Here is a 57,671-nt window from a genome sequence, read left to right as displayed (position 1 = left end):
AGCCTGCGCGAAACAGTACTAAGTCTCCGGGGCGCAATTTACTGCGCTGAATGCTGCGTCCGGAACCGCGCTGTTCGGATGTTGAGCGAGGTAAGCTCAGCCCAAACTGATCGCGGAAGGTCGTCTGCACAAAAGCAGAGCAGTCGATGCCACGTTTACTGTCACCGCCAAGCCGGTAACGAACACCTTTCCAGCTGGCGTACTGGTCCATTAAACGGGATTTAATATCCACATTCTGAACCATCTTTTCAAATTCATCCTGAGACGCTTGCAGTAAAAAACTATCCTGGTTTTTAACTGCATGAGTATCAGTCTGTGCGTTATATCCTGAGTGAGATGTGCTGCATGCTGAAAGTAACGTCGCCAGCGCAACGGCGGGGAGCGCCCGCAATACGTATCTCAGAATTGGTTGAGACTTGACCATTATGTTTGTTATCCCTTGAAGTCCTTAACGACGTTGTCGTTAGCTGAATTGCAAAACAGATTGAGATTAATCAGACCAGGTCCGTAAGACAATTCCTGAATTATTAAAATGTGTCTAACTACACAAATTTAATCAAGACAGCAGGGAATAATTCTGACGCTTTACCTGTCAGTGAAGGAGGTTAACTGATTCGAAGCCTTATGGCGAGGGGTTTTGCAGACTTTTTTATAGGTTTTTATAATGTTTCATACCATTGCTGATGTTGACTGCTTTTTGCACGACCACTGTTTGTTAACGCTATGCGCTAAGTCAAATTCACTGAGGATTTAGGCCGGACGGGTAAAAACTCAGAATATTCAGTATGGACTGTGCATTTTTTGACATGCGCGATCAATTAATTGACCTGTTTTTTACTTTTCTGGTTCATTTAATTAACCAGCTAATAATAATTCTACTAACTGGCGTGTTTTTAATTAATGGTCATTTGTCGTCTGAAATTTATACGGCTGATAGCGATAAACCAGCTTTAGCAACCAATCGCTGGCCGGGGTAAGCAACCACCAGCTCAGGCAAACCAGCACCACCGACATTGACCCCACTGCGATATCGCTAAACCAGTGCGCGCCGATCATTAGCCGCGGCAGGCCAAAAACTAACACGATAACGGCGCTGATGGCAAAAGCACGCAGGCCGAAGTAGCGCCACATAAAGCAGGCAAAAATGATCAGCATCATGCCGTGGTCGCCTGGAAAACTATCGGCTGAAGAATCCTTCGCCGGAATGCCGGTGAGTTCGGCTGCGTGATTAACGTGGGCAAAGAATTTGGTCGGGCTGGGGCGACTGTCAGGCAGCAAGTGACCAAGCTGATTGAGTACCACGGCAGTTATCAGCATCGTAATGCCAATTGCAAACATACGACGACGCCCTTGCGCGGTTTGCTGGCGCCAGTAGCTGTAATACAAGCCGCCCATTGCCAGCAGCGATACCACGTCAAAAGCGCGAAAGTTGGTTATGGCGATGGTCCACAGCAGCGGTTTATTGCTCGTCAGCCGGTCGTTAAACCAGAAAAAGATATCTTTATCGAGCGTAAACCAGGCGCCGTGTCCGGCGGGTAGATGCCAGGACAAATAAAGAACGATGCCTGTGACGTTCAGCAGCAGTATGAGTGGCAGGTGTTTTTTCAGCATGACAATAAAAGAATTTTTAGAATAATTCTTTTAATTATGCCTTTATTGTTAAGCGAATATTCAGCAATTTGTGTTGTAGGGCATTCCAGTCAGCGGGTTGATCATTGATAAGCTCAATGCGGCTGTCAGGCGGCGCTGTGGGGTGCATCTCAATATGAAAGTCCTCCCCCTGACGATTGATATAAACCGCCCCCTGACCGAGCCTGATTACCCCTTTTACCCGGCTGACCGGGGCATGACGCGCCCATTCGAGAATGGCGATAGTTTCAAATACCGTTTCGCTATCAAATACCCAGCCACAGGAAAAGTACCCCTGACCTTCATTCAGTGCGCGTCGCCAGCGTCCGGCGCCGGCAAGCTGCAATGACGACAGTAAAGAAAGCGGCTGTTTGACCGGATGATGATGGGCTGCATCAGCAAGCGGACGCAGATTACGTCGAGGTTTATCCAGCAACGCGCGGTCTATTTGCCCGCGAGTCGTTGTTATCACCAGACGGCCTTCGGCTTCGGTCTGACGCCAGTTTTCCAGCGCGCTTTCATCTTCCGGCTGCCAGCAATCTTTTTTATTGGCGATAATGATATCCGCTGCTAATAATTGATTACGGAAATTCTCGTTTTCTTTTACTCGCGGTTGCCTGAGCTGACGCGGATCGAGCAGGCAAAAAGTTGCCTGAAGCGTCAGCCAGGGCTGATAGAGCGGGTCGCTCAGCATGCTGAGGATCTGCTTTGGATGACCCAGGCCGGTTGGTTCAATCAACAATCTGTCCGGTTTAACCTGTTTGAGTAAGGTATTCAAACCGACCTGCATCGGCAGGCCGTTCACACAACACATACAGCCCCCGGAGATCTCTTTCAGCACGGCCCCTCGCTCAGCAAGCAGAGAGCCGTCAATACCGATTTCACCAAACTCGTTGACAAGGACAGCCCACTTTTCATTGTCAGGTTTAGTCGCGAGCAGATGGAGCAGCGTGGTGGTTTTGCCACAGCCAAGGAAGCCGGTAATGAGATTGACCCGCGTCATAAAAAAATCTCCTCAACATTAAAGCGTTTCGCTGATATGCCGATAACCGATCCGTAGCCTGATGAGGAACCGATCATGAAGCTCATAGCAAAAAGCATGCTGTTTTGCTCACTCAACCTACTTGCCTCAAACGTGGTTTTAGCCGACTCGCGTGAAATAGGCCAGGGTGTCATTCACTTCACGGGTTCAATCGTTGAATCTGTTTGCGAATTCAGTAATACCGACAGCCACATTTCCAGTCGCTGCATGCGTGATGGTAAAATGGTGGTTCGCAGCACAACCGTTGCTGCAGCCAATAAAACAATTCCCGCGGAAATCGGTAAGGTAGAAACCACCTGGCTTAACCCAGAGCACAACCTGGGGGTCATGGTCGTTAGCTATAATTAATCCTGGTATAAAAAAAGCGGTAAGTTGCATTACCGCTTTTTGTTATCTTATAACATTATTCGTTTGCAACTCAAGCCGTCAGTCGGCACGTCCCATATAGCGACGCTCAGGAATATGAATGCGAATTTTATCGCCGTTGCTAAGGTATTCCGGCACCTGAACCACCAACCCGGTACTCATACTTGCCGGTTTGGTGCGCGCGCTGGCCGAGGCACCCTTAATGCCCGGAGAGGTGTCAGTAATTTCCATGTCCACCGTTTGCGGCAGCTCCAGCGCCAGTATCTGCCCGTCCATAGTTAAAACCTGGATGCCCGGAATACCGCCTTCAGGAATAAACAGCAGTTCGTCTTCGATCTGCTGTTTTTTAAAGTGGTAGGGGGTGTAATCTTCGTCATCCATAAACACATATTCATCACCGTCTATATATGAGAAAGTGACCGCCCGGCGGCTGAGTAAAATGGTATCGAGGATATCATCGCCTTTGAAACGCTCTTCGACCTTCAGGCCGGTACGCACGTCAGTAAAGCGCATTTTATAAAGGGTTGCCGCGCCGCGCGCGCTGGGGCTTTGTATGTCGATATCTTTCACCAGCAGTAGCTTGCCGTTGTAGCTTATCGCCATACCTTTTTTAATTTCGTTTGCTTTTGCCATCTGGCAACTCTCCATCGAATTGGTCAGTGCCAGGTTACCCGCGCCCTTAACATCAGGCAAGCGAAACAAAGCGCAGAGGAAAATTATTGCGCAGGTTGCTGCTGGCGGTTCTTCATTAATGCTTACTACTATTATTGTCAGTATCCTGACGGAGGCTAGCGATGGAATGTCGACCTGACTGCGGTGCTTGCTGTACCGCTCCTTCCATATCTTCACCGATTCCCGGGATGCCTGCGGGTAAGCCCGCCAATACCCCCTGCGTTCAGCTCGACGACCAGCAGCGCTGTCGCATTTTCACGTCGCCGCTGCGACCCAAAGTCTGCGCCAGCCTGCAGCCTGCGCGGGAGATGTGTGGCGAAAATCGCCAGCAGGCGATGACCTGGCTGATTGCGCTTGAGCGATGCACCGCGCCCTGATCAGGGATTGCGGATAGACCACAGGCAGCCCAGCGTGACCGCCGCCATCGCCAGTGTCAGCAGGAAAACGCTATGATAGCCCCACAGCTGAGCGGCGCCGCCGGAAATCAATCCGGCAACCAGCCAGCCAACGCGGCTGGTATTGGTAAATAAGGTCGTTGCGGCGCCGGCCTGACCCGGCATTAAATCCTGGAAGTACAGCATGCCGGTTGCCGCCACCAGGCCGATAAACAGTGCGTTAAAAAACTGCAGCGCCAGCAGCATTCCCGGTGAGGTGATAAATAAGGTGCCGGCATAGAACAGTACTGCTGACGCTGCGCTGATGCGCAGCAGACGGCGCTTGCTGAAGCGGGCGGCGTAGTAACCGGCTATCAGCATCACCGGAATTTCCAGCCCGGCTGCGAGACCGATCATTTCACCCGCCAGTTTTTCATTCAGCTGCAGTTCATGGACGATGTATAACGGCATGGTTATCAGATAGCAGCTATTGGCGCACCACATCAGGGTACAGGCAACAAAAAGCAGCAGTGTGTCGCGCCGGTTTCGCCGCGGCGCCTGGAGTTTATCAATAGTGACGGCCTGCGTTTTGCGCATCGTCGGCAGTAAAAAATGCACCAGCAGGGCACAGGCGGCGAAGGCGACCGCTGCGCAGGTATACATGGCTTTAAAACCAAAGCCGACTGCCAGCGCAAAGGCGAGTGGCGGACCGATAACCCAGGCCAGCGAGATCTGCGCCCGCATCACCGAGCTGAACATCGCCGCCTCACGACCAGTTTTATCGGCATGCTCACGCGCCAGCGCAAACATTTGCGGGTTGGCGGTGGTGCCGAAACCTGCCAGCAAGGTTCCCACAATAATCAGCAGCAAATAGCTGTGGCTCCAGGCGAACAGCAGGGCGCCTGCCGCGCCGAGGACACAGCATTGCAAAATGAGGGTTTTACGGTCGCCGCGGCGATCGGAAAAGGTGGCGAGAAGTTGGCTGACGACAATGCCTGCCAGGGCATTAACGGTAAAAAATAGTCCTACCAGCATCGGGCTGGCATGAATTTCACCGGAAAGATAGAGACTCAACGTTGGGGTTTGCAGTGCGCCGGCAACACCCGAAAAAAAAGCCACCAGCAAAAAAGCGCTGGCTTGCAGATTAGGTAAACGGCGTATCAGTACGCCAGGCGTAAACATAGTTATAACTTCAGCGAAAAAAAGGACGGCGGAATTTTACTACGGCTGTCGTTAATTAACAGCGCTGAGCGGCGTTAAATTTATCTGCCGCCGTCATATCGCACTATTTGTCCAGCTGCAGCTGTAAGGGGTTTCAGCTTTTTTCTTCACCGGGCGTCAGCGCTTCAGCAGCGCGTCAGCTTGCTTGCATCACGGCGGCTATTTTCCGGCTCTCGCGCCTTAGAACTGTGCGTGCCATCAAATATTTCTCATCCAGTTTCCAGTAAAACTTGCTATCAGCGGCGATTCATAACAAATTCATTGAAACGTTTCAGCTCTGCTTTCGCTTTGTTGTACTACGTCAGGAAGCGCGTTAATCCGGCCTTTTGGCTGAAACGATTCAAACATGGTGGAGAGGAGAACTATGTTCCAGCTTGATCTCAGCGCGGTTCACATTGCTGCCGCAGCCAGTAATAAAGAGCAGGCTATTCAGCAGGTTGCCGATGCGTTGGTTAGCGCAGGCAATGTGGCTGAAGGCTATATCGACGGTATGCTGGCACGTGAACAGCAAACCTCAACGTATCTGGGTAACGGCATCGCCATCCCTCATGGCACGACGGACACCCGTGACAAAGTGCTAAAAACCGGAGTACAGGTTTTTCAGTTCCCACAGGGCATTGAGTGGGGCGGGCAGCAGAACGCGTTTATCGTTATTGGCATCGCGGCGAAATCCGATGAGCATCTGGCGCTTTTACGCCAGTTAACCCACGTACTGAGCGATGAAAGCGTCGCGGAGCAGTTACGTAAAACGGACTCTGCTGAAGAGTTACGGGCGCTGCTGATGGGTGAAAAGCAGCCGACGGAATTCCGCTTCGATGCATCGCTGATCGCAACGGAAGTCGCTGCCGATGACTTAATCACTCTGCAAGCGCTGAATGCCGGCCGCCTGCAAAAGGCCGGCGCCGTAGACGCCACGTTTATCAGCCAGGCTGTTGGCAGTACGCCGCTTAACCTCGGACAGGGAATTTGGCTTAATGACAGCGTCAGCGGGAATGTGAGCAGTGCAGTGGCAATCAGCCGCGCAGCCGCCCCATTCGAGGTCGATGGCGAAAAAGCCGCGCTGCTGATTACCGTTGCCGTTACCGACGATGCGCCGCTGAAAGTGCTGAACCATCTGAGTGAACTGCTGATGCAACAGCAGGGCGATCAGCTGTTGCAGGCGGATGCGGCAGAGATGCTGGCGCTGCTCACCGGCAGCGCGGGCCAGCATCAGCAGGCGCTGACTGCCGATTTTATCATTCGCAATGAACATGGCTTACACGCCCGTCCCGGCACCGCGCTGGTAAGCGTTATCAAACAGTTTAATTGTGAGGTCACCGTTACCAATCTGGATGGCAGTGGCAAACCGGCTAACGGACGCAGCCTGATGAAAGTTGTCGCACTTGGCGTGAAAAAAGGGCACCGCTTACGCTTCAGCGCCAGCGGCGATGATGCCCGTCAGGCACTGAGCGCGATTGAAGAAGCAATCAATAATGGCCTCGGCGAGGGAGCAGCATGAGCAGACGCGTAGCCACAATTACCCTCAATCCCGCCTATGACCTGGTGGGCTACTGTGCCGACATTGAGCGTGGAGAAGTCAACCTGGTGAAAACCACCGGGCTGCACGCCGCAGGCAAGGGAATAAACGTTGCAAAGGTATTAAAAGACTTAGGTATTGATGTCACCGTCGGCGGATTCCTCGGGCGGGAAAATCAGGACGGATTTCAGCAGCTATTTAGCGAGTTAGGCATTGCTAACCGCTTTCAGGTCGTCGCTGGCCGCACTCGCATCAACGTCAAGCTGACCGAAAAAGATGGCGAGGTGACCGACCTTAACTTTTCTGGTTTTGATGTCAGCGCACAGGATTGGGATCGCTTTACCAGCGATTCGCTGGGCTGGCTTGGTCAGTTCGATATGGTGTGCGTCAGCGGCAGCCTGCCTGCCGGCGTCAGCCCCGATGCGTTCACTCACTGGATGACGCAGCTGCGGTCACATTGTCCGTGCATCATTTTCGACAGCAGCCGCGAAGCGCTGGTCGCCGGTCTGAAAGCGGCGCCGTGGTTAGTGAAACCTAATCGTCGAGAGCTGGAAGCATGGGCGGGGCGCAAGCTGCCGACGCTGCACGATGTCATCGACGCCGCGCATCAGCTGCGCGAACAAGGCATTGCCCACGTGGTGATATCACTCGGCGCGGAAGGCGCGCTGTGGGTTAACGCTTCCGGTGAATGGATCGCTAAGCCACCGGTCTGCGAAGTGGTTAGCACCGTCGGCGCTGGCGACTCAATGGTCGGCGGTCTGATTTATGGCTTGTTAATGCGCGAATCCAGTGAACACACGCTGCGTCTTGCGACGGCGGTGGCCGCGCTGGCCGTCAGTCAGAGCAATGTCGGCATCACCGACCGTCCTCAGCTAGCCGCAATGATGGCGCGCGTTGAGCTGAAACCCGTTAACTGACAGCAGGAGAGATATGATGAAAACGCTGCTGATACTTGATTCTCAATTGGGCCAGGCCACAGGCTACCTGGCTAAACAGCTTGCCAGCGGCGCAGCCGCACAAGCAGGCATAGCGCTGACGGAAGAGGTCAGTGAAGCACAACAGGTGATCGTGGTTGGCAAGCAAGTCCCCGATCTTGCGGGGCTGGAAGGGAAACCGCTTTACCTGGTCGACGTGGAAAAATTGCTGCGCCAGCCTCAAGCCGAGCTGGCGAAGGCGCAGCAGGAGGCGAAGCCCTGGCAACCACCTGCAGCGGTTGCCGCCAGCAGCAGCGCGGTAAAACGCGTGGTGGCCGTGACCGCCTGTCCTACCGGGGTCGCGCATACCTTTATGGCCGCTGAAGCGATTGAAACAGAAGCGAAAAAGCGCGGCTGGTGGTACAAAGTAGAAACCCGGGGCTCGGTTGGCGCTGGTAATGCTATTACGCCGGAAGAGGTAGCTCAGGCGGATTTGGTGATCGTCGCGGCGGATATTGAAGTCGATCTGGAAAAGTTTTCCGGTAAACCGATGTATCGTACCAGTACCGGTATGGCGCTGAAAAAAACGGCGCAGGTGTTTGATTCAGCGCAGCGTGAAGCAACGCCCTGGCAGGCTCAGGGTGGCGCGGGCGCGAATCAGGGCGGAGAAAAAACGCAAAAATCCGGCCCTTACCGCCACCTGCTGACCGGCGTATCTTACATGCTGCCGATGGTGGTTGCCGGCGGGCTTTGCATCGCGCTGTCGTTTGCTTTCGGTATTACCGCTTTTGAAAAGCCCGGCACGCTGGCGGCTGCGCTAATGGAAATCGGCGGCAATAGCGCCTTCAAGCTGATGGTGCCGGTGCTTGCCGGGTTTATCGCATTTTCCATCGCCGATCGCCCCGGCTTAACCCCTGGCCTGATTGGCGGCCTGCTGGCTACCACCATAAACGCGGGTTTCCTCGGCGGCATTATTGCCGGTTTTATTGCCGGCTACACGGCGAAATTACTCAGCAGCAAGCTTAAACTGCCGCAGAGTATGGAGGCGCTGAAGCCCATACTGATTATTCCGCTGGTAGCCAGTCTAATTACCGGGATGCTGATGATTTACGTGGTGGGCAAGCCCGTCGCTGGGATCATGACCGGTTTGACCCATTGGCTGGCGGATATGGGGACGGCCAATGCGGTATTACTGGGCGCCGTTCTTGGTGGCATGATGTGTACCGATATGGGCGGTCCGGTTAACAAAGTTGCCTATGCCTTTGGCGTTGGTCTGCTGAGTTCACATACCTATGGCCCGATGGCCGCGATTATGGCCGCAGGCATGGTGCCGCCGCTGGCGATGGGACTGGCAACGCTGATCGTACGCAGTAAATTTAATAAGAATCAGCAGGAGGGCGGCAAAGCGTCCCTGGTGCTGGGGCTGTGCTTTATTACTGAAGGCGCTATTCCGTTTGCCGCGCGCGATCCGATGCGGGTTCTGCCGTGCTGTATCCTTGGCGGCGCGATAACCGGCGCTATCTCTATGTACGTCGGCGCCCGGCTGATGGCGCCCCATGGCGGCCTGTTCGTACTGCTTATTCCCGGCGCAATAACGCCTGTGGTTGGCTACCTGATTTCGATTATTGTCGGCACGCTGGTGGCGGGGCTGGGATATGCGCTGCTTAAGCGCCCGGAAGCTGAAGCGGCGGTGGCGCCCGCCGCCGTGCAGGGGCAGTAAGCTAATCAGCGGAGGCTCTCGTCAGGGAGTCTCCGCTTGCTGATGCCTGGACGATACGGCGAAACCTCCACGTTGCCAGCGCGCTGAAGGCGCCATTGATCAGTTTTGCTGCTGACCTTTTAGCCAGGCAATCTCATCTTTCCAGATGTCCGGATTAACGGTTTCCAGAATTAACGGAATACCGTCAAAGCGCGCATCTTTCATTATCCAGCTGAACGCCGCTTCGCCTATATTACCCACCCCGAGGCTGTCATGGCGATCGACCCGGCTGTCAAAGGCGCTTTTGGCATCGTTCAGGTGCATGCCGCGCAGGTAGTTAAAGCCAACCTGTTCTTCAAAGGCGGCGAAGGTTGCCGCACAGGCATCTTCGCTGCGTAAATCATAGCCGGCAGCGAAGGCGTGGCAGGTATCAATGCAGACGCCGACGCGAGATTTATCTTCGACGTGCTCGATGATGGTCGCCAGATGCTGGAAATCAAAGCCCAGATTGCTGCCCTGGCCGGCGGTATTTTCAATAACTGCGGTCACGCCCTGGGTTTTATCCAGCACGATATTGATTGATTCGGCGATGCGCTTGAGACAGTCTTCTTCAGCTATCTGATGCAGATGGCTGCCGGGATGAAAGTTAAGCAGGCTCAGACCCAGCTGCTGGCAGCGCTGCATTTCATCAAGAAAAGCCTCGCGTGATTTTTCCAGCGCCTCGCTGACGGGGTGGCCAAGATTTATCAGATAGCTGTCGTGGGGAAGTATCTGGGCGCTGGTAAAATGGTATTTCTCGCACGCCGCGCGAAAGGCGCTGATGCTTTCATCACTTAAAGGCGCGGCGCGCCACTGGCGCTGATTCTTTGTGAACAGGGCGAAGGCGGTTGCTTCCAGCTCATGTGCGCGAATGACCGCCTGATCTACGCCGCCTGCGGCACTGACGTGGGCGCCAATATATTTCATGCCTGTTCTCCTGTTGCTGGCCGTTTAGCAAGTAAACCGCCATCATAACTGAAGAACTTAGTGCAACAAATGCATTATCAGCAGGTTAATCGCGCCGCCGCCGACAATCAGCCAGATAAACAGCATCAGCCCCAGCAGCAGCGGGCGCAGACCGGCCTTACGCAGCTGGCTGATATGCGTGGTCAGTCCCAACGCGGCCATTGCCATTGCCAGCAGCAGGTCATCGACTTTGTCGATGTTTTTAATCAGCGCCGGCGCCAGCAGATGAAATGAGTTGAACAGCGCTACCAGCACAAAAATCAGGGCAAACCAGGGGAAGGTAATGCGCTGCTTATCTCCTGCGCTCACCGGCGCGCTGCGTCTGACCCACATACCCAGCAGCACTAAAAAGGGCGCCAGCATCATTACTCGCAGCATTTTTGCAATGACCGCGGTATTTTCCGTCTCGGGGCTGACGGCGTGGCCGGCAGCGACCACCTGAGCGACTTCATGCATGGTCGAACCGGTGTAAATGCCGTATTGCGCCGCGTTCATGGCCGGTATCAGGTGAGCAAATTCGCGCCACATCAGCGGATAGAGAAAAATGCCGATGGTGCCGAAAATGACCACCGTGGCCACCGCCACGGCCACCTTTGACGATTCGGCTTTAATGACCGGCTCGGTAGCCAGCACCGCTGCCGCGCCGCAGATGCTGCTGCCTGCACCAATCAGCCAGGCGGTTTCCCGATCCAGCCCAAGTAAACGCCGCCCCAGCCAGCAGGCCAGAAAAAAAGTGCTGCTCAGGGTGAGGATATCAATCAGAATGCCGCTGGCGCCGACATCAAGGATCTGCTGGAAGGTCAGGCGGAAACCATAAAGAATAATACCGGCGCGCAGTAATATCTGCTTAGAGAACAACACGCCGCCATCACAATGTTTGTGCAGGGAAGGGTAGAACGTATTGCCTGCGATGATGCCAGCGATAATCGCCAGCGTCAGCGCGCCAAGCCCTAAGCTGGCCACTGACGGTTGCCTGCCGAGCCAGATAGCCACTGCGGCGATTAATGCGGTTACTATCAGGCCGGGAATAAAATGCCCCACGCCACGATGATGTCTGGTCAGGCTGATATCTGCCATCGCTTATCTCCTCTGTTATCAGGGCGATAATGCGCTGTGCTGGTTTAAAAGAAAAATTGATTATATAGTTATAACCAATCGGAATATCTTGTTAAGCATGGTGTAAGCCAGATGGCGCAGGGGGGATCCCCGTGCGGCTGCGGGCCACAGCCGACTCTTCAATGCTACTGAGGCGGGAATCAGGACATATGCATATCACGTTGCGCCAGCTGGAAGTCTTTTGCGAGGTGCTGAAAAGCAGCTCCACTACCCAGGCTTCTCAAATGCTCTCACTTTCCCAGTCAGCGGTTAGCGCGGCGCTTGCCGACCTTGAAGGGCAGCTCGGGGTGCAGCTTTTCGACCGTGTCGGTAAGCGGCTGGTGATTAATGAATATGGCCGCTTGCTGTACCCGCGGGCGGTGGCGCTGCTGGAGCAAACCAGCGAAATAGAGCAACTTTTCCGTGAAGATCAGGGAGCGCTGCGGCTGTATGCCAGCAGCACCATCGGCAATTACATATTGCCAGCGATGCTGGCGGAATATCGCCGTGAGCATCCTAATCTGCCCCTTGAGCTGAGCGTCGGTAATAGTCAGGACGTGATCAACGCGGTCGTCGATTTCCGCGTTGATATTGGTCTGATTGAAGGCCCCTGCCACATGCCAGAGCTGATTTCCCAACCCTGGCTTGAGGATGTGCTGGTGGTGTTTGCCGCGCCGGAGTCGCCGTTATTGCGGGAGCCGGCAACCTTAGCCTCGCTGGCGACTGCCCCCTGGATTTTGCGGGAGAAAGGCTCCGGCACGCGCGAAATTGTTGATTATCTGCTGCTCTCGCATCTGCCGCAGTTTCAGATGGCGATGGAGCTGGGCAATTCAGAGGCGATTAAGCACGCCGTCCGGCACGGGATGGGGATTAGCTGTTTGTCACGCCGTGTTATTGCGGAACAGCTGGCAAGCGGCACGCTGGTTGAGATTCCGTTGCCGGCGCCGCTGACGCAGCTCAAGCGCACCTTGTATCGCATCCACCACCGGCAGAAGCACCTGTCGACGGCGCTGGAGCGTTTTCTCAGCTACACTCCTGAAGCATAAGCCGCTTTTTGCCACGCAAAGATCTTATAACTGTTTGCCGATCATGAAGCTATCTAATAACCCGGTGTTAGTGCTATGCCAGCCGGGGCGCTTTGATACAATCGCGCCCTATTTTTTACTTTGAACAGCGTTTTTATATGGTTGAAAATACAAATACAACAGAATCGACAACGTTACGTCGCGAACTTAAAGCCCGCCATCTGACCATGATCGCCATTGGCGGATCTATCGGCACGGGCTTATTTGTCGCCTCCGGGGCAACCATTTCGCAGGCAGGTCCGGGTGGTGCCTTACTGTCTTACGCGCTGATTGGACTGATGGTCTATTGCCTGATGACCAGCCTCGGCGAACTTGCGGCATTTATGCCGGTATCCGGTTCGTTTTCCACCTATGGCGCAATGTATGTGGAAGAGGGCTTTGGCTTCGCGCTGGGCTGGAACTACTGGTACAACTGGGCGGTGACGATTGCGGTGGATTTGGTTGCTTCACAGCTGGTGATGAGCTACTGGTTTCCGGATAGTCCTGGTTGGATCTGGAGTGCGCTGTTTCTCGGTTTGATGTTCCTGCTGAACTACATTTCGGTGAAAGGTTTCGGCGAAGCCGAATACTGGTTTTCTCTGATTAAAGTCGCCACGGTGGTGATCTTTATCGTGGTCGGCACGCTGATGATTTGGGGTATTTTACACGGCGCTGAAAACGCAGGCTGGCATAACTGGCAGGTCGGCGACGCCCCCTTTGTCGGTGGTTTCGCTTCCATGATCGGCGTGGCGATGATCGTTGGTTTCTCTTTTCAGGGAACCGAACTGATCGGCATCGCGGCCGGTGAGTCTGAAGATCCGGCGAAAAATATTCCCCGTGCGGTTCGCCAGGTATTCTGGCGCATTTTGCTGTTTTATATTTTCGCCATTCTGATTATCAGCCTGATCATTCCGTATACCGACCCCAGTCTGCTGCGCAACGATGTGAAAGATATCAGCGTCAGTCCGTTCACCCTGGTATTCCGCCATGCCGGATTGCTGTCCGCCGCAGCGGTGATGAATGCGGTTATCCTGACCGCCGTGCTGTCGGCGGGTAACTCCGGCATGTATGCCTCCACGCGTATGCTCTATACCCTGGCGAAGGAAGGAAAAGCGCCGCGCATCTTTGCCCGGCTGTCGGCGGGGGGCGTGCCACGCAACGCGTTGTATGCCACAACAGTGGTCGCCGGGCTGTGCTTTTTTAGCTCAATGTTTGGCAATCAGACCGTTTACCTCTGGCTGTTAAATACCTCCGGCATGACGGGCTTCATTGCCTGGTTGGGGATTGCTATCAGCCATTACCGCTTCCGTAACGGCTATGTGGCACAGGGCCACGATCTGGCCGCTCTGCCATACCGTTCGTCTCTCTTTCCGCTGGGGCCTGTCTTTGCCTTTGTGTTGTGTTTAGCCATCACCCTTGGTCAGAACTATGAGGCGTTTCTTCAGGAGCGCATCGACTGGTACGGAGTGGCTGCAACCTACATCGGCATTCCACTGTTTCTGGTGATATGGTTCGGCTACAAGCTGGTACGCAAAACACACTTTATTAAGTACAGCGAAATGGAATTTCCCGGCATCAGTAAAAAAAGCTGATTGCATGCGTTGAAAAGCATCCTGATGGATGCTTTTTTTATCGTTACCTGTCCGCGCTAACTTTTACAATTACCGTCCTGATAATCTGGCAGCGACACCGCTGTCCGGGTGATACTATCCGCCGGCACTATTTTGCTGGCCGCTGTCCGTATGACAAGCCAGGTGAATATAATCAGATTTCCCTGGCGTCCGGAAACCCCGGCGTTCAGTTAATTACAGGCGAATGAACCATGGGCTTCAGGCCATCTGCCGCGCTGCTGCAAACCGGAACCTCAACTGACGAAATCAGCCGCTATCATCAATTGTTGCGTCGACGTCTTGGCCTGATGCTGCTTTTGTTGCTGGCGATCCTGGCTTCGATGGCGCTGGATTTCATCCTTGGCCCTGCGGGACTGACGTTTCACGCTCTGGCCGATACGCTGTTTAATCCGGCGCAGGCCGATCCCAGCGCCAGGCTGATCGTGTGGGATATTCGTCTGCCCTACGCGTTAATGGCGGTTGTGGTAGGTATGGCGCTGGGGCTGGCAGGTGCCGAGATGCAAACCATTCTGAATAATCCGCTCGCCAGCCCCTTTACCCTGGGCGTGTCTTCCGCGGCGGCCTTCGGCGCCGCGCTGGCTATCGTTGCGGGTATTACGCTTCCTGGTATACCCGATCGCTGGGTTATTTCAGTCAACGCCTTTTTATTTGCTCTGCTTGCCGCCGTGATGCTCGATGCCGTAACCCGCTGGACGCGAGTGGCGACCGCCGGGGTGGTGCTGTTCGGCATTGCGCTGGTTTTTACCTTTAATGCGCTGGTCTCAATGATGCAGTTCATTGCAAATGAAGACACCCTGCAAGGCCTGGTGTTCTGGACCATGGGCAGCCTGGCGCGGGCGTCGTGGCAAAAGCTGGCGGTGCTGGCCATGGCGCTGGCCATTCTGATGCCGTGGAGCATGCTTAATGCCTGGAAGCTTACCGCGCTGCGCCTCGGTGAGGATCGCGCTGCCAGCTTTGGCATAAACGTGCGCCGGCTGCGACTGGGGACTTTACTGCGCATCAGTATCCTGTCGGCGCTGGCGGTGGCCTTTGTCGGCCCGGTCGGCTTTATTGGCCTGGTTGCTCCCCATATTGCTCGCCTGCTGTTTGGCGAAGACCACCGCTATTACTTGCCTGCCAGCGCGCTGACTGGCGCACTGGTGCTTTCACTGGCATCGGTGGCGGCAAAAAACCTGCTTCCCGGCGTGATTATGCCGGTGGGCATCGTCACCTCGCTGATAGGTATTCCTTTCTTTCTGGCTATTATTTTGCGTTACAGGGCAAGCATATGACCCAGGGGCTCAGGGTTTGCAATTTCAGCACCGGCTATGCAAAGCGTCAGGTAATCGACAACCTGACGGTGCCTGCGCTGCCGCGTGGCAAAATCACCGTTCTGCTGGGACCAAATGGCTGTGGAAAATCGACCCTGCTGCGCGCGCTGGCCGGACTGAATCGCGCGCAGGGGCAGCTGTGGCTAAACGGCGAGGAGCTGCAGGCGCAGTCTTTTGCCCGTCGCAGCGAGCGCGTGGTTTATTTACCGCAGTCGCTGCCAGCCGGGGTACATTTGCACGTGCTGGAGTCGGTTCTGGTTGCCCGCCAGGCCTCGGCGGGTAAGGCGAGCAGCGCTGCAGAAGCCGAAGTGATGGCGCTGCTTGAACAACTGGGCATTGCTCATCTGGCGCTGAGCTACCTGGACCAGTTATCCGGCGGGCAGAAGCAGCTGGTGGGGCTGGCGCAGTCATTAATTCGCCGGCCAGAATTATTGCTGCTGGATGAACCGCTAAGCGCGCTGGATCTGAATTATCAGTTTCACGTCATGGACCTGGTTACGCGCGAAACCCGCCAGCGTAATATCGTTACCGTGGTGGTGGTGCACGATATCAATATCGCCCTGCGCCACGGTGAGCACGTGCTGATGCTGCTCAACGGCGAGCTGATCGATAGCGGCGAACCCGGGCAGGTTATCACTGCGAAAAATCTTGCACGCACCTACGGCGTTAACAGCCGGATTGAATGCTGTAGTCGGGGAATACCACAGGTGTTTATCGATGGGCTGGTTGAACGCCCCGGCTGATTGCCAGCCGGGGCGTTTATGTCGCTATCGCGCCGTGACGGCTGGGCTGACGTCTGCGCGATAGCGTGAACCAGCGCCTGGCAGCGGGCGCCGTTTCAGTCAAACAGATATTGCGCGTGAAAGCGCAGGTGGTCTTCCACTACGCTGCTGATAAAGAAATAGCTGTGGTCGTAACCGGGCTGAACGCGCAGAGTCAGTGGAAAATTCTTTTCACTGGCGATAGCTTCCAGTCGCTCCGGCTGTAGCTGATCAGCGAGAAACTGATCGCTGTCGCCCTGATCGATCAGTATTGGCAGCTGATGTTCAGCCCGCAGCAGCAGGTTACAGCTGTCATACTGATACCATTGCGTTTCATCCTCTCCCAGATAGGCCCGGAATGCTTTTTGGCCCCAGGGGACTTCGCAAGGGTTAACGATAGGCGCAAAGGCTGAAGCCGACGTGAACTGGCCTGGATTACGCAACGCCAGCATTAACGCTCCGTGGCCGCCCATCGAATGCCCCATAATCGCCTGGCGCTCACCGACGCCAAAATTATCCCGGATCAGCTGCGGCAGCTCGGACTGAATGTAATCATACATCCTGAAATGTGCGTTCCAGGGAGCCTGGGTCGCATTAAGATAAAACCCTGCGCCCTGACCGAGATCGTAACCTTCATCGTCAACAATCCCCTCGCCGCGCGGGCTGGTATCCGGCATTACCAGCAGGATACCCAGCTGCTGGGCGACGCGCTGAGCGCCGCTTTTGCTACTGAAGTTCTCATCTGTACAGGTCAGGCCCGCCAGACAATAAAGCGCCGGTGGCGGCTTGGCGCCGCGCGGTTCCGGCAGAAAGATACTGAAAGTCATCGGACAGTTCAGGCTGGCAGAATAGTGGCGATAGCGCTGCTGCCAGCCGCCAAACAGACGGTGATCTTCCAGTAATTCCAGGGTGCTCATGATTGCTCCTGATTATCTGTAATGGATCACGGTGCGAATAGATTTCCCTTCATGCATCAGCTCAAATGCCTGATTAATCTCGTCCAACGTCAGGTTATGCGTAATAAAATCGTTCAGGGCGAACTTACCGTCGAGATAATCCTGCACGATGCCAGGCAGCTGGCTGCGGCCTTTTACGCCGCCAAAGGCGGAGCCGCGCCAGACGCGTCCGGTAACCAGCTGGAAAGGGCGGGTGGCAATCTCTTCACCTGAACCGGCAACGCCGATAATGACCGACTCACCCCAGCCTTTATGGCAGCACTCCAGCGCGGAGCGCATCACGTTGACGTTGCCGATACATTCGAAAGAAAAATCGACGCCGCCGTCGGTCAGTTCAACGATAACCTCCTGAATCGGCTTGTCGTAATCTTTTGGGTTAATCAGGTCGGTGGCACCGAGCTTACGTGCCAGATCGAATTTACTGGTATTAATATCGATACCGATAATACGCCCGGCCTTGGCCATTTTCGCGCCGATTATCGCCGACAGGCCGATGCCGCCGAGTCCGAAGATCGCCACGGTATCGCCCGGCTTAACTTTGGCGGTATTGATAACCGCGCCCATGCCGGTAGTGACCCCGCAGCCCAGCAGGCAAACCTCTTCCAGCGGCGCTTCTTTACTGATTTTTGCCAGTGAGATTTCGGGCACAACGGTATATTCCGAGAAGGTCGAGGTGCCCATATAATGGAAAATGGGCTTGCCGTCTTTAAAAAAGCGCGTAGTGCCATCCGGCATTAACCCTTTGCCCTGGGTGGTGCGGATCGCCTGGCAGAGATTGGTTTTACCGGATAAACAGAACTTACATTTACCGCATTCCGGCGTATACAGCGGAATAACATGATCGCCGACCTCAACGCTGGTAACGCCTTCTCCGACCGCTTCGACAACCCCGCCGCCTTCATGGCCGAGAATCGCCGGGAAAACGCCTTCAGGATCTTTACCCGATAGCGTGTAGGCGTCAGTATGGCAAACGCCGGTTGCTACGATGCGCACCAGCACTTCGCCTTTTTGCGGTGGCATCAGGTCAACTTCTTCAATTTTTAGCGGCTCGCCCGCCGCCCAGGCGACGGCGGCGCGGGTTTTGATCATTTCCATCTCTCTTCTCCAGTATTCGTATTGCGGTGGTCAGTGACGACAATAAACTAGCTGAGGTCGACGAAAGACTCGTCGGCTTCTTCTGCGGTTTGCTGGTCAAAAAGCTCGATAATCAGAAACTTCAGCGCCTTTACATTGGGGGTGAAAGCTTCACGGCGCCAGATAAGCCAGGTAATGCCCTGGCGGATCTCCTCAGGCAGCGGGTGCGTTTTTACCCGTTCGCTGCCGGGCAATTGCTGTAATACGCTGGCGGGAATAATTGCCAGTCCGGCCCCGCTGGCGACGCAGGCCAGCAGCGCGTGATAGGAATGTATTTCCATTATCGTGCCATGCTGTACATTGGCGTGTTTAAACCAGTTTTCCAGCTGTTTGCGGTAAGAGCAGCCCTGACGAAAGGAAAATAGCGTCTGATTCGCCGCACCGGCAGGGCTTTTAATATCAGGAAAGCCGGCACAGGAGATCAGTACCAGCTCCTCATTGAACGCCACGCAGCTGTGAAGTTCATCAGCGTCCACCGGGCCGTGAACCAGCGCTGCGGCCAGGGTACCGACCCGTACCCGTTCGGTAATTTCTTCAGACGTCCCGGTAATTAACGACAGGTTTACTTGCGGGTAGCGCTGATGATAGGTCGCAAGGAGCGTGGGAAGGCGGGTGGCGGCGGTACTCTCCATCGAGCCGAGGGCAAACTGGCCGCTGGGATCGCCGCTATGGGCCATATTCAGCGCTTCATCGCTTAACGCCAGAATGCGCCGGGCATAGTTAAGGAAATTATAGCCAACCGGCGATAGCCTGATGCGCTGCTTTTCACGGATAAATAAGTCGGCGCCAAGCTCCTGCTCCAGCTGGCGCAGGCGCGTTGTCAGATTAGACGGGACGCGATGCAGCGCTTGTGCAGCTCGCGCCAGCGAGCCGGTCTCCGCGACCGTACAGAACATACGTAGTTGTATCAGATCCATGTGTTCTTTTATCGTGATTAAGTTGCTTAGAATTATTCACTTTGTGTGAGCATATCTTTGTTAGATGATGGTCGCAAGCCGAAAACGGCAAACAATAAAAAAGTCTTACAACATTGTAGTCGAGGAGTGAATATGGCACTGCGGGTAGCAATCAGCGCGTTTCTCACCCTGGTGGTGGCAATGGGGATCGGCCGTTTTGCTTTTACGCCGCAGGTACCCTTAATGATTAATCAGCATCAGCTAACGCTTACCAGCGCGGCGCTGGTGGCGGCACTTAACTACCTGGGGTATCTGTGTGGTTCATGGAACGCAATGCGCGCCACGCGCTGGGTTGAGGGGCGTCTTAAGGCTGGCCTGTGGGGGGCAGTGCTGTTGACGTTGCTCTCGGCGCTGGCCGGTGGTCCGCTGCTGCATAGCCTTATCCGCTTTGTTATTGGCTGGGCAAGCGGCTGGGCGATGGTGCTGGTTGCCGCCTGGAGTAATGAGCAACTGATTAAAGCCCGGCGTCCGGGACTGAGCGCGGCGGTATTTGCCGGACCAGGAACCGGCATCTTTCTTAGCGGTATCCTGGCGGTGTTGCTGCATCACTGGCAGGTTAACGCCGGTTGGGCATGGTGTGCCTACGGCATACTGGCGCTGCTGTTGGCGCTTAGCATCAGCCATAATCTGCCTGGCAAAGGGGAATTGCACCGGCCGGAAAGCGCGCCTGCGCCGCTGAAGCTGACGCCGGAATTAAAACGGCTGGTGTGGAGTTACAGCCTCGCCGGCTTTGGCTATATCTTACCCGCCACTTTTCTCTCGCAGATGGCGGCATCGCGCTTTCCCCACAGTTTATTTGCCCAATACGTCTGGCCGGTATTCGGCGGCGCGGCGGTACTGGGGATTGTGCTTGGCATCATTACCCGCCATCTTTCAACCACTAACCGGCGATTGGCGCTGGCGCTTTGGGCGCAGGCGTTGGGGGTATTTTGTCCGGAAATATTATCCGGTATCGACGGCCTGATCCTCGGCGCGGTACTGGTGGGCGGCGGCTTCCTCTGCGTGGTACAGCTTTCGCTACAGGTTGGCCGCGAGCTGGCGCCGCTGCATACCCGCTATCTGGCAGGACTGTTAACCACCGGGTATGCCGTTGGTCAGCTGGTGGGGCCGATGCTATCAGCGCTATCGACGTTACTGACTCACCGCCTGGAGCCTGCGCTGTACGTAGCTGGCGTTACGCTGATCGTGGCGGGCATGTTGGTGTGGCCTGCGCGACGCGACGGCAAATGAAACCATTTCATGGCGGTTTAAATCTGTTTCACTGGATCGCAGCCGTGATGTGTTCCAGAATAGCCATCAGAATGTAAGCCGGGATATTCCCGGCGCGAGTCCCTGCTGGAGAAATACCCTTTATGACGACGTTAAGTCAGGAAGCCAGGCTTGTTCATGATGCTCTGGTAACCCGTGGCCTGGAAACCCCGTTGCGTACGCCGGTCCGTCAACTGGATGATGACACGCGCAAGGCGCTGATTGCGGGCCACATGACTGAAATTATGCAGCTGCTCAATCTCGATCTTGAAGATGACAGTCTGGCGGAAACGCCCCATCGCATTGCGAAAATGTACGTTAACGAAGTATTTTCCGGCCTGGATTACGCTAATTTTCCGAAAATCACCCTGATCGAAAACAAGATGAAGGTTGATGAAATGGTGACGGTGCGCGATATCACGCTGACCAGCACCTGTGAACACCATTTTGTGATCATCGACGGTAAGGCCACGGTGGCTTATATTCCGAAAGATAAGGTCATCGGCCTGTCGAAAATCAACCGAATCGTGCAGTTTTTCGCCCAGCGTCCGCAGGTGCAGGAGCGTCTGACCCAGCAAATTCTGGTGGCTCTGCAGACGCTGCTTGGCACCAACAATGTCGCGGTATCAATCGACGCGGTACACTATTGCGTTAAAGCGCGCGGCATTCGCGATGCCACCAGCGCGACCACCACCACCTCGCTGGGCGGCCTGTTTAAATCGAGCCAGAATACCCGCCAGGAGTTTCTGCGCGCGGTTCGTCATAGCTAAGGGCATCTGAAGGGCGTAGCCATTCGTCCTTGAAGGGATCACCATGCAACGCAATATGGCCATTGATTTTATCCGCGGCTGCGCGGTGATGGGAATTTTGCTGCTTAATATCGTCTCTTTTGGTCTGCCGCGTGCGGCTTACCTTAACCCTGCCTGGTCTGGCAGCGTTTCCTTTGCCGATGCGCTCAGCTGGGCGCTGATGGATTTGCTGGCACAACTAAAATTTCTCTCGCTGTTTGCGCTGCTGTTTGGTGCCGGGTTGGTGATGCTACTACCGCGCGGCAAAAGATGGATTCAGGCGCGCCTGACGCTGCTGGTACTGCTGGGATTTATCCATGCGGTATTTTTCTGGCAGGGCGATATTCTGCTTGATTATGGCCTGATGGGACTCATCAGCTGGCGCATGATCCGCGATGCGCATTCAAACGGTATGCTGCTGCGTACCGGCATTCTGCTCTATCTGACCGGCAGCTTAATGCTGCTGCTATTCGGGTTTATCAGCCATTCAGCGCCGGGTAATAGCTGGCTGCCGGGCGCCGCCGATGTGCAGTATGAAACATACTGGCATCTGCAAGGCGGTATGGCGGCAATTGATAGCCGACTGGACGCATTGGGCGACGGCCTGCTTGCGCTCGGCGCTCAGTATGGCTGGCAGCTTGCCGGTTTAATGCTAATCGGCGCAGCGCTAATGCGCAGCGGCTGGTTACAAGGCCAGTTCAGCCCGGCTCATTATCGGCGTATCGCCTGGATATTTATCGTTACTGGCGGCCTGATCGATCTGATCGGCATCCTCTTACAGTGGCGCACTGGCTGGGATTTTCGCTGGACGGCTTTTTTCCTGCAGCTTCCGCGGGAATTAAGCGCGCCGCTTCAGGCAGTTGGCTATGCGGCGCTGGTGTTTGCTTGCTGGCCGCGCTGGTCGCAATATCGCCTGACGCGACTGATCTCTCAGGTCGGACGCATGGCGCTGAGTAATTATCTGCTGCAAACCCTGATTTGCACCACGCTATTTAATACCTTCGGTCTGTTTATGAAACTCGACCGCATTCAGCTGCTATGTCTGGTGCCTGCCATCTGGTTGGTTAACCTGCTGTTTTCCCATTTCTGGCTGCGGCATTTTCGTCAGGGACCGCTGGAAAACCTGTGGCGAACCCTGACCCGACGCACTGTCGGCTCGATGAAGCCAGATTAATGACCGGCATCACAAAGGTTAACGAATTGTATGTAACCGCTTTCATCAGTGTGACCTGATTCACGCTGTTGAGTTGAATCTGCTGACAGAATAGCCGCCAGTTATCCTTGGTTTCAGGTGCAGCTATGCTGAAGAACGCTTTTTCAGGTGATGTTATATGATCACAATACGCGATGTTGCCCGTGCAGCAGGGGTGTCCGTGGCAACGGTTTCCAGGGTGCTCAATCAGAGTAACGTCGTGTCGCAGGAAACCCGCGAAGCGGTGATGCGCGCAGTGGACTCCATGGGTTACCGGCCAAACGCTAACGCTCAGGCGCTGGCCTCGCAGGTAAGCGATACCATCGGCGTCGTGGTGATGGATGTTTCCGATCCTTTCTTTGGCGCGCTGGTTAAAGCGGTTGATACTGTCGCCCAACGCCTTAATAAACATGTGCTTATTAACAATTCCTACCATCAGGCCGAGAAAGAGCGCCATGCCATTGAGGTGCTAATCCGCCAGCGTTGTAACGCGTTGATTGTTCATGCAAAAGCGCTGTGTGATGCCGAACTTGCTGATTTTATGGCGCAGATTCCGGGCATGGTGCTGGTGAACCGCCTGCTGCCGGGATATGCCCATCGCTGCGTGTTTCTGGATAACGTCAGCGGCGCCTTGATGGCGACGCGGATGCTACAGCAGCAAGGGCATCAGCGGATTGGCTATCTGAACTCTGTACATGGCATTGAAGATGCTGAGCAGCGGCGCACGGGCTGGCGCCAGGCGCTGAAAGAGCAGGGCAAGGCGCCGCCTGAAAGCTGGGTTGCCAACGGCGAACCTGATTTACAAGGCGGTGAGGCCGCAATGGTTGAGCTGCTAAGCCGCAATCTGCATTTGACCGCGGTATTTGCCTATAACGACAGCATGGCGGCCGGCGCGCTGACCGCGTTAAAAGATAACGGCATTGCCGTACCGCAGCAGGTATCGGTGATCGGTTTTGACGATATTCCTATTTCACGCTATACCGACCCACAATTAACGACAGTGCGCTATCCCGTTGTTTCTATGGCAAAAATTGCCACAGAGCTGGCGATTAAAGGCGCTGCCGGCGAGCTTGATCCGCAGGCGGAACATGGCTTTATGCCAACCCTGGTACGGCGTCATTCCGTTGCACCGCGGCAAAGTGTGGCCCCGGTCACTAACCCAAGCGATTTAGCGATGTAACCGTTTTCAATCTGTGAGTGGATTCACAGTTAATTAACATCGCCTTATCTATGATGGCAGCGTCCTGCAGGGGTTGAAACATTATGTAACTCGGTAGATTGCCGATAGGCTGCGATGTAGCAACTCTGCGAAGCATTTCGTAACACAGCATTCTGGAAACGTTATTGTACATGGAAGTCTGGTTTTGTTTAACAATCCGTCGGCTTTGCGCAACGTTATGACTAACAATGCCCTCGCCGCATACGAAGCAAAATAAAGGATCTGAACGTCAGCCCGGAGGTTAACATCCGGCCGACGCTGAGAAAGACCCTGCAAAAACCGGAGATACCATGAAGAAGAAGGTTTTCACCCTCACTGCCCTGGTGGCGAGCATGATGTTTGGCGCAGCGGCACACGCAGCGGATACTAAAATTGGCGTAACCATCTACAAATACGATGATAACTTTATGTCGATGGTCCGCAAAGATATCGAGAAAGACGCGAAGGATACCGGCGGCGTCGCGCTGCTGATGAATGACTCGCAGAACGATCAGTCCAAACAGAACGACCAGATTGATGTGTTGATTGCTAAAGGCGTGAAGGCGCTGGCAATTAACCTGGTGGACCCGGCGGCAGCTGGCGTGGTGATCAGCAAAGCGAAATCGGCTGATATTCCGGTGGTTTTCTTCAACAAAGAGCCAAATGCAAAAGCGCTGGCCAGCTATGACAAAGCTTATTATGTTGGTACCGATTCTAAAGAGTCTGGCGTTATTCAGGGCCAGCTGATTGAGAAACATTGGAAAGCTACGCCAGCCTGGGATCTGAACAAAGATGGCGTGATTCAGTTCGTACTGCTGAAAGGCGAACCTGGCCACCCGGATGCTGAAGCGCGCACCAAATATGTTATCGAAACGCTGAACAAAGACGGTATTAAAACCAAGCAGCTGGCAATGGATACCGCCATGTGGGATACCGCTCAGGCTAAAGATAAAACCGACGCCTGGCTGTCCGGCCCGAATGCCAACAAAATTGAAGTGGTGATTTCTAACAACGATGCGATGGCAATGGGCGCGATCGAAGCGCTGAAAGCGCATAACAAAAAGTCAATCCCGGTATTCGGTGTTGATGCCCTGCCTGAAGCTCTGGCACAGATCAAAGCCGGCAACATGGCTGGTACGGTACTGAACGATGCGAAAAACCAGGCGAAAGCCACGCTGCTGATGGCGAAAAACCTGGCAGATGGCAAAGCAGCTACCGACGGCACTGATTTTAAACTTGAAAACAAAATCGTCCGTATTCCTTACGTAGCCGTTGATAAAGATAACCTTTCTCAGTTTACGAAATAAGGTCTCCTGTTACAGGGCGCGCTGATGCGCGCCCTTTTTCAGGATACGGGGTGATCCTTCACCCAATATTTGATTCAGCCAGGTAGAATTATGGCCAGCGAAAAGACACCTCAGCGAGAATATTTGCTGGAAATGACTGATATATCTAAATCATTTCCCGGCGTAAAAGCGTTAGACCAGGTTAATTTAAAAGTGCGTCCGCACTCTATTCACGCCTTGATGGGGGAGAACGGAGCCGGTAAATCAACATTGTTGAAATGCCTGTTCGGTATTTATAAAAAGGACTCGGGGAGTATCCTTTTTCAGGGTAATGAGATCGATTTTAAAAGCTCCAAAGAAGCGCTGGAAAATGGCGTCTCAATGGTGCATCAGGAATTAAACTTAGTATTGCAACGTACTGTAATGGATAACATGTGGTTGGGTCGTTATCCGCGCAAAGGCATTTTTGTCGATCAGGCTAAAATGTATCGCGATACTAAAGCCATATTCGACGAGCTGGATATTGATATCGATCCCAGCGATAAGGTGGCGAATTTATCGGTTTCACAAATGCAGATGGTGGAAATTGCCAAAGCTTTTTCTTATGACGCTAAAATCGTCATTATGGACGAACCGACGTCGTCCCTGACGGAAAAAGAAGTCAACCATTTGTTCACTATTATCCGCAAGCTGAAAGAGCGCGGCTGCGGTATTGTTTATATTTCACATAAGATGGAGGAAATCTTCCAGCTGTGTGATGAAATAACTATCCTGCGCGACGGCCAGTGGATTATTACCCAGCCGCTGGAAGGGCTGGATATGGATAAGATTATCGCCATGATGGTCGGGCGTTCTCTCAGCCAGCGTTTCCCGGATAAAAGCAACGTACCGGGTGAGGTTATTCTTGAGGTGCGTAACATCACCTCGCTACGCCAGCCGTCAATCCGCGATATCTCCTTTGATTTGCACCAGGGGGAAATCCTTGGCATCGCCGGTCTGGTTGGCGCCAAGCGTACCGACATTGTTGAAACGTTATTCGGCATTCGTGAAAAGTCCGGCGGCACCATTCGCCTGCACGGCAAGCCGATTAATAACCATTCGGCAAACGAAGCAATTAATAATGGCTTTGCTCTGGTAACTGAAGAACGTCGTTCAACCGGGATTTATGCCTTCCTTGATATCGGTTTTAACTCACTTATTTCTAATATCCGTAAATATAAAAACAGTGCGGGCCTGCTTGATAATAAACGCATGAAAAGTGATACCCAATGGGTTATCGACGCTATGCGGGTAAAAACGCCGGGCCATCGCACGCAAATTGGTTCGCTCTCGGGTGGGAACCAGCAAAAAGTTATTATTGGTCGCTGGTTGTTAACTCAGCCGGAAATTTTAATGCTGGACGAACCGACGCGTGGTATTGACGTAGGCGCTAAGTTTGAAATTTACCAGCTAATTGCTGAGCTGGCGAAAAAAGGCAAAGGCATCATCATTATTTCTTCTGAAATGCCAGAGCTGATTGGTATTACCGACCGCATCCTGGTTATGAGCAATGGCCAGGTGGCGGGGATTGTTGATACCAAGACGGCAACCCAAAACGAAATTTTAAGATTGGCATCACTGCACCTGTAATGAGGTAAGGGCTAACAATATGAATGCTGTAAATAAGAAAAATGCGCTCACCTGGCTAAAAGAGGGTGGCATATATGTTGTGTTGCTGGTGCTACTGGCGATTATTATTTTTGAAGATCCTACTTTTCTGAGCTTAATTAACCTGAGTAATATTCTTACTCAGTCCTCCGTGCGTATCATTATCGCGCTCGGTGTTGCCGGATTGATTGTTACTCAGGGGACAGACCTGTCTGCCGGACGCCAGGTTGGCCTGGCGGCAGTGGTTGCGGCAACGCTGCTGCAAGCAATGGATAACGCCAATAAGGTGTTTCCTCATCTGGAAACCATGCCGATCGCGCTGGTTATCCTGATTGTCTGCGCCATTGGCGCGATTATTGGCCTGGTTAACGGTCTGATTATCGCCTATCTCAAAGTGACGCCATTTATCACCACCCTTGGCACCATGATTATCGTCTACGGCATCAACTCGCTGTATTACGACTATGTTGGCGCGTCACCGATTGCCGGTTTTGATGACAAGTTCTCAACGTTTGCCCAGGGCTTTTTACGCTTTGGCGATTTCAAACTGTCTTACATTACCTTCTACGCCATCATCGCCATCGCAATCGTCTGGATCCTGTGGAATAAAACCCGCTTTGGCAAAAACATTTTTGCCATCGGCGGCAACCCGGAAGCGGCAAAGGTATCCGGCGTTAACGTTCCCTTTAACCTGATCCTGATTTATATGCTTTCCGGCGTGTTCTACGCCTTCGGCGGGATGCTGGAAGCCGGCCGTATCGGCTCTGCAACCAACAACCTTGGCTTTATGTACGAACTTGATGCCATTGCTGCCTGCGTGGTAGGCGGCGTCTCCTTTGCTGGCGGCGTAGGTACCGTCGCCGGTGTGGTGACCGGGGTGCTCATTTTTACCGTCATCAACTACGGTCTGACCTATATCGGTATCAACCCTTACTGGCAGTACATTATTAAAGGCGGAATTATTATCTTCGCTGTGGCGCTCGATTCATTGAAATATGCCCGTAAGAAGTAACCTCGCGTGAATAAAACAGGGACCGAAAGGTCCCTTTTTTATTGCTTTCCCGCCGCAGGGAGGGCAAAGGATTACCATACGTTATGGCCCTTTGAACCCGGACTGCGGGAGATTTCCACTCTGCCAGTCCGGCTGATTTCTCCACCTAAGGTGAGGTATTACGTTCGCCTGTAAGGTGGGCGTTTATTTCACCAGCGGTGGAGTATTCCGTTCGCCTGCCAGGCAGGTGGCTTATTTGCCCGCCGCTGCGGGCGACCGGCAAGGTGCCATCAAACGTCATGGCCCCTTGACCCCGGACTTCCGGCAGTTTCTGCGTGGCTGCGCCCTTCCCTCACGCATGTAGCCCGCCGTACGGGCCGTTCGCGATGCGTTCCCGACGCAGCGCTTACTGTCGCCGCATCCCTGCGGCTCCCCCTGGCGGGCTTCATTCGCTCGGCGCAGAAAAGCCTGTTAGTGCAGGTTTGCGGGAAACGACATCCGGTTTTTAATCGATAACACCGTGGGCATAGATTTGCTGAAGGCGGCATCCGTTTTAATCGATGAAGGCTTTGGGTGCGGGTTTTTGACGACAGTGATTATCTTCTGCTTAAAAGCTAAGGTGAGGTTGCAGGTGTTTAACCCGGCGCAGACTTGCTTTTATCTTTTCACTAAAAGCGATGAAGAAGTTTACGGGGGAGGAGAAGGTCTGGCTGATTTCAGCAGGCTCGCGGTCAGGGATGGCCGTGCGCCAGGCCACACGGAGTGCTTGTGCCGGTGCAGAAAGCAGCCGGGCCTTCTGTGACCGGAGTGCCGGGCTTGCAGCAATCAAGGTCTGCCGTCCGCTGGCAGGCCACACGGACGTGCTTGTGCTGGTGCGGAAAGCAGGCGGGCCTTCTGTGACCGGGGTGCCGGGCTTGCAGCAATGAAGGTCTGTCGTTTGCCAGCCAGACGGGTGTAGGCTGATTTCTCCACCTTAGGCGGGTTGTTCCGTTCGCCTGCCAGGCTGGTGGTTTATTTGCCCGCTGCTGCGGGCGATGGCTATTCGATTTCCGGCGTTCTGTTCTCAGGAAGCTGCTCCGGCGTTACCGCCGGATAGCCCTGGGCGTTTTCCGGAACCGGATGGATAGCCGGGATCGGTATCAGTGGGCCGAGGAAGCGCGGCTGACGATGCATAATATAAAGATCCGCCAGCGCGCCCAGCCTGGCGCCCACCTCGCGCAGGCGGACGTTGAGCATATTCTTGGGCGAAGGAACGGCGTAGCACTGTGCCTGAATTCCCATATTTAAGGCGATAAACAGCGCCCGCTCACAGTGAAAGCGCTGGGTAATAATAATGAAGTCATTGGTATCAAATACCCTACGCGTGCGTACGATGGAATCCAGTGTGCGAAAGCCGGCATAGTCGAGCACGATATCGGCGGGATCAACCCCTGCGGCTATCAAATCGCGTCGCATGGTCATCGGTTCGTTATAGCTTTGCAGCGCATTGTCGCCGCTCAGCAGCAGATAGTTTACTTTGCCGCTGTTATAGGCGTTGAGCGCGCCCTGCATGCGATAGAGATAATATTGATTAATAACGCCGGTACGGTAGTACTTGGCGGTGCCCAGTACGACGCCGACCTGGCGGTGCGGCAGTGACTGTAGATCTTCATAAACGTAGGGGGCAGTGCGCCAGCTTACCCAGCGATCTAAAAAAAACGCCGCCACAACAACCAGGGCTATGAGGCAGATTAGTCCATAAATCAGGCGTTTCAGCATGCGTTCCGGTGCTCGCGTGGTAAAAATCAGGTCATTCAGGCTACTTTACCGCGTCCGGTGAAGCAAGTTACAAGCTACCTTCTGACGGCTTTTGCCACAAAATTCCGGGCGCAAAATGCGCCCGGATGAACGACAGTCAGATGGAAGTTCGACGATACGAACGATATTGCGGTAGCCAGAAGTTATCGGCAATTGCGCGTGACAGCACATCTTCTGAGGTAACCACTGCCACGCCGGCCAGCTGCGCGGCTTTGCCAACCTCCATGGCGATAATTTTTGACACGCCCTGGATGTCTTTCACCTCCGGAAGTACCGGCCCGCGGCCATCATTCACCAGCGGCGAACAGTCAGCCAGCGTCCGGCTGGCCGCCATCAGCATACTGTCAGTAACGCGGGTCGCCCGCGAGGCAATCGCGCCAAGGCCGATGCCGGGAAAAATGTAAGAGTTGTTGCACTGGGCAATCGGATAGCGTTTTTCCTTCCACAGAACCGGGGCAAACGGGCTACCGGTGGCAACCAGCGCCGCGCCGTCGGTCCAGCGAATGATATCCTGCGGCGTTGCCTCGACCCGTGAGGTGGGATTAGACAGCGGCATCACGATAGGACGCGGGCAGTTTTTATGCATTTCGCGAATGATTTCTTCGGTGAACAGCCCTGGCTGACCAGAAACGCCGATTAAAATATCCGGCTTCACGTTGCGCACCACATCCATCAGCGAAAGGGCATCGCTTTGCGTATCCCAGTGAGCAAGCTTGCCCTTATTTTGCGCCAGCTTGCTCTGGAAGTTGAGTAAATTGGGCTGATTGGTCGTTAGCAGGCCGTAGCGGTCGACCATGTAAACTCTGGCGCGCGCTTCTTCGTCGCTCAGACCTTCTGATTTCATCTGTGCGATGATCGACTCGGCGATGCCGCAGCCGGCTGAGCCACCGCCAAGGAAAACCACTTTTTGCTCGCTCAGCTGGCTGCCGGCAGCGCGGCTGGCGGCGATCAGACAGCCCAGGGTTACCGCCGCGGTTCCCTGAATATCATCGTTAAAGCAGCAGATTTCATCGCGATAGCGTTCAAGCAGCGGCATTGCGTTCTTTTGAGCGAAGTCTTCAAATTGCAGCAGAACCTGCGGCCAGCGGCTTTTTACCGCCTGGATAAATTCGTCAACGAAGCGGTCATACTCTTCGCCGGTAATACGCGGATGACGCCAGCCCATATAGAGCGGGTCATTAAGCAACTGCGGATTATTGGTGCCGACATCCAGCACCACCGGCAGGGTGTAAGCCGGGCTGATGCCGCCGCAGGCGGTGTACAGCGACAGTTTACCGATCGGAATTCCCATACCGCCGATGCCCTGATCGCCGAGGCCGAGAATGCGCTCGCCGTCGGTTACCACAATCACTTTTACATTCTGTTTGGTGGCATTTTGCAGCATGTCTTCAATGCTGGCGCGATTGGGGTAGGAGATAAACAACCCGCGTGCGCGGCGATAGATCTCAGAGAAATGCTCACAGGCGGCGCCCACGGTCGGGGTGTAGATAATCGGCATCATCTCTTCAAGATGATTGTCCAGCAGGCGGTAAAACAGAGTCTCGTTGGTATCCTGAATATTGCGCAGGTAAACGTGCTTGTCGTTATCGTTCTTGAACTCCTGAAACTGGCGCCATGCGCGTTCAGCCTGTTCTTCGATGGTTTCGACCGTTTCCGGCAACAGGCCGTTCAGATTAAAATCATTACGTTCTTCGATGGAGAAAGCACTGCCTTTATTCAGCAATGGAAACTCCAGCAGGATAGGGCCAGCGTAGGGTATATAGAGCGAACGCTTACTTTCGTATTCGAGTTCCATGTGATGTTAACTCTTCTGTTCTGAGAAAGTTTTGAATTTCAATCCTATGAAAAAACAGAGCAAAGTACAGCTTTTGTTAACCGGAGCTAACAAAAGCAAGTAAAAAAAATCATGATGATTAAAATTTAATCGTCATGGGGATGAATGACGCTAAGGTTGTTGCAGCCCAGCGCGGCAAGAGTAGCCGCCGTTGCCTGCTGCTGACACAAAACCGCGGCGTCTTTTTCCACCAGTACGGCTCGGTTAATTTCCAGCGGCGACTCGCCGGCCATGTTCAACATAATTAGCGCGGCCTGCAGGGGCGGCAGGCTGGGGTTGAACGCGGCGTTTTCAGCATAGCTGCCGCTAAACTGACGCCCGCTTGCCGTTTCCAACGCGATGCCGCTCCAGGCTTCAGTATAAGGCGCATGGCTGCGATTAGCGGCCCTGAGCGCCAGCTGCGCCAGCGCATCCCCCTGAACCTGCATGTGGTGATCGACCGGGTCCATCAACAGGCTGGTGATATTCAGATCGCGCGGGCCAAAGGCGTCCGGCAGGTAGCTGCCGAGGGTGGCGGGCTGGCGTCCTGGCAGGTGGATACCCAGAGTGATGCCACTGTTCAGTTCATTCATAAATTGCCGACAGTGGCCGCAGGGCGTGTAATTTACCGTGATATCCAGCAGCACCGTTTCGCCGCTCATCCAGGCATGGGTCACCGCGCTTTGCTCCGCATGCACCGTTTGCTGCATGGTCGCGCCGCTGAATTCCATATTGGCACCAAACCAGAATCGTCCGCTGGCGCCGCGGGCGATGGCGCCGACGTTGAATTTTGACAGCGGCGTCCACGCGCAGGCAGCCGCCAGCGGCAGCAGAGCAAAGGCCAGCTGCTGCTGGTCCATCTGCGTTTTAGTACACAGCGTGCTGATTTGTTCAGCGGAAAAGCTGGCGCGAAAGTCAGCAGCGGAAAGCAGAGGCGTAACGGCTGAACGCAGGTTGTCCGGCAGGGACGCCAGCGCGTGATTAAAACGTGTGTGCATGGTGGTAAACCTCTCTCACCGGATGGGCGCTCGATTTTAGCGGCGAAGCAAACGGTTATATGTGATATGTGTCACCTAACCAGTGCAATAGCTGAAACAATGCGAATTTTTGTGCGAGATCACGCAAATTCATAGCAGGGCGATCAGTAGCGGAAAAATAAACGGCGCCAGCAGAGAAGTAATAATGCCGCAGATAACCAGAGCCAGAGAGCTGAACGCGCCTTCCTGAAAATCAATCTCAGCGCAGCGTGCCGTGCCGAGCGCGTGGGAGGCATTACCGATGGCCAGACCACGGGCGGCTTTGCCTTTGACCCGGAGCAGGTTGAGGATCATATGACCAAATATCGCGCCGAGCGCGCCAGCTAATAATACGCATATTGCACTGATCGCCGGAATGCCGCCGAGGGTGCCGGATACCGCCATGGCAATTGGCGTGGTTACTGATTTTGGCAAAATGGTCGCGGCAATTTCTCTTGAGGCACCCATCCATAAGGCGATAGCTGTGCCGCTGACCATCGCCGTCATTGAGCCAATAAAACAGACGCTGATTATCGTCTTCCAGCGGGCGCGAATCTGATGCATCTGCTCATAAAGCGGTAGCGCCAGCGCGACCACGGAGGGCTGCAGCAGCTGGTTAAGGATTGCGCTGCCCTGAAAATAACGGGCATAGGGCATATGGGTAAGCACCAGCAGCGGGATTATCACTGCGACCGCAACCAGCAGCGGATTTAACAGCGGCATTTTTAATCGCGCAGACAGGCGACGGGCAAACAGGAAAACCACGACGGTTAAAGGCAGTGACCACCAGATATCGCTCATGGTTTTGATTCCTCCTGCGCGGCTTTGCCGTCGCGCTGAAAATGATGCGCGCAAAGCCCGACGGTCACCAGCACGATGAGTGTGCTGATAAGGCAGGAAACGACGATCGGTCCGAACTGCGCTTGTAGCAGGTCGGTATAATTCATCACGCCGACGCTGATCGGGACAAACAGCAGGGCCATGTAGCGAATCAGCAAATGGCAGCCCGGCTTAACCCAGTCCGGCGGCAAAATTTGCGTCGCCAGCAGCGCAAACAGTATCAGCATGCCGAGTATGCTGCCCGGGATAGTGACGGGAAGCAGCGCGGCAACGCCATTGCCGGCATAAAGGCAAAGGTAAATAATCAGAAACGCGCGCAGATAGCGCCAGAGTTGTTTCATTACTACGACCTGCTTTCATCGCCGGGCTCTGCGGTTACAGAGTGCCTGGGCTGAACCGCCTGCGGCGATGAGGTTAAAAGGGGGCGGCAGATACCGCCCCGGGACTGTTAGCCTATTTTACCTGCATTCCAGGCTGAGCGCCGCTGTCGGGGCTGAGCAGGAAGATATCTTTTCCGCCGGGGCCGGCCGCCATGACCATGCCCTCGGAGACGCCGAAGCGCATTTTACGCGGCGCCAGGTTAGCGACCATAATCGTCAGCCGCCCTACCAGCAGCGATGGATCGGGGTAGGCCGCACGAATACCGGAGAAAATCTGCCGGGTTTCGCCGCCTAAATCCAGCTGCAGACGCAATAGCTTATCGGAGCCTTCAACGAACTCCGCCTGTTGAATAAGCGCAATACGCATATCCACTTTGGCGAAGTCGTCAAAGGTGATGGTTTCCTGAATGGGTTGCTCGGCCAGCGCACCGGTCAGCGCCGGTTTCGCCGCAGCGGCAGCCTCTCCTTTAGAAGCATCGACCATCGCACTGACCTTGTCCATTTCGATGCGGCTGTAAAGGGCTTTAAAGGGCGCGATGGTATGGTTAAGCAGCGGCTGCTGAATGCTGTCCCAGCTCAGCTCGGTTTGCAGGAAGGCTTCCGTACGCTCGCTTAGCGAAGGCAGTACTGGCTTCAGCCAGCTCATCAGCACCCGAAACAGGTTGATCCCCATGGTGCAGATAGCTTGCAGATCGGCATCGCGGCCTTCCTGCTTAGCCACCACCCACGGAGCCTGCTCATCGACATAGCGGTTAGCCAGGTCGGCCAGCGCCATGATCTCGCGAACGGCGCGACTAAATTCGCGCGCGTGCCACGCATCGCCGATGCTTTGCGCGGCATCGGTAAAGGTTTTATACAGCGCCGGGTCGGCGAGGTGTGCTGAAAGCTGACCGTTAAAACGTTTGTTGATGAAGCCCGCATTACGCGATGCGAGATTGACCACTTTATTGACGATGTCGGCATTCACGCGCTGAACGAAATCCTCAAGGCTGAGGTCGATGTCGTCAATGCGGGAAGATAGCTTCGCCGCGTAGTAATAGCGCAGGCTGTCGGCATCAAGGTGGTTAAGCCAGGTGCTGGCTTTAATAAAGGTGCCACGGGATTTAGACATTTTTGCGCCGTTGACCGTAACGTAGCCATGCACAAACAGATTATCCGGTTTGCGAAAGCCGCTTCCTTCCAGCATTGCCGGCCAGAACAGGCTGTGGAAATAGACGATATCTTTTCCGATAAAGTGATAAAGCTCGGTGGTGGCGTCTTTTTTCCAGAACTCATCAAAGTCGATATCGCCGCGCTTATCGCACAGATTTTTAAACGAGCCCATATAGCCGATCGGCGCATCCAGCCAGACGTAAAAATATTTGCCCGGCGCGTCGGGGATTTCAAAGCCGAAATAGGGCGCATCGCGTGAGATATCCCACTGCTGCAATCCTGATTCAAACCACTCCTGCATTTTATTGGCCACCTGCTCCTGCAGCGCGCCGGATCGGGTCCAGCTTTTGAGCATGTCGCTAAAGGCCGGCAGATCGAAGAAGAAATGCTCTGAGTCACGCATAACCGGCGTGGCGCCGGAAACCACCGACTTCGGTTCGATAAGCTCGGTCGGGCTATAGGTTGCTCCGCAAACCTCGCAGTTGTCGCCGTACTGATCGGCGGCTTTGCACTTCGGACAAGTGCCTTTAACAAAACGGTCAGGTAAAAACATCCCTTTTTCCGGATCGTAAAGTTGAGAAATGGTGCGGTTCTTAATAAAACCGTTGTCCTTCAGGCGCCGGTAAATCAGCGTTGACAGCTCGCGGTTCTCCTCGCCATGGGTGGAGTGATAGTTGTCGTAGCTAATGTTAAAGCCGGCGAAGTCCGTCTGATGCTCCTGACTCATTTCGGCGATCATCTGCTCCGGGGGGATCCCCAGCTGCTGCGCTTTTAGCATGATAGGCGTGCCGTGGGCATCGTCCGCGCAGATGAAGTACACCTGATGGCCGCGCATTCGCTGGTAACGCACCCATATATCTGCCTGGATATGCTCAAGCATGTGGCCGAGATGTATGGAGCCATTAGCGTACGGCAGGGCGCACGTTACCATTATTTTTTTCGCGACTTGAGTCATAGTGAGACTTGCTATTCCTGAATGAAAAAGGGGCCTTGATGTTACCTGAAACCGCGCCCCGGCGTAAACAGAACCCGAATGTGATGGCGATTGTTGACGGGAATTTTTGCAGCGTCGCCGCAGCGTATAGCCACATCTGGTATGCTTAACCTTATCTGTCCGTTGCATGAACGATGAGAATAATCAAAGGAGTCGGGATGGGTTCACAATCCCCCAGTCAGCAATCACCGGAAGCGCTGCGCGCACTGGTCGTGGGTACGCTGGCAGCATTTGAGCATCCAACGCTTGAACGAAATTTAACTGCGCTGAAAGCGCTGCACCACTGCGCATTAATCGATGATACCCTGTATCTGGAACTGGTCATGCCGTTTGCCTGGCAGCAGGGATTTGAGCAGTTACAAGAGCAGGTCAGCGGCGAGCTGCTGCGCCTGACGGGCGCGCAGGCGATCGGCTGGAAGCTACATCACCAGATAGCCACGCTGAAGCGGGTTAAAAGTCAGCCGGGTATTAACGGCATTAAAAATATTATTGCCGTCAGCTCGGGTAAAGGCGGCGTAGGTAAATCCAGCACGGCGGTTAACCTTGCGCTGGCGCTGGCGGCGGAAGGCGCCAGAGTTGGCGTTCTGGACGCTGATATCTATGGGCCTTCGGTTCCCTCCATGCTCGGTTCGGATGGTGAAAGGCCAACCTCGCCGGATGGAACCCATATGGCGCCGATTATGGCTCACGGTCTGGCGACCAATTCGATTGGCTATCTGGTGACGGACGATAACGCCATGGTGTGGCGCGGGCCGATGGCCAGCAAAGCGCTGTTGCAGCTGCTCAATGAAACCTTGTGGCCTGACGTTGATTATCTGGTGCTGGATATGCCGCCGGGCACGGGTGATATCCAGCTCACGCTGGCGCAAAATGTCCCGGTAACCGGCGCGCTGGTGGTGACTACCCCGCAGGATATTGCGCTGATTGATGCGCGCAAAGGCATCGTGATGTTCAATAAAGTCAATGTTCCGGTACTGGGCATCGTCGAAAATATGAGTATGCATATTTGCAGTCAGTGCGGTCATCAGGAGCCCATTTTTGGCAGCGGCGGAGCGGAAGGTCTGGTGGAGCAATACCATACCCAGTTGCTAAGCCAGCTGCCGTTACACATTACCTTGCGTGAAGATCTTGACTGTGGACAGCCAACAGTGATCCGCCGACCTGACAGCGAGTTTACCGCTTTGTATCGTCAGCTGGCCGGTCGGGTGGCGGCGCAGCTCTACTGGCGCGGTGAGGTCATTCCCGATGATATCGCCTTCAGGGCGGTATAACAGCGCAGGCCGCAGCTGACGGCGGCCTGATCTATTTCTTCAGATGCATCAGCACGTATTTTCCCTGTTCACTTTCTCCATGAGACACCATTTGCCAGCCGCGCTGTATATAAAACGCCTGTGCGGCGGTATTGGCAGACAGACATTTCAGCGCGCCGGTTGACGTAAAGCTTGCTTCAACTTCATCCAGCAGCGCATTGCCAATCCCACGCCGCTGCCAGGCGGGATCGATATACAGGCTATGCAGAAAGTTATCGCTTACGCTAACTGCGGCAAAACCCACCCGGTGCCCCTGTTCAATCGCCACCCATACGCGTTCGCCGATAATAATCCGGTCAAAATCCTCCAGCCGCCAGGAACCCGGGTCCAGCCAGTGCCAGTTTGCCTTGCGCGAGGCTAAATACAGCGTACGCAGAAATGGGCGATCGCCCTCGGTGAAAGGCCGAATTTCCATTATTGATACTCCCTGCGGGAATCAGTTACCGGATTTAAGTTTAGTGCGCTGCGGTTAAGGCAGCGAAAAGGCCTGTGTTAGCCGGTTCACCCGCGGGCGTTGTGTCCAGGGCTGCGCTCGCCGCTGGGGCAGAAATAGCGCCTGCTGCCGGGCGAAACGTCGGCCTGAGCGTGAAGAACCGGCCCGTTCGACGGGCTTTGTTCGTCGGCGCTAAATCACCAGGATGTTTGCTGCAACGGCGCCGACTCTGCCTTAAAACAGGTTAATTTATTTCACCTAAGCTGGCCCTAAAGAGCCCTGCAGCGCGACCGATAATCATCAGTATGGTGAAAATAACACTTTATTAACAGGCCGGGCCTTGTTTCAGTTCAGTGCTGCGCATAGCAGCAGCGGCAAGTGCTAACGGCAATGATGATGGCTGAGTGAGGGGATAGCGATGAAAATAAGAAATCTCGGGGTAGGTACCCGACTTGGCAGCGGTTTTTTTCTGGTGCTGACGCTGGTAACCGGAATGGCAGCTATCGGTATATTCAGAATCAGTACCATTATGCATGAAACGGAACGCGTAACCGGTTATTACCTCGTCAACGAGCGGTTGGCCAGCGAATGGCTGTCAATTATTGACGCCAACGCCGCGTTGGGGCTATCGGTGATGGCAACCAAAAATGACGGCATCAAAAGCTTCGCCAGCGGCCGGATGAAGAAAAACTCTGAGCGCGCCAGCCAGCTGCAAAAGCAGCTCGACAGCAGTGTATCCTCCGAGCGCGGCCGCCAGCTGTTAAGTGCAATCGCTGAAAAAAGAACTGCGTACGTTACGCTGCGCGCTGAAATTATGCAGGCCAGCGAACAGGGCAATGAGGCCAGCGTTAACGAAGCGATTAAAACCCGGATGCTGCCATCAATGGGTGCGTATTCCGACAGCGTCAAGGCGTTTGTCGAGTACGAAAGGTTTATGACCGATAACTGCGGCGACACGATTCAGAATAACGGCATGTCGGCGATTCGCTTCCTGATTTTTCTGGGCATTTTTGCTATCGCCGCGGGCGGCATGTTGGCCTGGCTGATTACCCGTAGCATTACTCGTCCGCTGCAGGCTGCGGTACAGGTGGCCCGTGAGGTGGCATCCGGTAACCTCGCAATTAACGTGGTTGTCGATTCACGCGATCAGCTTGGCCAGCTGATGCTCTCCCTGCGCGAAATGACCGGAAACTTGCGTAACACCGTGCAAAAAGTGCGCCAGGGTGCTGACAGCATTACGCTGGCGGCCGCTGAGATCAGCAGTGGCAACACCGACCTTGCCAGCCGGACGGAAGAGCAGGCCGCCAGCATCGTACAGACCGCAGCTACGATGGAAGAATTTACCTCAACTATCGACAACACCGCCGCTAACACCGAGAGAGCCAAGCAATATGTCAGCGCGACCTCTTCCGTGGTGACGCAAAACGGTGCGGTGATGACCGCTGTTTCTGCGCGTATGCAGGAGATTTATCAGTCTTCTTCTAAAATGTCGGACATTATTCAGGTCATCGACGGCATCGCTTTTCAGACCAATATCCTGGCGCTGAACGCGGCGGTAGAAGCTGCGCGCGCGGGAGAGTCCGGCCGCGGCTTTGCTGTTGTTGCCGGTGAGGTGCGCACGCTGGCGCAGCGTAGCGCCTCGGCGGCACGGGAAATAAAGGTGCTGATTGATGACACCGTTGCGCGTATCGCTTCCGGGCGCAGCCTGGTTGAGCAGGCCGATGGCGGCATGGGCGAAGTGATCAATAACGTGCAGCATATGACGCAGCTGATTGACGAAATTGCCCAAGCCAGCCGTGAGCAGAGCGATGGCATCGCGCAAATTAATATCGCAATGGGGCAAATTGATACCACCACGCAGCAGAATGCTTCCCTGGTTGAGGAGTCCGCCGCCGCCGCCGCATCAATGCAGGAGCAATCGCTGAATCTGCAAAGCATCGTTAGCGTATTTCGTCTTGATGAGGCAGGTCGGGAACATGATCAGCCTGCGCTGTCCCGAACCGTACAGCCAGCACTTTTATAAGCGTTTGCCTGTATTTTCAGAAAAGGGGCGCTCATCGGCGCGGCAGGGACGCTGCGCCAGGCCAGGCTTAACAGCGCGACGTTAGCGCTCGGTCAGCTCAAGTATCTGCGCGCTTTGCGGTCTTTTACAGCGTCGGCACTGGTTGTAAAGGAGAAAGTTTTTTTCTGCCTGCATGCGGATACAGTCGCGAGCGGTATTTAATTGGCGCTCCAGCTGGCGATTATGTTGTTCCAGTTGTTTAATTCTTAATCGTAACGTATGACAGCGTAATAATAGTGGCAGCACCTTGATCTCCCAGAATAGAGCGGCGAAAAAAGCAAGTGCGAAAAGTGGCAAAAAGCGCCAACATTAAGCGCTGTTTTGCCCCGCAGCCGCTTGATAAGGATCAACCTATTGGCGGCAACCCACTATTTGACGAGGATTGATCTGACACGGCGGTCAGCATTTATTGCGTCGTTAGCCGGGGAATAAATGCTGAGCGCGCGCGACCTTAAAACACCAGCGAGTAGTTCAGGCCAAAAGTACGGCCGCGTCCTTTATAGGTGTAGAGGTCAGCAGCACCATAGGTCGGACTATAGAGACCGGGCGCGCGTTGACCCCAGACGGTGGCGTAATCTTTATCCAGCAGGTTTTCAATGCTGAAGCTGAGCTTACCGACAGGGAATTGGTAGCTGCTGAGGAAATCGACAGTGCCATAACCGTCGATTTTATTGCCCGCGGCGTCAGAGACATCGAAAGTTTGCGTACCCTGTAATCGCAGTGCCCAATTATCTGGCGCCCAGCTTAGCCAGGCGCTGGCTTTGGACGGGCTGGCACTGTCGACGCTAAGCTTGCGCCAGTTGCCGTTCTGTCGGGTTTCCGATTTGATGAGATTAAAATTCGCGCCGGTGCTCCAGTCGCTGTCAGTGAAGAAATAATCGACCTGGCCCTCCACGCCATAAATACGCCGCTTATCGTTTTCCAGACTGATAGTCATATCGTTCTTGTTAATATTAATCGTCCGGTCAGACTGCGAATAATAGGTTGCCAGCTGGCTGCGCAAACTGTCGCCCGTATAGCGCCAGCCAATTTCATAGGCGTCGACCTTAATACCATCCAGCTTTGAATCATTGACGTTAACGCTGTTTATTAACCGGTATTGCCCGTTAACCAGCTGATAGTTTCCTGCGCCGTAATATTTAGCCAGGTCGGGTATCTCGAAGCCCTGTGAGAAGTTGAACCAGAGCTGCTGCCTGTCGCTGATATGTCCGACGATACCGGCGTTAAACAGCAGGTTGTTGTAATTGGTTTTGCCGCCGGGGACCGCCTCTGCCGAACGTGCTGTTCCGTTGGCGATAGCCTGTTGCTGGGGATAACCGACAAAGTCGTCGACGGTGTTTTCGGTGTACTGATAGCGCACGCCGGCACTCAGGGTAACCGCGCTGATGTCGTAGCTGGTTTGCAGGAAGGGCGCAAAGTTAGTAATGCTGTAATCGGGATAGCGACCAACATTATAGGCATTATCCAGCACCATACCGCCACTGGCGGCCGCGCGCTCAAGGTTGAAGAACTGCTGATTAGCGGTAAAGGTTTCGTGATCAACATCCAGCCCCCATGTCAGGTTAAGCGCGTCCAGCGGTTTACTGTTGACGGTGAATTTGCCGCCGTAAAAATCGGTTTTTTGCTGCGAAGCGCCGATGCTGGTCACCGCGTTACGCGACAGCGTAGGGAAGGGGTAAAATGTCAGGCTCTCATCGCGGTAATAGACCTGGGCCACCAGATCCTGTCCCCAGAAATCGCTGTTTGAATAAGTGAGGTTAATCAGATGACGCTCGGTTCCCGGCAGGCGATCGGAGTCAAGGTTGCCCTTGTTATAGGCGCTGGCGTTGCCGGTAACCGCCGAGAAGTTTTCACCCAAAAATAAGCCGTGCCGACCATCGGACTGGCTTTTGTAATACTGCGAGGTCAGCGCAATTTGCTGATGCTCGTCGATTTTCAGGCTCCCGGTTGCCATCACATCGAGGCGATCGGAATACTGCAATCCGGTCTGCGTATTATCAATAATGGTTTCGTCGCCATTGCCGTCATACCAGCCGCCGTAGCGTTGCCAGGCGACGGAGAGTCGCCCTGATGCATTGTTATTACCGCCGCTTACTGCGGCCGCAACGTTCTCGTCGCGATCGCTGCGGCTATTGAAGCCGCTTTTAACGCCGGTTTGCAGTTCGACCTGTTTTTCCACCTGGCCTTTTTTCGTCACGATATTAATTAAGCCGCCGGTGCTGCCGCCGCCATACAACGAGGTTGCGCCGGAGAGCACCTCAATGCGCTCAATGTTAAAGGGATCGATGGCGTCCAGCTGGCGGCTATCGCTGCGCGATGAGTTCAGGCGCACGCCATCAACCATTACCATCATTGAGCGGCCGCGCATATTCATGCCGTAGTTTGTTCGCCCCTGACTGCTGACATCCATTCCTGGGATCAGCTGCGCTAACACTTCTTTAAGCTCCTTTCCTCCCTGAACCTGCTGTTCAATCTCTGCCTGTTCAATAATCCAGGTGGTTTGCGCCATATCCTCAACGCTGCGCTGGGCGCGGCTGGCGCTGACCACTAACTGATGCTCCTTTTGTTCCTCAGCCCAGGCACTGGCCGGAAGTATTGCAAGTAAACAAGGATTTAAAACCCAGAGATAGCGTTGCTTCATTCTTTTTATTCCTGATGGTCTTGATAGAAATCGTCGTTATGGCGTCAATCATTGGGCCGGTTAGCCGTGGCGCAAACGCTCTGGCGGTGTTAAGTAGATTCAGTGTTGTTTTGCGACATGCCCGGCGCTATCGCCAGAGTTGCGGGCAGGTACCGCAACGGCGCAGCAGAGCAGCCGTATCGTTATGGGTGATAATGATTATCGATATAATAATGATTGTTGTTACATATTCAATCTTTTTAGAAATATTTTGTTTCATCATGTCGATGATTTAATTGCATATATTTCCATGTGTTTCGTGTTGTTTTAGATGGTGTGGCAAGGGGCAGGGGCTAGCCGGGGGAGTGCAAGCAGAGCAGAAAAACCAGGTTGTTTTGCCAGCAATGCGCTATGCCGGGTCGATTACCACAGCATAGCGCAGGCAAGATCTCACTCCAGAGCAGCGTCGGACCAGGCGCCATTAACCAGGCGGGTGATGTGCAACGGATTGGCGTTTTTTAACGGGTCCGGCAGCAGCGCATCGGGATAGTTCTGGTAACACACCGGGCGCAAGAAGCGATCGATTGCCAGGGTTCCAACTGAGGTACCGCGTGCGTCGGAGGTTGCCGGGTAGGGGCCGCCATGGACCATCGCATCGCTAACTTCCACGCCGGTGGGATAGCCATTGATCAGCAGGCGTCCCGCTTTTTGTTCCAGCAGCGGCACCAGCGTGGAGAAATGATGCAGATCTTCAGGCTCGCCAATTAACGTTGCCGTCAACTGCCCGCGCAGCCCACCCAGAGCCTGAGTCAGCTGCTGTTGGTCATCGACTTCGATAGCAATGGTAACCGGTCCGAAAACTTCCTCCTGCAACAGCGCATCGCCATCGATCAGCAGGCTGGCCTGTGCTTTAAATAGCTGTGGATATGCCTGGTCCCCCTTTTGCGGCGCTCCGGCAAGATGGCTGAGTGCCGGATGATGATGAAGTTGGTTCAGACCTTTTTCGTAGCTGCTTAATACCCCTTTATTCAGCATTGTCTGCGGCGCGCTTTGTGCTATATAGCTGGCCATGGTCTGCAGAAACTGACTGAACGCCGCTGAGCGGATGGCAATGAAAATACCTGGATTTGTGCAAAACTGTCCGCAACCCATCACCACCGATTCGCTGAGCTCACGGGCAATTTGCTCGCCGCGATTTTGCAGCGCGTCGGGTAGTAAAATCATCGGATTGATGCTGCTCATCTCAGCAAATACCGGGATCGGCTGCGGCCTGGCCGCGGCCATATCACACAGCGCCCGACCGCCTTTTAACGAACCGGTGAAGCCGACAGCCTGGATCGCCGGGTGACGAACCACCACCTCGCCAATACCGGCGCCGAAAATCATATTGAATACGCCAGCTGGCATTGCGCTTTTGCTGACCGCCCGGCTAATGGCAAGCGCGACGCATTCGGCGGTTGCCATATGGCCGCTGTGGGCTTTCATTACGACCGGGCAGCCGGCGGCAAGGGCGGCGGCGGTATCTCCCCCGGCGGTTGAAAACGCCAGCGGAAAATTGCTGGCGCCGAAAACGGCGACCGGGCCGACGCCGCGTTTCATCTGACGCAAATCCGGCCGGGGCAGGGGTTTACGATCGTTTAATGCCAGGTCGATGCGGGCGCCCAGGTAATCGCCACGGCGCAGCACGCTGGCAAACAGGCGCATCTGGCCGCTGGTTCTGGCTCTTTCGCCGCGAATGCGCCCTTCTGGTAGCGCCGTTTCACGCATAACCAGCCGGATGAATTCATCATCCAGCGCATCCAGTTCATCGGCAATATTATCCAGAAAACGCGCGCGCTGATGCGGCGGAGTTGCCTGGTAGGCGTCAAATGCCTGGCCGGCGGCAACGCAGGCGGCAGCGGCCTCTTCGCTGCTGGCCTGATGAAAACTCCAGGGTAACGCTTCACCGCTGTGGGCATCATAGCTGACCAGCATCTCACGGCTTTCGCCGCTGCGTTCGCCATGAATAAAGTTTTGTCCGGTAAGATTCATTTTTTCCTCGCCTCTGCTCTGATAAGTCAGCTGGTCGCAGTTAGCTCAACGATACCCAGATAGTTTTCAGCTGCGTGTATTGATCGAATGCTTCAATGCCTTTGTCATAGCCGCCGAAACCAGAGGTTTTGTAGCCGCCGAAAGGCGTGGTGATATCGCCCTCGCCATAGCCATTGACCGCGACGGTGCCGGCTTGAATCTGGCGCGCCATACGTATGGCCACATTGATATCGTTTGAAAATAGCGTAGCGGCCAGCCCGTAAGTCGAGTCGTTAGCCAGCGTAATCGCCTCGTCTTCGCTGTCAAAGCTGATGATGGCGACCACCGGTCCGAAAATTTCCTGCCGCGCCAGCGCCATGTCAGGCATGACGTCATCAATAATTGTGGCTTCCACGAACCAGCCGCCGCTCTCTTTGAGTGCCTGACTGCCGCCGGTGACGACGCGAGCGCCGGCTTTTTTCGCCGCATCAATGGCTTCCAGAACGCGCGTTAACGCCGGGGCTTCGATAAGCGGCCCCAGCTTGCTGCTGCGGTCGGTTGGCGGGCCGACTTTCCATACTTCAGCCGCTTTTATCAGTGCCTCAATAAAGGGTTTTTTAATCGCTGAATGCACCAGAATACGCGAGCCGCAGGTGCAGTTTTGCCCCATGTTCCAGAAAGCGGCATTCGCCAGGTTTTCAGCAACCTCATCGAGCCGTTCGGCCATATCCGGCATCACGATTTGCGGGCTTTTTCCGCCACACTCCAGCACCACTTTTTTCAGGTTGCTATCGGCGGCGTAGCGCAGAAACTGCCGGCCAATTTCCGTGGAGCCGGTAAAGGTCAGCATATCGACGTCCTGATGCAGCCCCAATGCCTTGCCGGTAATGTGTCCATGGCCTGGCACCACGTTAAATATGCCCGCCGGGATCCCGGCCTGATGGGCCAGCTCGGCGATGCGCAGCGCAGACAGCGAGGCCAGCTCCGCAGGCTTAACGACGATGGCATTGCCCGCGGCCAGCGCCGGGGCAATTTTCCATGAAAGCGTTCCCGCCGGAAAATTCCACGGCAGCACCATGCCGACTACGCCTACCGCCTCACGCACGATAATGCCCAGATTTTCGCTGCCCGAAGGGGAGACCTTGCCGAAAACCTTATCGATAGCTTCGGCGTACCAGCGAATATTATTGGCAACGTCGGGCAGATCTAAATTTTCGCAGTCCCACAGCGGCTTGCCGGCGTCAATGCAATCAAGCAACGCCAGCTCGGCGGCGTTAGCATCAATAAGATCGGCGAATTTCAGCAGGATATGTTTACGCTCACGCGGTGCCAGCTGGCTCCAGACGCCGCTATTAAAGGCCGCGCGCGCTGCGCTGACCGCCCGATCAACGTCGGAGGGCGAGCAAAAGGCTATCTGGTTTAGCAGCTTGCCGGTTGCCGGATTAAAATTATCGAAAACCGCCTGATTTTCAGCATCAATAAACTCACCGTTAATAAAAGCGCGGGTACGAACTGTTTCGGGTAACGCGGTCATAAAAACTCCAGCCAGTTAAGTTATAAAACCTTGCCAAGGAATGCTTTGGCGCGGGCATGCTGCGTGTGGTTAAAAAAGCGATCGGGGTTGCCTTGTTCAACGATGACGCCGTTATCCATAAACACCACCTGATCGCTGACTTCGCGGGCGAATCCCAGCTCGTGCGTAACGACGACCATCGTCATGCCCTCATCGGCCAGTTCACGCATTACGGTAAGCACTTCGCCAACCAGTTCGGGGTCCAGCGCGCTGGTGGGTTCATCAAACAGCATCAGGCGTGGCTTCATCGCCAGCGCTCTGGCAATGGCAACCCGCTGTTGTTGGCCGCCAGAAAGGGTGCGGGGGTAAGCATCGGCTTTCGCGGCCAGCCCGACTTTTGACAGCAGATGCCTGGCGTGCTCGATGGCTTCGCGGCGATTGATTTTGCGTACCCCGACCGGGGCTTCAATAATGTTTTGCAGTACCGACATATGAGGAAACAGGTTAAATCCCTGAAAAACCATGCCGATATCGGCGCGCTGGCGTGCTATTTCTGCCTTTTTCATCTCATAAAGCTTGCCGTTGTGTTCGCGGTAGCCAACCAGGCTGCCTCCGACCTGCAGCAGGCCTTTATCAATGCGTTCAAGGTGATTCATACAGCGTAGCAAGGTACTTTTTCCGGAGCCGGACGGGCCGAGGATGCAGCACACCTTGCCGTATTCGATAGTCAGGTCGATACCTTTTAACACCGCCAGATGACCGAAGGCTTTCTCGACGCCACGGGCAACCACCGCGTGCTGACCGGCCGCTGGCTGAGATGGGGTAACCGTCATATTAAGCGCTCCTCTCTGTTTCATTACTTTCTTCGCGCGCAGAGCTGGACGCGACCTGAGAATGGCGATCGCCCCGGCCAAAATGGCGCTCAAGGAAGTGCTGGAAAAGCGTCAGAATGGTGGTCAACGCCAGATACCATAAAGAGGCGACGATAAGCAGCGGGATGGTCTGGAAATTGGCGGTATAAATCAGCTGGGCGGAGTAGAGCAGTTCTTCAAGCGCGATGACGCTTACCAGCGAGGTGGTTTTCAGCATGCCGATCAGCTGATTGCCCGTTGGCGGGATAATCATCTTCATCGCCTGCGGCAAAATAACGCGAAACATGACGCGAAAGCCTGACATGCCAAGGGCTTCCGCCGCCTCACGCTGGCCGGTCGGTACCGAATTAAGCCCGGATCGCACAATCTCCGACATGTAGGCGCCTTCATTAAGTCCAAGTCCGAGTAGCGCGGCAACGTAAACGGTTATGTAGGTATTGGCGTCGAAGGTTCCGAGATTCGGGCCGATGGGAAAACCGAGCGTTATCTGCGGATAAAGCGCCGACAGATTGAACCAGAAAATGAGCTGCACCAGCAATGGCGTGCCGCGAAACATCCATAAATAGATGTTGGCTATGGTCTCCAGCACCGGGTTTTTCGACATGCGCATCAGCGCCAGCGTGGTACCCAGTATGATACCGATACTCATCGCAGCCAGCGTCAGCCAGATGGTGGTAAGCAATCCGGAAAGAATCGAAGGGTCGAACAGATACTTCGCCACCTCCGTCCACTGAAATCGCGGGTTGGTTACCATCGACATAATAAGTCCGCCGGCAACCAGTATGATGATGGCAGCGGCAACCCAACGCCCGTGATGTCTCAGCGGAATAACTGGCATCTTCTCTATTTCTCGCATATCTCTTGCTACCTGACGATTTAACAATTGTGTCTGTGCCACGTTTGTTCCCCTGACAGTCTTGAAACTCGATATGGATGCTGGTAAGAGTTTATAGTAATCGATAACCGATAGCCGGTTACATCATGTTTGTTTCAATTTTGTGAGTCAAGTCGAAAACAGACGCTCACCCGGAGGAAAAACTTATGACCCGTCACGCATGGCAAAACTGGGGAGGCAACCAGCGCTTTACGTCAGCTGGCATAGCGCGCCCGCTCAATGAGCAGCAGGCAATAACCACTATTCGTCAGGCAGTAAGCCAGCGTCAGCCGCTACGCGTCGCGGGCAGCGGTCACTCGTTTACGCCGGTGGTCGAAACGCCTGGAATGCTGCTGGACCTGTCGGCGCTAAGTGGAGTCATTAACGTCGATAAGTCCAGTGGCTGCGCAGAAGTCTGGGGAGGAACGCGGATTGCCGATCTTGGCGAACCCTTGTGGCAGGCAGGACTATCGATCGCCAATCAGGGGGATATTGACGTTCAGACCATCGCCGGTGCGATTGCCACCGGAACGAAAGGCTCCGGTACGCAGTTTGGCTCGTTGTCATCACGGGTAACCAGCCTGCGCATTGTTAATGGCCTCGGCGAGGTGGTGGATATTGATCGCTCGCAGCCAGAGTGGCTTTATGCCGGTCAGGTGGCGGTTGGCATGCTTGGTCCGGTGTTGCGCGTTGGTTTGCAGCTGGTCGAACGATATAAACTGCGGGAGGAAAATATCATTCTGCCGCTGTCGGAGGTGCTGCGTCAGTGGGATTATTTGCTGGCTGAGTATCGCCATTTTTCCTTCTGGTGGATGCCTGCGGCTCGCTCTGCACAGCTGTACAAGCTTGGCGAGGTGCCGGCCGACCACTGTTTTGTCAAACTGCTGCGCGAGCTGCCGGACGATGGTCGTGATGAGCCGACCGGCCAGATGAATAACCGTACCGACCGGGCCTACCGTATTTATCCTGATGGCACCACGGTGGCAGAATTTCATGAACTGGAATATATGGTCAGCGCCGCAGACGCCCGCGCAGCGATGGCCGCTATCTGCACCCTGATGAAACAGCGATTTCCCGATCAGATTTCGCCGCTGCAGGTGCGTTGGCAACAGGCCGATCGCGGCTTTTTGTCGGCGCAGAACGGCCGGGATAGCGTGTCGCTTTCGGTTTCCGGCGAAATTGGCCGGGATTACCAGCATTTTTTACGCGCAGTCGATGCCGAGCTGCGTCCGTTCAATGCGCGTCCTCACTGGGGAAAACTCCATTTTCTCGATCGACAGCGGGTCGAGGCGCTATACCCTGACTATCACCGCTTTCAACGTATTCGCCGTGAAAACGATCCTGATAATTTGTTTTTGAATCCGCACCTGGCAGCGCTGTTTCGCGAGTGAGGCATTTTCAGCTTACGCGAGGGTGAATAAAACCTGATTGACAGCTTAAGCGTGCAATGTAATATATTACCCATTACCAATCACTACGGATGTGCCGACAATGAAAATTGCTGCAATTGAGGTTTTTGGTTATCAGCTGACCTACGCCCATGGCGAATACGTTATGTCGGGCGGCCGCGCGGCCCAGAGTCAGGCATCAACGCTGGTGCGTATTCGCACGGATGATGGCCAGGAAGGGTGGGGAGAAAGCAGCACGCTGGGCGGCACTTACCTGCCGGCATTTGCTGAGGGAATTCGGGCCGGAATACAGGTGATGGCGCCAGCGCTGCTTGGGCTGGACCCGCGAAACCTCTCTGTTATTCATCAGCGGATGAATGCGCTATTGCTTGACCAGCAGGGCGCGAAAAGCGCCATCGATATCGCCTGTTGGGATCTGCTGGGTAAGGCGGCGGGATTACCGATCGCCATGCTGACCGGCGGGATAGCCCAGGCGGATTTTCCGCTGTATGAAGCCGTTCCGCTGGCTGCGCCTGAGGCGATGGCTGAATTCGTACGGTTGCGCAGCCTGTCCGGTATTAATCGTTTCCAGTTGAAAGTCGGCAACGACCCGTTTGAAGACGCGCTGCGTACGCGCCGGGTGATTGAAGCCTGCCCGGCTGATGCGGTGATTGTCGCTGACGCTAACGGTGGCTGGAATCTGCAGGCGGCGATGAAAGCCGTAAGTGAAATGGCAGGGCTTAACGTGCTGGTTGAGCAGCCGTGCCGCGATACCGCAGATTGTGCGCTGGTGCAGCGCATGAGCTCGCTGCCGCTGTCGATGGATGAGTCGGTGACTAACGCAGCGGAGCTTTACCGGGCTAAATACGAGGCGAATGCCTGTTCGGTCAATATCAAACTTGCCCGCGTAGGGGGCATAAGCGGTGCCATCCGCATGCGCGATCTTGCCCAGGATTTAGGCATGACCATCTGTATTGAAGACGTCTGGGGCGGTGATGTAACCAGCGCGGCGGTGGCGCATGTCGCTGCCAGCACCCGGCCGGATGCGTTACTGCATGCCTCATTCTTTAACGACTGGACGCGTGAACACGTGGCGGGCTATCAGCCGCGCTCGGTGCAGGGACGTGGCAAAGCGCCAATGGCGCCGGGGCTTGGCATTGCGGTTGATGCTGGCGCTCTCGACGCGCCGTTGTTTCAGGTCGCGGGCTGATGAGCGCGCCATTCAGGCTGCCAGCGGCGGTTGATGCCTGGCTGGAAAAAGAACAGCGCCAGGCGATCGGCGTTGTTGATAGCCATACCGGCGGTAATCCAACGCGCATTGTGCTGTCCGGTATTACCCTGCCGCAGGAAGCGCGCACGGTTGACAGCGCCCGCAGCTGGCTGCGCGATCATGCCGATCACTGGCGGCGCCGGCTGGTTCACGAACCGCGCGGCGGCGGCCTGACCTGCGCGGTTTTACCGGTTTACGGCAAGCAGGATGGCTGCGATATCGGCGCGGTTTTCCTTGAGCCTGGCGCTTATCCGCCAATGTGCGGTCACTGCACGATTGGCTTTGCCAGCGTCATTATTGAGCTTGGTTTATTGCCTGAGCTGCCGCTGCAAGCGGATGGTAGCGTTGAATTCAACATTCGCACGCCTGCCGGCGCTATTGGTATCGAAGCGCGTCGTCAAAATGGCCAGCTGGTTGATATCACCATGATCAACGTCGAATCCTACTGCATCAGCCGCAGTCAATGCCTGGTGGAGGGACGCGCCATGGATGTTGAGCTGCTGTACGGCGGCGATTATTACATTTCAGTTGATGCCGAGCGGATAGGACTGTCGTTGCAGCGGGACAATGCCAGCGAGATTGTGCGTCTTGCCCGACAGATAAGATCAGCCTATACCCGCGACGGCGTGCGCGATCCGGCCAATGGCGAACGGCTCGATGTTTACCAGGTGTTATTTTATCAGCATCACCCGGCAGAACCCGGACGGGCGAAGATTGTGGTTGTGGCCCCGCCGGGGGTTATCGATCGTTCACCCTGCGGCACTGGCAGCAGTGCTTTTTATGCCCGTCTGGTCACCATGGGCCTGCTCAAGCCGGATGATGTACTGACGACCTCCAGCATTATTGATTCGACTTTTACCGTTACGGCCCGGCGGGTTCGTTCTGAAGGTTCGCGACTGATGATAACGCCAGCGTTAACCGGGCGAGCCCGTATCAATGGTTTTCTGCTAATCGCCGCTGATGCCGGTGACGAACTGGCAGATGGTTTTGCACCGCTTTAACTTACGGAGACTTTATTATGACGCTTAAAGGTGTACTTTCCGCAATTGTTACCCCCTTCACGGCGGACGGTGAAAAAATTGATGAAAAGGCGCTGCGCGCGCTGGTGGAGCAGGGGATTAAGGACGGCGTTGACGGTTTTGTGCCTGCGGGCGGCACGGGCGAATTCGCTACCTTGTCTCATCAGGAACGTTTGCAGTTAGTTGAAATTGTGGTCGATCAGACCGCCGGTCGGGCGGCGGTGCTGGCGCATACCGGGGCAACCTCAACGCGTGAAGCGGTGGCGTTTTCTCAGCACGCTGAGCGGATCGGTGCGACGGCAGTGATGCTGGCTACGCCTTATTATGAGCCTATCGGCTTTGATGAAGCCTGGCGTTATTATGCTGGCGTGGCGGATGCTATTTCGCTGCCCATTTGCGCCTATAATTTCCCGCCTGCTACCGGCCTGCATCTTGACGTTGATTTTTTAGTTAAGCTGGCACGTGAAATTCCGCAGGTGAAATATGTTAAAGACTCTTCTGCCAATATTTTGCAGATGAATACCCTGTTGGCCGAACACGCGCAGGATATAACCTTGCTTAACGGCGAGGATGTACTGATGCTGCCAGCGTTACTATTAAAGGCGCCGGGTATGGTAATGGGTATTGCTAACTTTATGACGCCGGCATTACTGCAATTACAGCAGGCGAGTGAGCAGGGGGACGCGCAAAAAATTGCTGATATCTGGCGGCAGATTAATCCATTAATTCGCCTGCTCGCCAGCGGCCGTTATAACAGCGGCGTGAAGGCCGCCTGTGAGATCCTCGGGCTGCGCGTCGGTCCGGTGCGGGAACCCATCCCACAGTATACGGCGAGCCAAAAAGAGCAGCTTAAAAATGTGCTTAATAAATTGGATGCCTCTTTGTTAACTTCAGCTGCCAAAAATAACGGTTAATAGATCAATATTTTTATTATGTAGTTACTATTTTTTGTTAATAACCCCGCCGGCGAAAAAATAATTTAGCGGACGGGGTGTAATCATATCTGGTCGTTGTTTACCTGTGACCATTGTCAGGCCTTTTGCGCTGTTCGCAATGAAATAAAGTGATTTTCACATTATTTCAGGTGTTCTGTTTCCTGGAGATAAATATGAAATCGGATATATTTTCTGGTGTCATTCCGGCGTTAATGACGCCATGTAAAGACGATCGTACTCCTGACTTTGATGCGCTGGTAAAGAAAGCTCAACAGCTTATCGCAGCAGGAATGTCCTCAGTTGTTTATTGCGGTTCGATGGGGGACTGGCCGTTGCTGACTGATGCTCAGCGCATGGAAGGCGTCGAGCGGCTGGTCACTGCCGGAATTCCGGTGATCGTTGGCACCGGAGCAGTCAATACGGCAACTGCTGTCGCTCATGCGGCCCATGCGCAAAAGGTTGGCGCTAAAGGGCTGATGGTGATTCCTCGCGTGCTATCGCGCGGGACGGTGATCAGTGCGCAAAAAGCGCATTTTAAAGCCATTCTTGACGCGGCCTCCGATCTGCCGGCGGTGATTTATAACAGCCCGTATTATGGCTTTGCCACGCGTGCCGATCTTTTCTTCGCGCTGCGCGCTGAGCATCCTAACCTGATTGGCTTTAAAGAGTTTGGCGGCGATGCTGATTTACGCTACGCCGCAGAAAATATCACCAGCAAGGATGATGATGTCACCCTGATGATTGGCGTGGATACCGCCGTTTTCCATGGCTTTGTTAACTGTGGGGCGGTTGGCGCGATTACCGGTATCGGCAATGTGCTGCCAAAAGAAGTGCTACACCTTTGCAATCTTGCCAAAGCCGCCGCTACAGGTAATGGGGATGCTCGCCAGCGGGCCCTTGAACTTGAGCAGGCGCTGGCGGTGCTGTCATCGTTTGATGCCGGCCCCGATCTGGTGCTCTATTTTAAGCATATGATGGTGCTGCAAGGGGACAGTGAATACCGGCTGCATTTTAATCATAGCGATGCATTGAGTGAAAGCCAGCGCGGCTACGTGGAGAAACAGCTCGGCCTGTTTAAAAGCTGGTATGCCACATGGTGTCAGCATCCAGGCGCAGTGCAGGAGTTCAAAGCCTGATTCAATACCAGAGATAATTGGTAAACGCGTGTTTAACGCCGCCAGTTTTGCTGGCGGCGTTAATTTATTGCTGGTTAAAAAGCGATTCCAGCCGGCTGGTCGGCGCCTGGGAAAGTCGCTGAACCGCCAAACTCCAGATAGATTTTTACCAGATTATTTAACTGGTCAAAGCGATTTTCATCGAGTAACAGCTCGGCCTGGCGGCGTTTATCCTGGGCATCAAGCCAGAACGAAATCCGCACCGCGCCCTGCCGGTAACGCACTTCATTTAGCTTCTCTGATTTTTTCGCCAGTTCCAGACCATCACGCAGGCGCGTCTCTTGTTCAAGCAGTTGATGACGCAAAGAAAGCGCATCCTCTATACTGCTCATCGCCTTGTAAAGTGCCTGTTTAAACGCCAGCACCCGCTGTTCGTAGTCGTTGCGCGCAATCTTCACGTCCACGCCTCTTGCTCTCCAGTCCAGGAACGGCAGCGTCAGGTTTGCGCCAACGGTGCCGACAGGATTGTGCAGGAAGGCAATGAGCGTGCTGCTGCTTGTGCCAAGCGAGCCGGTCAGACTGAACGCCGGATAAAATTCGCTGCGCCGGATATCAACCGTGGTCAGCGCTTCACGCACCCGCCACTCTTTGGCGCTGATATCCGGTCGGTGCCGCAGCGCGTTGACCGGAATATTCACATTGACCTGCGGCAGCGGTCCCGTCGGTAACGCTTTTGGTTCGACAATCGGGCTGCCCGGCGCGGTGCCAAGCAGAACGGCCTGCTGGTTAAGCGCCTTTAAACGTTCATTCTGCAACGCGGTCAGTCTGTTCTCCTGGGATAGCATGCCCTGCTGAGCGTCCACCACATCCAGCAAGGAAGCGCCGCCCGCTGCGTAGCGAGCATTAGCCAGACGCAGCGTCTCTTTTGCGTAATCGATACTCTGTTGAAGGACAGACAGCTGTTGGTTAATTAAGCCGATGCGCCAATAGTTATTACTGGCATCTGAGAGTAGCGTCAGGCGGGCAGCACGCAAATCCTCTTCTGAGGCCTCACGCGCCCACGCTTTCGCGTCACGTTGGCGCGCTATCTTGCCCCACAGATCCAGCTCATAACGGGTATCGAGATTGGCGTCGCTGCCACTGCGCCAGCCAGCTGAGCCGTCCAGTTGCTTTTTGCTATTCACGCCGAGCGACCCTTTAAGTCCCGGATCGTTCGCGATGCCAACCCGCTCCTCGTCAAGCCGGGCGCGATACACGCGCAGCACCGCCCCAGCCACGTCGTTATTGCGCGCTATAACCTGCCGCAGCCAACCATCGAGTCGTGGGTCGTTAAACGCTTGCCAGTCAAACGGCGCCGTCTCTCCGGCAGCAGCACCCTGATACCAGCTTGCAGGGTATTTCACCTCAGGAGTTTGGTAATCGCTTTTCAGGAAGTTTGCGCAGCCGGCGCTAAGCAGGGCTGCAAGGCATACAACTAAAGGGGATAATGTTTTCATGGGTTACTCGCTGGCCAGTGAAACGACCGGGTCCATCCTTGCCGCCTTGCGAGCGGGGAGATAACCAAAGATCATGCCGATTAACGTTGAGCTGAAGAATGCAGCAGCCGCGGCCTGCCACGAATAAATAGCGGTAAACATGCTGCCCGCCAGTGCGGTAAACAACGCGCCGGCGGCGTACGATAGCGCAATACCCAACGCGCCGCCGATAAGACACACCAGCACGGCCTCAATCATGAATTGCTGCATGATATCGCTGCGCCGCGCGCCTACCGCCATACGCACGCCAATTTCATGGGTACGTTCGGTCACCGACACCAGCATAATGTTCATCACCCCAATACTGCCGATCATCAGCGAGATGCAGGCCACCATCAGAATCAGAATACTGAAGGTCAGTGAGGTCCGTTCGACAGATTTTCGAATCTGTTCGAAATTATAGAGCTGGAAATCTTTCACTCCGTGGCGTTGGGTCAATAGCTGAGAAATAGCGCTTACCGCCGCCTCGTTAGCAACATTGTCCTTAAGCCGGACGCTGATGCTGGTCAGCACCGGTTTTCCTACCATTCGGTACATCACCGTGCTGTAAGGCATCCAGACGGTAATGCGGTTTGGCGCATAGCTACGGTTATTGCTTTTAGCTATACCGACGACCCGCGCAGGCACCGAGCCAAGAAAGACGATTTGACCCAACGCCTGTAATCCCGCATCGTCAAATAGCGCCTTGCGGGCGTTTTCATCAATGATCACTTCCTGCTGGGCATTTCGGTCGTCCCGGAAGGTTGCTCCCTGCAAAAGCTCAATACCGTTAACGCGAAAATGATCGCGCCCAACGCCGTTGATCGTAGCGGTGGCGGATTTGCCGAGAAAACGAATGTTGTCTGAGGCGTTAACTTCGGGGCTGACGCTGTCAACAAACCCCTGCTTTGCTAACGCCTCTGCATCTGCCGGAACCAGCGTACGGATGCTTTCGGCGCTGTCATCAAAAAAATCCCTCCCCGGAAAAATGCTCACCACGTTGGTTCCCAGCTGTTTAATATTCTCCAGGGTTCGCTGCTTGGCACCTTCACCCAGTGCCACGACCGTCACAACGGCGGCGATGCCAAAGATAATGCCCGTCATGGTTAACGTCGTGCGCAGGCGGTGCGCATTCATCGCTTTTAGCGCCATTTGCAGGGATTCACGGGTGCGGTCGAACAGACTCTGCCAGCGGCTTTGCTGAACGCTGTCAGGCGGAGCGAGGGCAACCCCGGAGGTAGCGCAACTACCGGTATCAGAGATTATTTCGCCGTCACGCAGCTCAATAATACGGTTTGCGTACTGCGCGACCTTCATATCGTGAGTCACGATAACCACGGTGTGACCACGCTGATTCAGTTCGCTGAGTATTGCCAGCACCTCCTGACCGGACTGCGTATCCAGCGCGCCGGTCGGCTCATCCGCAAGGATGATTTCGCCACCGTTGATCAGCGAGCGGGCAATACTTACCCGCTGCTGCTGACCGCCGGAAAGTTCTCCCGGCTTATGGTGTTCGCGGCCTTCCAGCCCAAGCCTGCCGAGCAGTGAAGCGGCTCGCAGACGGCGCTTGTCACGCTCGCTATTGGCATAAATCGCCGGAATTTCGACGTTACCTAACGCGCTAAGGTCGGGCATTAAATGGTAACGCTGGAAGATAAAGCCGATATGCTCGCGGCGGGTCCTTGCCAACTCATCTGGTGAAAGCCGGGCAGCATTCTGGCCGCGGATGTAGTAGTCGCCGCAATCCGGGACGTCGAGACAGCCCATAATATTCATCAGCGTTGACTTACCTGAACCGGAGGCCCCGATGATCGCGACCAGCTCTCCGGCCGCGATAGTCAGATCAATCTCTTTCAACACGGTAAGCGCCTGTCCACCGTTGGTATAGGTGCGGCTGATGCCCTTCAGCTGTATGATATTACTCAAAGTACAAACCCTTCCCCTGGCGCTTTCTCACCCGGCTGCGACAGCACAACATTTTCCCCGACTTTTACACCGTCAAGGATCTGAATATCCACGCTGTTGGTAATACCGGTTTTGACCTCGCGGGTTTCCAGCGTGTTATCACTGAGCAACACCTGTACCTGTTGCTTGTTGCCATCGACTTTGTGCACCGCCTGAATCGGCACCAGCAGCGTGTTTTTTGCCTCGCCGGCCAACAGGGTAACTTGTGCTGTCATGGCGATACGCAGCCGGTTATCCGGGTTCGGAACGTCCAGCAGCGCATTGTAGTACACCGAAGCGTTTGACGTACCTGAACCCGAGGCCGAATTGTTGCTGGCAAGGGCATCGTCTTTCATAACCGACTCCGGTGCCAGTTCAACGGTACGTAGCGTGGCGTCATAATGCTTATCAGGATCCGAGAAAATGGTGAATCTGGCCTTTTGCCCCGGCGAAACGCGCGTGATATCCGCCTCAGAGATCTGGGCTTTAATGGTCATCACGTCCAGGCGGGCGAGTTTGATAATGGTCGGCGCACTTTGGCTGGCGTTCACCGTCTGGCCCTGTTGGGTGACCACGGCAATAACCGTGCCGTCCATTGGAGCAACAACCTTTGTATAACCCAGATCGACCTTTTTTTTATCGACATCAATCTGTGCCTGGACCAGTTTGGCATTCAATGACAGCAATTCCGCGCGAGTGGTGGCCAGCGTGGCTTCGGCAGTTTCAAAGTCTTCCCGCGAACTCGCATCCTCTCGCAGCATCTGGCGCTGACGCTTAAAACGCAGTTCGGCCTGCTTCAATAGCGCCTGCCTGGCCTGACGTTCCGCTTTAACCACGTTGAGTGCAGCTTCTGCGTTGCGCAAGTCATTACGCTGTGGCACGTCATCAATATCGGCAATTGACTGCCCTTTGGTAACGCGGTCGGCTAACTTAACTTTCAGCGACTTAACCTGGCCAGAAACCTGTGCGCCAACGTTTTGTGGGGGGGAAATCATTTCTGCACTGATCGGATATTTTCATGAGGGCCGCAAACTCAACAGCGGCGTGGCTTGTGAAGGATTTAGTGATTTTGCACTCTGGCGAGAAAATGACTCAAAATTGATTT

General features: G+C 54.7%; 47 protein-coding genes and 1 pseudogene (1 of these 48 running past the window's edge). 23 read left to right on the top strand and 25 right to left on the bottom strand.

Going from position 1 to position 57,671, the window contains the following annotated elements:
- The 3 genes from mepS to BTJ39_RS20920 form a co-directional block, all read right to left on the bottom strand.
- On the bottom strand, positions 1 to 424 hold the 5' portion of the coding sequence (gene mepS, locus BTJ39_RS20930; RefSeq protein ID WP_078004665.1) for a bifunctional murein DD-endopeptidase/murein LD-carboxypeptidase. The gene continues 152 nt to the left of window position 1, outside the view; only the first 424 of its 576 coding nucleotides appear in the window; the start codon lies at positions 422 to 424; the stop codon falls past the left edge of the window.
- A 473-nt stretch (positions 425 to 897) separates the two neighbouring features.
- The gene (locus BTJ39_RS20925) at positions 898 to 1,611 is read right to left on the bottom strand and encodes a phosphatase PAP2 family protein (protein WP_078004664.1); all 714 of its coding nucleotides are present in this window, start codon (positions 1,609 to 1,611) and stop codon (positions 898 to 900) included.
- A gap of 34 nt (positions 1,612 to 1,645) precedes the next feature.
- Positions 1,646 to 2,632 (bottom strand): CobW family GTP-binding protein, encoded by a 987-nt coding sequence (locus BTJ39_RS20920; protein ID WP_078004663.1) that lies wholly within the window; start codon positions 2,630 to 2,632, stop codon positions 1,646 to 1,648.
- A gap of 75 nt (positions 2,633 to 2,707) precedes the next feature.
- Between BTJ39_RS20920 and BTJ39_RS20915 the strand changes: the two genes are divergently transcribed.
- Positions 2,708 to 3,019: a hypothetical protein gene (locus tag BTJ39_RS20915; RefSeq protein ID WP_139356392.1), complete on the top strand. Its 312-nt coding sequence runs from the start codon at positions 2,708 to 2,710 to the stop codon at positions 3,017 to 3,019.
- Positions 3,020 to 3,097: 78 nt separating this feature from the next.
- On the opposite strand, the gene yeiP is transcribed toward BTJ39_RS20915, so the two are convergent.
- Positions 3,098 to 3,670, bottom strand: coding sequence for an elongation factor P-like protein YeiP (gene yeiP, locus BTJ39_RS20910; protein WP_078004661.1), 573 nt, complete (start codon positions 3,668 to 3,670; stop codon positions 3,098 to 3,100).
- A gap of 161 nt (positions 3,671 to 3,831) precedes the next feature.
- On the opposite strand from yeiP, the gene BTJ39_RS20905 reads away from it, so the two are divergent.
- A complete protein-coding gene (locus tag BTJ39_RS20905) occupies positions 3,832 to 4,086 on the top strand; it encodes a YkgJ family cysteine cluster protein (protein ID WP_078004660.1) in 255 nt (84 codons plus the stop codon).
- On the opposite strand, the gene BTJ39_RS20900 is transcribed toward BTJ39_RS20905, so the two are convergent.
- A complete protein-coding gene (locus tag BTJ39_RS20900; RefSeq protein ID WP_078004659.1) occupies positions 4,087 to 5,265 on the bottom strand; it encodes an MFS transporter in 1,179 nt (392 codons plus the stop codon).
- 403 nt (positions 5,266 to 5,668) lie between these two features.
- Between BTJ39_RS20900 and fruB the strand changes: the two genes are divergently transcribed.
- Genes fruB through fruA form a run of 3 tightly spaced genes read left to right on the top strand, consistent with a single transcriptional unit; the run spans position 5,669 to position 9,454 of the window.
- Positions 5,669 to 6,802 (top strand): fused PTS fructose transporter subunit IIA/HPr protein, encoded by a 1,134-nt coding sequence (fruB, locus tag BTJ39_RS20895; RefSeq protein ID WP_078004658.1) that lies wholly within the window; start codon positions 5,669 to 5,671, stop codon positions 6,800 to 6,802.
- Positions 6,799 to 7,737 (top strand): 1-phosphofructokinase, encoded by a 939-nt coding sequence (gene fruK / locus BTJ39_RS20890; RefSeq protein WP_078004657.1) that lies wholly within the window; start codon positions 6,799 to 6,801, stop codon positions 7,735 to 7,737. Before fruB ends, fruK begins: the two co-directional genes overlap by 4 nt.
- 16 nt (positions 7,738 to 7,753) lie before the next feature.
- Entirely contained in the window at positions 7,754 to 9,454 is a 1,701-nt protein-coding gene (gene fruA / locus BTJ39_RS20885; protein WP_078004656.1) for a PTS fructose transporter subunit IIBC, read from the top strand.
- Positions 9,455 to 9,553: 99 nt separating this feature from the next.
- Here fruA and nfo read toward each other — a convergent pair whose 3' ends face one another.
- Positions 9,554 to 10,399 (bottom strand): deoxyribonuclease IV, encoded by an 846-nt coding sequence (gene nfo, locus BTJ39_RS20880; RefSeq protein ID WP_078004655.1) that lies wholly within the window; start codon positions 10,397 to 10,399, stop codon positions 9,554 to 9,556.
- A gap of 57 nt (positions 10,400 to 10,456) precedes the next feature.
- Positions 10,457 to 11,515 carry a YeiH family putative sulfate export transporter gene (locus BTJ39_RS20875; RefSeq protein ID WP_078004654.1) on the bottom strand — a complete coding sequence of 353 codons (1,059 nt, stop codon included), beginning with the start codon at positions 11,513 to 11,515 and terminating at the stop codon, positions 10,457 to 10,459.
- A 188-nt stretch (positions 11,516 to 11,703) separates the two neighbouring features.
- Between BTJ39_RS20875 and yieE the strand changes: the two genes are divergently transcribed.
- From yieE to BTJ39_RS20855, 4 genes are all read left to right on the top strand, one after another.
- On the top strand, positions 11,704 to 12,579 hold the full coding sequence (gene yieE / locus BTJ39_RS20870) for a DNA-binding transcriptional regulator YeiE (RefSeq protein ID WP_078004653.1): 876 nt from the start codon (positions 11,704 to 11,706) through the stop codon (positions 12,577 to 12,579).
- A 137-nt stretch (positions 12,580 to 12,716) separates the two neighbouring features.
- Positions 12,717 to 14,189 (top strand): amino acid permease, encoded by a 1,473-nt coding sequence (locus BTJ39_RS20865; RefSeq protein ID WP_078004673.1) that lies wholly within the window; start codon positions 12,717 to 12,719, stop codon positions 14,187 to 14,189.
- A gap of 230 nt (positions 14,190 to 14,419) precedes the next feature.
- The gene (locus tag BTJ39_RS20860) at positions 14,420 to 15,499 is read left to right on the top strand and encodes a FecCD family ABC transporter permease (protein ID WP_078004652.1); all 1,080 of its coding nucleotides are present in this window, start codon (positions 14,420 to 14,422) and stop codon (positions 15,497 to 15,499) included.
- Complete coding sequence (locus BTJ39_RS20855) at positions 15,496 to 16,281, top strand: ABC transporter ATP-binding protein (protein WP_078004651.1); 786 nt, start codon at positions 15,496 to 15,498, stop codon at positions 16,279 to 16,281. The genes BTJ39_RS20860 and BTJ39_RS20855 overlap by 4 nt, the downstream gene beginning before the upstream one ends.
- A gap of 95 nt (positions 16,282 to 16,376) precedes the next feature.
- Here the strand turns inward: BTJ39_RS20855 and fghA are convergent, their stop codons facing one another.
- Genes fghA through ptrR form a run of 3 tightly spaced genes read right to left on the bottom strand, consistent with a single transcriptional unit; the run spans position 16,377 to position 19,306 of the window.
- Entirely contained in the window at positions 16,377 to 17,219 is an 843-nt protein-coding gene (gene fghA, locus BTJ39_RS20850) for an S-formylglutathione hydrolase (protein WP_078004650.1), read from the bottom strand.
- A 9-nt stretch (positions 17,220 to 17,228) separates the two neighbouring features.
- Positions 17,229 to 18,350: an S-(hydroxymethyl)glutathione dehydrogenase/class III alcohol dehydrogenase gene (locus tag BTJ39_RS20845; protein ID WP_078004649.1), complete on the bottom strand. Its 1,122-nt coding sequence runs from the start codon at positions 18,348 to 18,350 to the stop codon at positions 17,229 to 17,231.
- 47 nt (positions 18,351 to 18,397) lie between these two features.
- Positions 18,398 to 19,306 (bottom strand): putrescine utilization regulator PtrR, encoded by a 909-nt coding sequence (ptrR, locus tag BTJ39_RS20840; RefSeq protein ID WP_078004648.1) that lies wholly within the window; start codon positions 19,304 to 19,306, stop codon positions 18,398 to 18,400.
- 132 nt (positions 19,307 to 19,438) lie between these two features.
- Here ptrR and BTJ39_RS20835 point away from each other — a divergent pair, with 132 nt between their 5' ends.
- From BTJ39_RS20835 to mglC, 7 genes are all read left to right on the top strand, one after another.
- Positions 19,439 to 20,575, top strand: coding sequence for a YbfB/YjiJ family MFS transporter (locus BTJ39_RS20835; protein WP_078004647.1), 1,137 nt, complete (start codon positions 19,439 to 19,441; stop codon positions 20,573 to 20,575).
- A gap of 122 nt (positions 20,576 to 20,697) precedes the next feature.
- Complete coding sequence (gene folE, locus BTJ39_RS20830) at positions 20,698 to 21,363, top strand: GTP cyclohydrolase I FolE (protein ID WP_078004646.1); 666 nt, start codon at positions 20,698 to 20,700, stop codon at positions 21,361 to 21,363.
- A gap of 43 nt (positions 21,364 to 21,406) precedes the next feature.
- On the top strand, positions 21,407 to 22,555 hold the full coding sequence (yeiB, locus tag BTJ39_RS20825; RefSeq protein WP_078004645.1) for a DUF418 domain-containing protein YeiB: 1,149 nt from the start codon (positions 21,407 to 21,409) through the stop codon (positions 22,553 to 22,555).
- Positions 22,556 to 22,712: 157 nt separating this feature from the next.
- A complete protein-coding gene (gene galS / locus BTJ39_RS20820) occupies positions 22,713 to 23,753 on the top strand; it encodes an HTH-type transcriptional regulator GalS (protein WP_078004644.1) in 1,041 nt (346 codons plus the stop codon).
- Between the two features lie 329 nt (positions 23,754 to 24,082).
- Positions 24,083 to 25,078, top strand: a complete 996-nt coding sequence (gene mglB / locus BTJ39_RS20815; RefSeq protein WP_078004643.1) for a galactose/glucose ABC transporter substrate-binding protein MglB — start codon at positions 24,083 to 24,085, stop codon at positions 25,076 to 25,078.
- Between the two features lie 90 nt (positions 25,079 to 25,168).
- Complete coding sequence (gene mglA / locus BTJ39_RS20810; RefSeq protein ID WP_078004642.1) at positions 25,169 to 26,686, top strand: galactose/methyl galactoside ABC transporter ATP-binding protein MglA; 1,518 nt, start codon at positions 25,169 to 25,171, stop codon at positions 26,684 to 26,686.
- 19 nt (positions 26,687 to 26,705) lie between these two features.
- Entirely contained in the window at positions 26,706 to 27,716 is a 1,011-nt protein-coding gene (mglC, locus tag BTJ39_RS20805; RefSeq protein WP_078004641.1) for a galactose/methyl galactoside ABC transporter permease MglC, read from the top strand.
- Positions 27,717 to 28,733: 1,017 nt separating this feature from the next.
- Here the strand turns inward: mglC and sanA are convergent.
- The 6 genes from sanA to metG all read right to left on the bottom strand — a co-directional run bounded on the left by sanA (position 28,734) and on the right by metG (position 35,648).
- Entirely contained in the window at positions 28,734 to 29,453 is a 720-nt protein-coding gene (gene sanA, locus BTJ39_RS20795; RefSeq protein ID WP_078004639.1) for an outer membrane permeability protein SanA, read from the bottom strand.
- Between the two features lie 136 nt (positions 29,454 to 29,589).
- The gene (locus BTJ39_RS20790; RefSeq protein ID WP_078004638.1) at positions 29,590 to 31,287 is read right to left on the bottom strand and encodes an NAD-dependent malic enzyme; all 1,698 of its coding nucleotides are present in this window, start codon (positions 31,285 to 31,287) and stop codon (positions 29,590 to 29,592) included.
- Positions 31,288 to 31,412: 125 nt separating this feature from the next.
- Positions 31,413 to 32,303 (bottom strand): cytidine deaminase, encoded by an 891-nt coding sequence (gene cdd, locus BTJ39_RS20785; RefSeq protein WP_078004637.1) that lies wholly within the window; start codon positions 32,301 to 32,303, stop codon positions 31,413 to 31,415.
- Positions 32,304 to 32,432: 129 nt separating this feature from the next.
- Complete coding sequence (locus tag BTJ39_RS20780; protein ID WP_078004636.1) at positions 32,433 to 33,122, bottom strand: CidB/LrgB family autolysis modulator; 690 nt, start codon at positions 33,120 to 33,122, stop codon at positions 32,433 to 32,435.
- Positions 33,119 to 33,502 (bottom strand): CidA/LrgA family protein, encoded by a 384-nt coding sequence (locus BTJ39_RS20775; RefSeq protein WP_078004635.1) that lies wholly within the window; start codon positions 33,500 to 33,502, stop codon positions 33,119 to 33,121. Before BTJ39_RS20775 ends, BTJ39_RS20780 begins: the two co-directional genes overlap by 4 nt.
- 112 nt (positions 33,503 to 33,614) lie before the next feature.
- The gene (metG, locus tag BTJ39_RS20770) at positions 33,615 to 35,648 is read right to left on the bottom strand and encodes a methionine--tRNA ligase (RefSeq protein WP_078004634.1); all 2,034 of its coding nucleotides are present in this window, start codon (positions 35,646 to 35,648) and stop codon (positions 33,615 to 33,617) included.
- 197 nt (positions 35,649 to 35,845) lie between these two features.
- Here metG and apbC point away from each other — a divergent pair, with 197 nt between their 5' ends.
- On the top strand, positions 35,846 to 36,958 hold the full coding sequence (gene apbC / locus BTJ39_RS20765; protein ID WP_078004633.1) for an iron-sulfur cluster carrier protein ApbC: 1,113 nt from the start codon (positions 35,846 to 35,848) through the stop codon (positions 36,956 to 36,958).
- A 31-nt stretch (positions 36,959 to 36,989) separates the two neighbouring features.
- Here the strand turns inward: apbC and BTJ39_RS20760 are convergent, their stop codons facing one another.
- Positions 36,990 to 37,412 carry a GNAT family N-acetyltransferase gene (locus BTJ39_RS20760; RefSeq protein WP_078004632.1) on the bottom strand — a complete coding sequence of 141 codons (423 nt, stop codon included), beginning with the start codon at positions 37,410 to 37,412 and terminating at the stop codon, positions 36,990 to 36,992.
- A 436-nt stretch (positions 37,413 to 37,848) separates the two neighbouring features.
- Between BTJ39_RS20760 and BTJ39_RS20755 the strand changes: the two genes are divergently transcribed.
- Positions 37,849 to 39,453: a methyl-accepting chemotaxis protein gene (locus BTJ39_RS20755; RefSeq protein ID WP_078004631.1), complete on the top strand. Its 1,605-nt coding sequence runs from the start codon at positions 37,849 to 37,851 to the stop codon at positions 39,451 to 39,453.
- Between the two features lie 490 nt (positions 39,454 to 39,943).
- Here the strand turns inward: BTJ39_RS20755 and BTJ39_RS20750 are convergent, their stop codons facing one another.
- From BTJ39_RS20750 to BTJ39_RS20730, 5 genes are all read right to left on the bottom strand, one after another.
- Positions 39,944 to 42,133, bottom strand: a complete 2,190-nt coding sequence (locus BTJ39_RS20750) for a TonB-dependent siderophore receptor (RefSeq protein ID WP_078004630.1) — start codon at positions 42,131 to 42,133, stop codon at positions 39,944 to 39,946.
- 429 nt (positions 42,134 to 42,562) lie between these two features.
- On the bottom strand, positions 42,563 to 44,143 hold the full coding sequence (locus BTJ39_RS20745; protein ID WP_078004629.1) for an aldehyde dehydrogenase (NADP(+)): 1,581 nt from the start codon (positions 44,141 to 44,143) through the stop codon (positions 42,563 to 42,565).
- 40 nt (positions 44,144 to 44,183) lie between these two features.
- Complete coding sequence (locus BTJ39_RS20740; RefSeq protein ID WP_078004628.1) at positions 44,184 to 45,656, bottom strand: aldehyde dehydrogenase; 1,473 nt, start codon at positions 45,654 to 45,656, stop codon at positions 44,184 to 44,186.
- A gap of 20 nt (positions 45,657 to 45,676) precedes the next feature.
- On the bottom strand, positions 45,677 to 46,468 hold the full coding sequence (locus BTJ39_RS20735) for an amino acid ABC transporter ATP-binding protein (protein ID WP_078004627.1): 792 nt from the start codon (positions 46,466 to 46,468) through the stop codon (positions 45,677 to 45,679).
- Position 46,469: 1 nt separating this feature from the next.
- Positions 46,470 to 47,405 carry an amino acid ABC transporter permease gene (locus tag BTJ39_RS20730; RefSeq protein WP_241825959.1) on the bottom strand — a complete coding sequence of 312 codons (936 nt, stop codon included), beginning with the start codon at positions 47,403 to 47,405 and terminating at the stop codon, positions 46,470 to 46,472.
- Between the two features lie 143 nt (positions 47,406 to 47,548).
- Here BTJ39_RS20730 and BTJ39_RS20725 point away from each other — a divergent pair, with 143 nt between their 5' ends.
- The 5 genes from BTJ39_RS20725 to BTJ39_RS20705 all read left to right on the top strand — a co-directional run bounded on the left by BTJ39_RS20725 (position 47,549) and on the right by BTJ39_RS20705 (position 53,129).
- Positions 47,549 to 48,772, top strand: a complete 1,224-nt coding sequence (locus tag BTJ39_RS20725) for a D-arabinono-1,4-lactone oxidase (RefSeq protein ID WP_078004625.1) — start codon at positions 47,549 to 47,551, stop codon at positions 48,770 to 48,772.
- A 100-nt stretch (positions 48,773 to 48,872) separates the two neighbouring features.
- Entirely contained in the window at positions 48,873 to 49,979 is a 1,107-nt protein-coding gene (locus BTJ39_RS20720; RefSeq protein WP_078004624.1) for a mandelate racemase/muconate lactonizing enzyme family protein, read from the top strand.
- A complete protein-coding gene (locus tag BTJ39_RS20715; RefSeq protein ID WP_078004623.1) occupies positions 49,979 to 51,040 on the top strand; it encodes a proline racemase family protein in 1,062 nt (353 codons plus the stop codon). The genes BTJ39_RS20720 and BTJ39_RS20715 overlap by 1 nt, the downstream gene beginning before the upstream one ends.
- A gap of 17 nt (positions 51,041 to 51,057) precedes the next feature.
- Positions 51,058 to 51,972, top strand: a complete 915-nt coding sequence (locus BTJ39_RS20710; RefSeq protein WP_078004622.1) for a dihydrodipicolinate synthase family protein — start codon at positions 51,058 to 51,060, stop codon at positions 51,970 to 51,972.
- Positions 51,973 to 52,166: 194 nt separating this feature from the next.
- On the top strand, positions 52,167 to 53,129 hold the full coding sequence (locus tag BTJ39_RS20705; protein ID WP_078004621.1) for a dihydrodipicolinate synthase family protein: 963 nt from the start codon (positions 52,167 to 52,169) through the stop codon (positions 53,127 to 53,129).
- A gap of 74 nt (positions 53,130 to 53,203) precedes the next feature.
- On the opposite strand, the gene etsC is transcribed toward BTJ39_RS20705, so the two are convergent.
- From etsC to etsA, 3 genes and pseudogenes are all read right to left on the bottom strand, one after another.
- The gene (gene etsC, locus BTJ39_RS20700; RefSeq protein ID WP_078004620.1) at positions 53,204 to 54,604 is read right to left on the bottom strand and encodes a macrolide efflux RND transporter outer membrane subunit EtsC; all 1,401 of its coding nucleotides are present in this window, start codon (positions 54,602 to 54,604) and stop codon (positions 53,204 to 53,206) included.
- Positions 54,605 to 54,607: 3 nt separating this feature from the next.
- Entirely contained in the window at positions 54,608 to 56,548 is a 1,941-nt protein-coding gene (locus tag BTJ39_RS20695) for a MacB family efflux pump subunit (RefSeq protein ID WP_078004619.1), read from the bottom strand.
- Positions 56,545 to 57,543 (bottom strand): annotated as a pseudogene (gene etsA, locus BTJ39_RS20690) (macrolide efflux RND transporter periplasmic adaptor subunit EtsA); the annotation flags it as partial. The pseudogene etsA and the gene BTJ39_RS20695, both read right to left, overlap by 4 nt.
- Positions 57,544 to 57,671 lie beyond the last annotated feature (128 nt).

The sequence above is a fragment of the Izhakiella australiensis genome (assembly GCF_002006995.1).
GTDB classification, from domain to species: Bacteria; Pseudomonadota; Gammaproteobacteria; order Enterobacterales; family Enterobacteriaceae; genus Izhakiella; species Izhakiella australiensis.
The sequence above is the reverse complement of the archived record's forward strand: the minus strand, read 5'-3'. Positions and strand labels throughout refer to the sequence as shown.

What these genes read in the sequence shown, in the direction of transcription:
- BTJ39_RS20925 (WP_078004664.1), bottom strand. Translation starts at nt 1,611, where the DNA reads ATGCTGAAAAAACACCTGCCACTCATACTGCTGCTGAACGTCACAGGC.
- BTJ39_RS20920 (WP_078004663.1), bottom strand. Translation starts at nt 2,632, where the DNA reads ATGACGCGGGTCAATCTCATTACCGGCTTCCTTGGCTGTGGCAAAACC.
- BTJ39_RS20915 (WP_139356392.1), top strand. Translation starts at nt 2,708, where the DNA reads ATGAAGCTCATAGCAAAAAGCATGCTGTTTTGCTCACTCAACCTACTT.
- yeiP (WP_078004661.1), bottom strand. Translation starts at nt 3,670, where the DNA reads ATGGCAAAAGCAAACGAAATTAAAAAAGGTATGGCGATAAGCTACAAC.
- BTJ39_RS20905 (WP_078004660.1), top strand. Translation starts at nt 3,832, where the DNA reads ATGGAATGTCGACCTGACTGCGGTGCTTGCTGTACCGCTCCTTCCATA.
- BTJ39_RS20900 (WP_078004659.1), bottom strand. Translation starts at nt 5,265, where the DNA reads ATGTTTACGCCTGGCGTACTGATACGCCGTTTACCTAATCTGCAAGCC.
- fruB (WP_078004658.1), top strand. Translation starts at nt 5,669, where the DNA reads ATGTTCCAGCTTGATCTCAGCGCGGTTCACATTGCTGCCGCAGCCAGT.
- fruK (WP_078004657.1), top strand. Translation starts at nt 6,799, where the DNA reads ATGAGCAGACGCGTAGCCACAATTACCCTCAATCCCGCCTATGACCTG.
- fruA (WP_078004656.1), top strand. Translation starts at nt 7,754, where the DNA reads ATGAAAACGCTGCTGATACTTGATTCTCAATTGGGCCAGGCCACAGGC.
- nfo (WP_078004655.1), bottom strand. Translation starts at nt 10,399, where the DNA reads ATGAAATATATTGGCGCCCACGTCAGTGCCGCAGGCGGCGTAGATCAG.
- BTJ39_RS20875 (WP_078004654.1), bottom strand. Translation starts at nt 11,515, where the DNA reads ATGGCAGATATCAGCCTGACCAGACATCATCGTGGCGTGGGGCATTTT.
- yieE (WP_078004653.1), top strand. Translation starts at nt 11,704, where the DNA reads ATGCATATCACGTTGCGCCAGCTGGAAGTCTTTTGCGAGGTGCTGAAA.
- BTJ39_RS20865 (WP_078004673.1), top strand. Translation starts at nt 12,717, where the DNA reads ATGGTTGAAAATACAAATACAACAGAATCGACAACGTTACGTCGCGAA.
- BTJ39_RS20860 (WP_078004652.1), top strand. Translation starts at nt 14,420, where the DNA reads ATGGGCTTCAGGCCATCTGCCGCGCTGCTGCAAACCGGAACCTCAACT.
- BTJ39_RS20855 (WP_078004651.1), top strand. Translation starts at nt 15,496, where the DNA reads ATGACCCAGGGGCTCAGGGTTTGCAATTTCAGCACCGGCTATGCAAAG.
- BTJ39_RS20845 (WP_078004649.1), bottom strand. Translation starts at nt 18,350, where the DNA reads ATGGAAATGATCAAAACCCGCGCCGCCGTCGCCTGGGCGGCGGGCGAG.
- ptrR (WP_078004648.1), bottom strand. Translation starts at nt 19,306, where the DNA reads ATGGATCTGATACAACTACGTATGTTCTGTACGGTCGCGGAGACCGGC.
- BTJ39_RS20835 (WP_078004647.1), top strand. Translation starts at nt 19,439, where the DNA reads ATGGCACTGCGGGTAGCAATCAGCGCGTTTCTCACCCTGGTGGTGGCA.
- folE (WP_078004646.1), top strand. Translation starts at nt 20,698, where the DNA reads ATGACGACGTTAAGTCAGGAAGCCAGGCTTGTTCATGATGCTCTGGTA.
- yeiB (WP_078004645.1), top strand. Translation starts at nt 21,407, where the DNA reads ATGCAACGCAATATGGCCATTGATTTTATCCGCGGCTGCGCGGTGATG.
- galS (WP_078004644.1), top strand. Translation starts at nt 22,713, where the DNA reads ATGATCACAATACGCGATGTTGCCCGTGCAGCAGGGGTGTCCGTGGCA.
- mglB (WP_078004643.1), top strand. Translation starts at nt 24,083, where the DNA reads ATGAAGAAGAAGGTTTTCACCCTCACTGCCCTGGTGGCGAGCATGATG.
- mglA (WP_078004642.1), top strand. Translation starts at nt 25,169, where the DNA reads ATGGCCAGCGAAAAGACACCTCAGCGAGAATATTTGCTGGAAATGACT.
- mglC (WP_078004641.1), top strand. Translation starts at nt 26,706, where the DNA reads ATGAATGCTGTAAATAAGAAAAATGCGCTCACCTGGCTAAAAGAGGGT.
- sanA (WP_078004639.1), bottom strand. Translation starts at nt 29,453, where the DNA reads ATGCTGAAACGCCTGATTTATGGACTAATCTGCCTCATAGCCCTGGTT.
- BTJ39_RS20790 (WP_078004638.1), bottom strand. Translation starts at nt 31,287, where the DNA reads ATGGAACTCGAATACGAAAGTAAGCGTTCGCTCTATATACCCTACGCT.
- cdd (WP_078004637.1), bottom strand. Translation starts at nt 32,303, where the DNA reads ATGCACACACGTTTTAATCACGCGCTGGCGTCCCTGCCGGACAACCTG.
- BTJ39_RS20780 (WP_078004636.1), bottom strand. Translation starts at nt 33,122, where the DNA reads ATGAGCGATATCTGGTGGTCACTGCCTTTAACCGTCGTGGTTTTCCTG.
- BTJ39_RS20775 (WP_078004635.1), bottom strand. Translation starts at nt 33,502, where the DNA reads ATGAAACAACTCTGGCGCTATCTGCGCGCGTTTCTGATTATTTACCTT.
- metG (WP_078004634.1), bottom strand. Translation starts at nt 35,648, where the DNA reads ATGACTCAAGTCGCGAAAAAAATAATGGTAACGTGCGCCCTGCCGTAC.
- apbC (WP_078004633.1), top strand. Translation starts at nt 35,846, where the DNA reads ATGGGTTCACAATCCCCCAGTCAGCAATCACCGGAAGCGCTGCGCGCA.
- BTJ39_RS20760 (WP_078004632.1), bottom strand. Translation starts at nt 37,412, where the DNA reads ATGGAAATTCGGCCTTTCACCGAGGGCGATCGCCCATTTCTGCGTACG.
- BTJ39_RS20755 (WP_078004631.1), top strand. Translation starts at nt 37,849, where the DNA reads ATGAAAATAAGAAATCTCGGGGTAGGTACCCGACTTGGCAGCGGTTTT.
- BTJ39_RS20750 (WP_078004630.1), bottom strand. Translation starts at nt 42,133, where the DNA reads ATGAAGCAACGCTATCTCTGGGTTTTAAATCCTTGTTTACTTGCAATA.
- BTJ39_RS20745 (WP_078004629.1), bottom strand. Translation starts at nt 44,143, where the DNA reads ATGAATCTTACCGGACAAAACTTTATTCATGGCGAACGCAGCGGCGAA.
- BTJ39_RS20740 (WP_078004628.1), bottom strand. Translation starts at nt 45,656, where the DNA reads ATGACCGCGTTACCCGAAACAGTTCGTACCCGCGCTTTTATTAACGGT.
- BTJ39_RS20735 (WP_078004627.1), bottom strand. Translation starts at nt 46,468, where the DNA reads ATGACGGTTACCCCATCTCAGCCAGCGGCCGGTCAGCACGCGGTGGTT.
- BTJ39_RS20725 (WP_078004625.1), top strand. Translation starts at nt 47,549, where the DNA reads ATGACCCGTCACGCATGGCAAAACTGGGGAGGCAACCAGCGCTTTACG.
- BTJ39_RS20720 (WP_078004624.1), top strand. Translation starts at nt 48,873, where the DNA reads ATGAAAATTGCTGCAATTGAGGTTTTTGGTTATCAGCTGACCTACGCC.
- BTJ39_RS20715 (WP_078004623.1), top strand. Translation starts at nt 49,979, where the DNA reads ATGAGCGCGCCATTCAGGCTGCCAGCGGCGGTTGATGCCTGGCTGGAA.
- BTJ39_RS20710 (WP_078004622.1), top strand. Translation starts at nt 51,058, where the DNA reads ATGACGCTTAAAGGTGTACTTTCCGCAATTGTTACCCCCTTCACGGCG.
- BTJ39_RS20705 (WP_078004621.1), top strand. Translation starts at nt 52,167, where the DNA reads ATGAAATCGGATATATTTTCTGGTGTCATTCCGGCGTTAATGACGCCA.
- etsC (WP_078004620.1), bottom strand. Translation starts at nt 54,604, where the DNA reads ATGAAAACATTATCCCCTTTAGTTGTATGCCTTGCAGCCCTGCTTAGC.